This window comes from Aureimonas frigidaquae (assembly GCF_001463905.1).
Classification (GTDB): domain Bacteria; phylum Pseudomonadota; class Alphaproteobacteria; order Rhizobiales; family Rhizobiaceae; genus Aureimonas; species Aureimonas frigidaquae.
Genome location: NZ_BBWR01000009.1, coordinates 114,508 through 160,206, shown reverse-complemented (window position 1 = coordinate 160,206; position 45,699 = coordinate 114,508). Strand labels below are relative to the sequence as shown.

The following is a 45,699-nucleotide window of genomic DNA, read 5'->3' as shown; positions in this document are numbered from 1 at the left end:
GTCGCACATCAGCCCCGCATTCGTCTCGTGCGCGCAGTCCCAGAAGGTGATCCCCGCACGCGGAAACAGGTCCGATACAGGCATCATCGCAGAGCCGATGATCCCAAAAGCCTGGTCGATCCCATGCTTCTGCAGAACCTTCACAAACGCTTCTTCCGTCGTCATCTTCATGGGGCCGGTGCGCGTTTGCGTCACGGTCATGCCGGGGGCCTGAGCATTCATGGGCGTTCGTCCTTGTGTTGGTACCAGCGGTACATGACGCGTTGGCCGATGCGCCGGAACGGCGTCAGAAGGCCATGATGGGGCAGCGGTGAGGTAAAGATCGGCAGGTCCAGCCCGGCGCCCTTGCCGGCGATCATCTGGGCCATGCGCCGGCCGGCCTGGGCCGAGTACATGACGCCGTTGCCGCCATAGCCCATCGCATAGAAAATCGATTGCGCCGGATCGGGCTGCGCGATGCGCGGCATCATATCGTGGCTGACATCGACCCAGCCCCACCAGGAATAGTCGAGCGTGATCCCGCTGAGCGCCGGGAACTTGCGCGTCATCCCGGCAATCAGCCGCTCCAGGTGGACGGGATTGGACGCGTCCCGCCCCGTAATGGCGCTGCGGCTGCCGATCTGCAGGCGGCCGTCCGGCAGGAAGCGGTAATAGTGCCGCAGGGTTCGGGTGTCGGTCAGCGGAAAGCGCGCCTTGAGGCCGCAGGCCTCGATCTCGCCTGCGTCGAGCGGCCGCGTGACGATCGAGTTGGACAGGACCGGCATGAGGCGGTGGCGTGTCAGCGCGTTCAGTCCCGGCGGGGTGTAACCTGCCGTGGCAAGCGCCACCGTGCGGGCACGCACCGTGCCGCCCGGCGTTCGCAGCCGATGGACGCCGCCGCTGCTCTCCCAACCGATCACCGGACTGCCGGGATGCACCCTGGCGCCGAGCCGCCGGGCGAGCGCCTGGTAGCCGAAGGCAAGCTTGGCCGCATGGATGCCCATGCCGTCCGGCTCGTACATGGCGCCGGCCGCCTCCGCATCATTGACGAAGTCCGCCTTGACCTCCGCTGCGGAGACGATCCGGCTGCGATAGCCGAAGCTGTCGTTCAGAAGCCGCGATTCCGCCTCCAGCGCCGGCATGACGCTCGGCTTGTGCGCGATGTAGAGGTGCCCGCCATCCTGCGGATCGCAATCGATCTCCCGGACCAGATCCCGGAACAGGTCGAAGCCTTCCGCCACCTCCGCATGCAGCCGCCGGGCGACATCAAGCCCCCAGCGTTCGATCCATTGCGACCGTTTCAGCCGCCCGGACGAAATCTGCGCCTGCCCGCCATTGCGGGTCGAACATCCCCAGGCGACGCGGTTCGCCTCCAGCACGACCGAGGACAAGCCATGATCGCGGGCCAGGTGAATGGCCGTCGAGAGCCCCGTATAGCCGGAACCGACGATCGCGACGTCGCATTCCATATCGGCCGAGACGGGCCCATCATCGGCTGGCGGTGCGCCGGCCGTGCCGATCCAGTAGGTCGGCGCATAGTTGCGGTTCGTGCCCGGCCCGCTGTCGCGGACTGGGTCATGCGCGGGATCGTAGGCCGCGAAGGGCCGTTCAAGATGCTTCTGCATGTCAGCCAACCGTCTCTGCCGCAGGTGTCGCCGTTACTTCGCGGCCAAGGCCGGACGCTGCTTGCGAAAGGCCTGCTTGTGGACGATCTTGCCGTCGCGCAGCCGGAACAGGTCGGCGCCCTGCGCCTCGACCCGGCTGCCATCCGCCGCGGTGCCCGAAAAGGTCCATTCCGAAACGGCACGATCCCCGGCCACGAGATGGTCGCGATGCGCCCAATGGGCGTCGGGCATGGCGGTCCAGACATTGACGAAGGCCGCGGCGATGGCGTCCCGGCCGGAAAAGCGAGTCCCATGAACCTCGGCCCCGCCGACCGCATCGAATTCGGCATCCGGCGCGAAATACCGCATCACGCCGTCTATATCGTGCCGGTTGAAGGCATCGAACAGGCTGCTCAGGTCGTCGGCCGTTAGCTGCGCAGACGCGGTGGCGCTGGACATCGATCATTCCCCTAGGCTGTCGGAAAACAGGTCGCCCCGGAGCTGCGGCTCCATGGAGCCGGTGGCCGACGCGCCTGCCATGGCCCAAACTAGCCAAAGCAAGGCACTGGCCTTATAGCCAGACGCAAATAGCGTTAGTGCCAGTTGGAGCGCGGCGACGCGCGGTAGGGCTCAGGTAAGACGCCCGGTATGATCCGTGGATACACCATCGCGTCCGCCATGTTTGACGGCGTAAAGGTGCCGGTCGGCCCGGCGATAGACATCGGTGAAGGAGCGATCGCCCAGCGATGCCGTGGCCGCTCCGATGCTCACCGTCATGACGCGGCTTGCCTGCAGCTTCGCCGTGCTGCGGGTGACCTCCTGGCGGATCGCCTCGGCAATGCCGGCGGAGGTCGCCGCGTCGGCGCCGGGCAGGAATACGCAGAACTCATCGCCGCCGACCCGCACGAGTTGGTCGTCCTCGCGCAGCGTGGTGCGGATGGCGGAAGCTACGGCGCCAAGCGCGCGGTCGCCGAAACCATGACCCAGGGCATCGTTGATGGCCTTGAAGTCGTCGAGGTCGATGACGAGAAGCGAGATGGCGTGGCGGGCGCGGCGCAGCCGCTCGAACGACGGAATGCCGGCTTCGTTCATCCACCGTCGGTTGAAGGCCCCGGTCAGCGGATCGGTCGATGCAATCCGCGACATTGTATCGAACCGCGTATCGACATGATCGAGGGTCGCCTGGACGCTCGCCATGAGTTGACCCGCTTCGTCGCGGTAGCCCGTCGGCAACAGCGGACGCTCACGCCGGCTCGCATAGGCATTGAGCGCATCGACCGAACGCGTCACCGGTTTCAGCATGGCGTTGACGGCCCAGATGGTCAGCGCCGTGCCCGCCAGCGTGGCGGCCAGCACGACGGCGAGCACCGACAGGGGAACAGGCTCGATGCTGGCGGTCAGCGCAACGGCGACCAGCACCAGAAGCGGCACATGGGTCCCCACGAAACAGATGAGCAGGATGCGGCCGACATAGGTTCTCGGCCAAGGCAGGGATTGGGTAACCGCATAAAGTTTCAAGAGCACGTCTCTCCCGTGACGGGCCCTATTCAGAACAGGTCCGTGGCAATTTCACGAACAGTCTGGCGAACGCGATGCCATGTTTACAAATTGGTTGCAGGGACCTGTCTGACAGGCGTCAGATCAGGCCGGCCGTGCTGCCATGACCGAGCGGATGCTCGGCCCTTGGAGCGACCGACTCCGCCCTGCCGGAACGCAGGACAGACCCCTCGCCGGCCGTCGCCGCCGTTTTGCGGATCGCACGCTCGATCGGGCTGAGCTGCGACGGCAGGCTATGCGCTGCGGGCGAATCGATGCGGGTCATAGAGGTGATCCTGTTGGACGAGCGAGACCGGATCTCGTGTCCATGATCCTCTATCTTTTAGCGCATCTGAATGCGACATCCCGCCGCATCGGGCTTCGTGGTTACCAAAGCGTTAGGAAGCTGCAAGGTGCCCGTCACAAAGCCGGGCTACGGTCTCTTCGCATTCCACCGTCAGCAAAAGGCGAACCGACGTGTCGTTTCAGCTCCCATCCGCTTTCGTGACCGTCGCCGCACTCATCTGCCTGTTCGGCGTGGCGATCCTCGGCTGAGCGCCACGCCGCGTCGGTCAGAAGGCCAGCCGCAATCCTGCCGTGGCCGAAACCTCGTAGTCGTCGCCGATCCTGTCCAGCGGCGCGTTGACGCCGACCTGGCCGAACAGCGAATAGGCATCGTCCTTCCAGTTGTAGGTTCCGCCGATGCCGATACCCAGTGTCGTGTCGCGCGGTTCAGATGTCAGGACGGTCCCGGCGACGTCGATCCGCGTACCGTCCAGGAACTCCTGCGTCAGGTCCACGATGCCGTAGAGTTGCAGCCTCCGGGTCTCGCCGGAGGCGGTTTCCCATGCCGTCTCGCGGTCGAGCGAAACGCCGATGCGACCTGCCAGGCTGTCGCCGCGCAACAGCCGCACATCCGCCCCGCTGAAGTCGGTGAAGCCGTCGATGTCGACGCTGTTCCACATGAGCTGCGCCTGCGGCGTGACCGACCAGGCATAGGCGATGTCGAAGCTGCGGCCGATCTCAACGCTCGCACCCCAGCCGAAGCCGTCATGATCGGCCAGGATGGTCTGGTCGAGCACATCGGAATAGAGGTCCGAACTGTACCACGTGCCCTGCAGCTGAACGTCCGTATAGAAGCCCGACTGCGTGTACATGGTCAGCGAAGCGCCGACGCCCGTTCCCACCGTGTCGATGGTCCCGCCGCCCGATGCCGAGCTGACATCGGCGGTTCCGCGCCCGTGGCTCAGCCAGACGCCGCCCACCAGGACGCTGCCCGTATCGAATGTATGGACCGGTGCGTCGATACCGGCCTGTAGCCGCCAGCTTGCGCCGTCCGCCTGCCATCCGCTGCCGGAAGCGTCGGGAGTTGTCTTGAAGCCGCGGCCTTCGATCCGGCCCCAGGCGGCACGCCCGTCGAAAAGATCGAGCGGCGCCTCGGAAGACACCGCGCCCTTTCGGAAGGGCTGCGGATCGGCCGTGCCGGACCAGACGCGGTTGCCGACGCGCTGGCGCAGCGTGGAGAGGCGGTTCATGTCGAGCAGCAGCGAGGGATAGGCCTCATACAAGGGAACGCCCGGCTGGAAGAGCGGATCGGGCTCGAGTTCGACCGGAGCGGAGGGATCACCCGGGACGGACGGTGCGCCCGGCACAACGGGAGAGATCGGTAGCGTCGGCAGGTCCGGATCGGTTCCGTCCGTGGGGTCGTCCGACCCGTCGGGATCGGTGGGAGCCGGCAACAGGTCGACCTTGGCGGTCGAGCGCAGGTACCAGTTACCGTCGGCCGGGTTGCCGACACTGCCCTTGTACAGGGAGTAGGCGTAGGCGCCCGCATAAATGGTCCGTCGCCCGTCCGGCGTACGCTCGTCATTGGTCAGATCGAACACGCCGTTGGATGCGCCGTCGACCTGGATAAGCAATATGCCCTGCGTGGTCGGAGCCCCGATCCCGCCGCGGTTCTGCAGATTGACCCCGGTCACCCCGCGCGTATCGCCGTTGACGATCAGGCGGTCGGCGCGCGAATCGTCGCCGCCGAGCACAACATCCATGGTCAGCCAGCCGCCGTGGCCCTCATGATCCCCGGCAATGGTCAGCGTTCCGAATGGGTCCAACGGCGTTCCCGGCGAAATATCGCCGCGGTGGATGACGGTCCCGACCGTTCCGGTGCCCTCGAGCCAGCTTGCATCGCGCAGGTCGATCGTACCGCCCAACTGCCCGTTGACCTGAAGTATCGTGCCGACGCCGGATGCCGAGCCGAAGCTGCCGACGACCTGCGTCGTGCCCTGGAATGCCGACTGGTCGCCGTTGATGATGGTGCGGCCCGCCAGAAACTCCATACGCGCCGTGGGCCCGCCGATGATCTGCGTATCGAGTTCGAAATCGGGGCTGGCATGATAGAAGCTGACCAGACCATCGCCCGAACCAAAACGGATTGGCCCGCCGGTCACAAGGCCGGGCAGGAACTGCTGGTCGGTCGCAAGGTCTTGCTTCAGGCCGCCGAAGGCGAGATGGCCGATGGAACCGGCCGACGGCGCGACGATCACCTCATCGGTGACGTTCAGCTGCCCGCCATCGGACAGAATGAGCGTTCCGGTGGAAGGGCTGCTGCCGGGAGCCTCGGCACCGATCTCGGCCCTGTTGGCATCACGCCGGCCGGTCAAGGTTTCTTCAGCACCGCCGCCCACCTGATAGTCGGGGAAGAGCTGAGCCGATGCACTCACGGGAAGTAGAACGACAAGGCACGTCGAGGCGGCACCTGCCCTCAGAAAACAACGCAACATATACTTGGCCTGATCATCAATGAATGGAAGAAACGACACGTCGGCCCAAAAAACGAGCACTTGGCCGCAAACTAGGTCTTCACCGGGACAGGCAAAACCGCTTCGAAAGGTGCATCGGGTGAACGTTCCGGCAGTGGGGCATCACGCGAAAAGCGAAGCCGAACAATTTGTGCCGATAGAATGCACGACTTTTGGATGAGGAAATGCCTCTGAAAACGGCTTTTCGGCCAAAGACCGGCGTGCCGGAATCAGTGCACGGCAAACCAGTCTGCTGCATTCTGTGGCAGGTCGGGCACGCTGCCGCCGGGTGCTACCGATGTTCCGGCGCGGGGCTGTCGCTGACTGCCCTCTTGTGTGGGCGCGCGCAAAATTCTAGCAATCGCTGATGAACGATACGGACCTGCCGCAGCCTTCCTTGCTGCTCATCGCCTATGCCAGCACGTTGAAGCCGGGCGGCGACACGACCCTCCTGGATCAGATCCTGACGACGTCCCAGCGCAACAATGATGCGCAGGACATCACCGGATGCCTCGGCATCGAGGGCCGCAACATCATCCAGATCATCGAAGGGCCGCCCGCGGCCGTCGAGGCGTTGTTCGAGGTGATCCGCGCAGATCCGCGGCACGAGGGCATCGTGCTCCTGCATCGGCAGGAGCGGCAAAAACGGCTGTTTCCGGGTTGGCGCATGGTCCGCCGGCCGACGACGGACCTCTACCTCTTCCTGGAGAATGCGAAGGTCCAGCCGTTCAGAACTTGAGCGGCCCCTTGAAGATGAAGAAGGCGCCGAGGCAGATGAAGGCGAAGCCGACGACATGGTTCACCGTCAGCTTTTCCCCCAGATAGGTGACCGAGAATACGGAGAAGACCAGGAGGGTGATGACCTCCTGCATCGTCTTCAATTCCGCGGCCGAGTAGATGTGGGAGCCGAAGCGATTGGCGGGCACGGCCAGGCAATACTCGAAGAAGGCAATGCCCCAGCTGACGATGATGACGGCCAGGAGCGGCTTGTTCTCGTATTTGAGATGGCCATACCAGGCGAATGTCATGAAGACATTCGAGCAGACCAGAAGAATGATGGGCAGAAGCCAGGCGGGGACGAACTGAACCAAGGCCGTGTTCCGGATTGAAGGCCAGCGTGCTTATCACGAAATGCGGCGCTGCACAGCAGCCCGCCCGCGCCACCCCTTCAGACCCTGCCATCTCCTTAGAATAGGCTGCCAGTCTCCTGACCCGGGGCGCCATCTTCCCTCGGCCCAACCGACACGACCGTCAGCACGCCGTCCGGGAGCGGACGCTGGAGTGCGGATGCCTCGCTCCAGGGCGCGCGCAGCCAGACGTCCATCTCTTCCCGCCCGGTCAGGATGACGGGCATGGCCTTGGGATGGACCCGCCGGACGACGTCATTGGGCTCGCACGTCAGGAACCCGAAAAGGTCGGTCTGCACCGGGCCCTCTTTCACTTTGCGCACGCCATTCCACGGTGTCCATATCCCGGCGAAGACGCAAAGGTCCCGGGCGGGCGACAGAGCGAACCATGTCGGCACCTTACGCCCCTCGATCGTGTCGTACTCCGAAAAGCTCGTCACTGGGACGAGGCAGCGGCTCACCGGCGTAAGCCAGCGGCGCCAATGGGGCGAAGCGGTGTTGCGAATATTGGTGACCCCGCCATCCGCGTTGCGTCCGGCCAGGGCAAAAGCCGGTGACGGCATGCCCCACCGCGCCATGGCGATGGTCGTGGCGCCGTCGCCATCCAGCCGGACGATCGGTGCGGCCGTGTCCGGGAAGATCGAGGGCATCGGCGCGAGATTGCCGGACAGGTCCCGCATCGCCCCGGTCAATGCGCGGATCGCCGCTTGTCCCTTGGTCAGGGAGTAGAGGTTGCACATCTATCGATCGCCCTTCCCGTCCGCTGCCGTCGGACCTGTCGGCCTATGGCATTGGACTGCAAGGACGCGTCAGGAGTCCAGTTTCTTTTCCACCTTCTTGCGGCTGTTGCCGACGTCCTCTACGGCTTGTTTCACCTCGTCCTTGCTCTTGCCCGTCTTCTCGGCCTCGTAGCGGACCTCATGATCCTGCTTGCCGGCCACCTTGGCTCGGTCCTGCGGCGTGTTCGGCATGACGACCTCCTGTGGTTGATCACGCACTCATAACGCAGAAGGTGCTTCATTCGTTCAACCCGGCAGAAGATCGGGCCGGCAACGAGGGGATGGGAGCGCCGCCGCAGGTCCAGACAGTCCGCGTCATGCACGCACTTGCATCCGGCTAACTTCCCGATATCGTGGCGTGAAACTGGGGGTTGCAGGATGTCGTGTGTTTCGGCCGCCAGGGCCGTTTTGAGCCTGTGGTCATGCACGGCATATCGGGACTGCGCGCAGTATTCCTGCGGGGTCCGGCGTCTAGCCCTCGGAGGCCGTCCGTGACACGCCTCCTGCGCGATCTTCTTTATCCGTATCGCTGGCGGCTCCTGATCGTCTTCCTGGCCATGCTGGTCGAAATCGCGATGAGCCTGGCAGCGCCATGGCCGTTGAAGATCGTCATCGACGACGCGCTCGGCAATCATGCGCTGCCGGAGTGGTTGAGCTGGGCGCATGATCTGGGCGTCACGCGCGATGCGATCGGCGTGGCGCTCTTTGCGGCCGGCGCGACCATCGTTATCGCGCTTCTCGGCGCCATCGCGACCTATATTGACAGCTATTACACAACCAGCGTCGGCCAGTGGGTCGCCAATGACCTGCGCATCCGCATCTATGAGCATCTGCACCGCCTGTCGCTGCGCTATTACGATACGGCCAAGACGGGCGCCCTCATCTCCACCATCACGGCCGATGTGGATACGGTCCAGGATTTCGCCTCGTCCTCGACGCTCGACATACTGGTCGACCTTCTGACCATCATCTTCATGGTCGCGATCATGTTCTGGCTGGACTGGGATTTCACGCTGATCGCCGTCGGCATAACGCCCTTTATGCTGATTTTCCTGTCGCGCTTCCGCAAGGCGATCAAGCAGATCACGCGCGTCGTGCGGGTGCGCCAGGCCGAGGTCCTGTCCGTCGTGCAGCAGGGCCTTGGCTCGGTCCGCGCCATCACCGCGTTCGGCCGCCAGGATATGGAACTCGCTCATCTGCAGGTCGCCAGCCAGGCCACGGTCGAGGCAGCGCTGCGGGCGCGGCGCGTCAAATCGCTGATGTCGCCGCTGGTCGGCCTGGTCGTCGCCTTCTGCACCGCGATCGTCCTGTGGAAGGGCACGGCGCTCATCGTGGCGGGCACGATGACGGCAGGTGCCCTTACCGTCTACCTGGCCTATCTGTCCAAGTTCTTCAAACCGGTGCAGGACCTTGCAAGCATGACGACGACCATCGCCCAGACCATGGTGTCGATGGAGCGGATCCAGGCCATCCTGTCGGCGGACGACATCATCGACGAGCGGCCGGATGCCCGCGAGCCCGGCCAGATCCGCGGCGCGATCGAACTGCGCGACGTGACCTTCGGCTACGATCCGAAGGAACCGGTCCTGCGCGGCGTCAGCTTCTCTGTGGAGCCCGGCCAGGTCGTCGGCATCGTCGGGCCGACGGGTTCTGGCAAATCCACCGTGCTCAGCCTGATTCCGCGCTTCTACGATGCAGCCAGCGGCCAGGTGATGATCGATGGCGTGGATGTGACGCAGTACAAGCTGGCCGGGCTGCGCGCGCAGATCGGCTTCGTCCTGCAGGAAACGGTCCTGTTCCAGGGAACGATCCGCGAGAATATCGCCTATGGGCGGCCCGACGCCACCCCGGAAGAGGTGATCGAGGCGGCCAAGGTGGCCAATGCGCACGAGTTCATCATGCGCATGCCTAACGGCTATGACAGCCCGGTCGGCGAGCGTGGCGACACCTTGTCTGGCGGCCAGCGCCAGCGCATCGGCATTGCGCGCGCCGTGGTCCGTAACAGTCCGATCATGATCCTGGACGAACCGACGGCGGCTCTGGACACCGAATCCGAGCATCTGGTCATGGAAGCCCTCGCCCGTCTGATGGAAGGGCGCACCGTCATCATGATCGCCCACCGGCTCAGCACGGTCGGCAATGCGGACAAGATCGTTGTCCTGAAGGACGGCGTCGTCGCAGAGGAAGGGTCCGGCTCGGAGCTTCTGACGCATGGCGGCATCTACGCCGAGTTGCATCGCATACAGAATGAGCCGGCAAAGGAACGCCGCGAAAACCTATCCCGCTAAAGCAGGAGTGAACCCTTTGTCCCGCAGCCTGATCGTTCTGCCCGACGACACGGCGGAAGCCATCATCGGCCCCATCAATGCCGCTACGAAAAGCGTCAACATCCGCATGTTCCTGTTCACCAGCGAGGCGCTTGTCGAGGCGGTCGTGGCGGCGTGCAAACGCGGCGTGGCCGTGCGGGTCATGCTGAACCCTGCGCGTCGCAGCGGGCTGAACGAGAACGAGACGACGCGCGAGGCCCTTGTGGCCGGTGGCGTCGAGGTGCGCGACAGCAGCCCCGCCTTTGCGCTGACCCATCAGAAATCCATGGTGATCGATGACCGGATCGGCTTCGTGGAATCCCTCAACTGGGAAGATCGCGACCTGTCGGAAACGCGCGATTATGCCGTCGTGACCACGAACGCGCTCGAAGTGTCGGAGATGATCCGCTGCTTCGACTGCGACTGGGCACGCGAACCCTTTACGCCGGACCCGGCCTCCAAGCTGATCTGGTGCCCCGATAACGGGCGCGCGCGCATTGCATCCTTCATCGACAACACGCATCACTCGCTCTGGATCCAGAACGAGCGCTACCAGGATACGGTCATCATCGAGCGGCTGGTCCGAGCGATGAAACGGGGCGTGCATGTGCACATCATGGCGCGGCAACCGCACAAGCTGAAGATCGAGAAGCTCGTCGAAGGCGTGGGGGGCCTGCGCATCCTGAACGATGTCGGCGCCAAGGTCCGGCGGCTCCGCCACCTGAAGCTGCACGGCAAGATGCTCCTGTCCGACGAAAAGCGGGCTATCGTCGGCTCGATAAACCTGACACCCGGCAGCTTCGACAGCCGCCGCGAACTCGCCATCGAAACCGATGCGAAGCACATCGTGGAACGGCTATCCGACGTCTTTCAGAAGGACTGGAAGAATTCGCACCCGCTGGACCTCTCCGACAAGGGCCTCCTGGCCGATCTCGACAAGAGCGGCGGCGTTGAGAAGCTGGGCATTCCTCCGCGCTGAAGCGGTTGCGAAACATTCGCGTTGCGCACCGATTAAGCCGACATATCCGCTTCTTCCGCTGTCATGAGTTCGGCCAGAGGGGCAAGGATGCGGCAGCGCAGCCCGTCCGGAGCATAGTCGATGCGCGACGACGCGCCGGACGCCCCGGAAAGCCCCATCTCGATCATGCGTGTGCCGAAGCCCTTGCGCGTCGGCGCAACGACTGGTGGTCCGTCCCGCTCGGTCCAGTCCAGGGTCATGACCGGTCGCCTCGATCCGTCCTCCCGGCTGACCGTCCACGAAACGTTCACGACACCCTCCGGCACGGAGAGCGCTCCGTACTTGCCGGAGTTCGTCGCGAGCTCGTGCACGATGAGCGCCAGCGTCATCGATGCCTTCGGCCCCATCGGCAGGGTCGGCCCCTCGAGGTGAACGCGCTTTCCCTCGTCGTGAAGTGCGACCGCGGATTGAATGACCGTGGCGATCGTCGCGGCATCGCGCTGTCCCGTTAGAAGGATGTCGTGCGCTTTCGAGAGCGCCTGGATGCGTGCTGTGAGCGAACGTCGGGCTATGTCCAGATCCTGCGAAGAGCGAAGCGTCTGCGTCGTGATCGCGGAGACGACGGCGAGCGTGTTCTTCAAACGGTGGGCGAGTTCCTGGCCCAGAACGGACCGTCGCTCCGAAGCTTCCACACGCGATGTTGCCAGAACGACGCGATCGGCAACGTCGCGGACGAACATTGTCTCGATCTCGCTCCAGATCCTCGGCCGATCGAACTGCACGATCGCGATCGCTACGAGCTTGCCCTTTTCCAGGATGGGCAGGTTGATCAGCACCCTGATCGACAGGGCAAGGAAGGTGTCGGCATTGTCCTTCGTACGTTCGTCCGCCTCGACATCTGCAATGACCACATCCCGGCCGGCGGTCAGATCGTCGATATACGAACCGTAGTCGCGCATGCGGTGCCGACCGGCGATGCTGGGTATGCCCGGCGCGCACCAATCCTCGAAATCGACGAACTCTCTCGAGTGATCGAGGAAGCCGAAGCCCGCACGACTGGCGCCAAGCGCCCGGCCCATGATTGCCGCCGCGGTGACGCTGAGTTCGGGCACGGTGCGAAGGTCGCGGAGCCTGTCACCGAGTTCGAGCGTCGCCGCGACCCGCGCCTCCTCATTGACCCTTTCCGTCGCCTCGGAGAAGACGATGGCGAAACGCTGGCCTTCGAGCGGCTGAATGACGCCGTCGTACCAGCGCCCGAGGTGACCGACCGCACGCGTGAACGAGACGGATTCGCCGCCATTCACGACGGTCGCAACGTCATCGATCCAATCCTCTTCGAGGTCCGGCATGATAGTTCTGATCGTCTGCCCTCTGACGCTTCCCGGATCGATCCCGAGGAGTTCCCCCCATGCCGGATTGACGTCGAGGTAGCGCCAATCATCGATCATGCCGGATGTGCCGCGGATCGCCTCCCCGAGGACGATGCCCTCCTGGAGTGATTGGAACAATGTTCGCCAGCGCAGTTCGGAAACCCGGACCTCGATCTCGTTCGTCGCAATCCTTGCAAGGTTCTGAAGACGCCGAACATCGCCGGCGCCCCATTCCCGCGGTGACGACGAGATGGCGGCGAGTGCGCCGATGACCTCGCCGGACGGCAGGAAGAGCGGAACGCCCAGATAGGCGACGACACCCAGATCCTCGATCGCGCGGTTGTCTCGCAAGGTCGGGTCGGCAAGCGCATCTGCCACGGCCATCGGCGCTCCGCGCTCGACGACATGCTTGCAGAACGAATGGGTCAGCGGTGTTTCGCCCTTCTCGGCCCATATCTCCGGCAGGCCGCAATGTCCCGCAAAGACCTGCTTGTCGTCTGAGACGATCGAAACGATCGCCGTCGGCACGTCCAGCATGTCACGGACGAGTTCCGTGATGTGCTCGAACTGCTTCTGGGAGTGTGCCTCCAGGAGGCCGGATCGGTGGAGTGCGCGGAGCCGCGCTGCTTCGTTCAGGTTCTCAGTCGGCACGCGTCAGAATCCGTGGAAAAGCCGGTCGTCAGGAGCACGGAGGCGTGCCTCCTATCGAGTAGTCTGTTTCAGCAGAAGTTGAAAGCTACCGTGTCCGAACGCCGGACAAGGCTTTGATGATCTGTGTCCCCGCAAAGGGCTTACCCACGAAGCCGATCGGCTTCCATTCGAGCGCCATGGCATGCGTCTCCTCGGAGATGCGCCCGGACACGAAGAGCGAGCCGACATCGTAGTCTTCGCGCAAGAGCCTTGCCGTGTCGATCCCGCTGGTGCCCCGTGCCAGGTCGATGTCCATGATTGCGAGATCCATGCCCGGATTCTCGGCAGCGATCTCGAGCGCCCCATACATATCCGCCGCAACCCCGACGACCACATGGCCTTCGCCCTCGAGAATGTCTTCGAGGTCCATGGCAATCAGCCGTTCATCCTCCACGATCATGATCTTGAGATGCATTGGGACGCCTTTCTTTGGAGTGGAAGCCTTCCAACGTCCGACATGTTCCAAACAATCCGGCATCGAACCTGCCGGTTGACGTGTCTTGCGGCTGCAATGTCTCCCCTGCTGCAAAATCTTCGGGCTGGATCATTGATTGTCGCTTTGACGCACTGGCCATGACGCAGTTGGAGACAATCTCCCCACGCAGGAGGCGGCCATCAGAGCCGTAATATAGGGTTAGCAATCAACATGAGCCGCACGAATATCAGTGATGATCTGATGTACCGCCTGCTCGTATCGAGCGTAAAAGACTACGCGATCTATATGCTCGATGAAGAGGGAACGGTCCTGAACTGGAACGCCGGAGCGGCGCACATCAAAGGCTACAGCGTCGATGATATTGTGGGCAAGAACTACTCATGCTTCTTCTCGGATGACGATCGACGACGCGGCGTTCCCTGGGATAATCTTGAAATGGCGCGGCGTTTAGGTCACTTCGCGGACGAAGGGTGGCGGTATAGAAAGGATGGGACGGCCTTCTGGGCGAGTGTCGTGATCGACCCCGTCTATGATCCGCAAGGGTCGCTCCTGGGCTTTGCAAAGGTTACGCGGGACCTGTCCGAGCAGCAGGCCGCGACGCGTCGTTTCGAGCATCAGGCCCGTCATGATGCGCTGACGGGGGTCGCCAATCGTCGCGGCATCCACGAGAAACTTGAAGAGCAGCTGCCGCAGGTTGCCTATGGGTCGAGGATCGCCGTCCATTACCTGGATCTCGATCGCTTCAAGGCCGTCAACGACAATCTCGGCCATGAGATGGGCGACGAGGTTCTGCGATCCGCCACGCGAAGGTTTCAGGCCGTCCTGGGGCAGAACGGCATTGTGGGTCGGCTGGGCGGCGACGAGTTCGTCGCCCTGCAGTTCGGTTCTCCCACGCTCGACGCGATCCAGGCAACGGCGCGATCACTGGTGGAGGCTATGAACGAGCCCGTTCCCGTGGCGGGCAAGCTTGCACGGGTGGGCGTCAGCGTCGGAACCGCCATCGCGCCATCCAACGGGTATGATACCGAATCCATCCTGCGCTGCGCCGACCTGGCGCTCTATCAGGCCAAGCGGGACGGGCGCGGCTGTGCTCGCCAGTACAGTGACGAGATGGATTCCCTCGCACGCGCACGGACTGCACTGGAGCTGGAGGTGCGGGAGGCCGTCGATCAGCGCCGCTTCTCTCTGGACTATCAGCCGATCGTCAAAGCCGCCGATGGCGAGGTTGCAGGCTACGAAGCCCTGCTCCGTTGGCGGGCCAGCAGCGGACAGATCGTTCCGCCTTCGGTGTTCATACCTGTCGTGGAAGATCTCGGCCTCATATCCAGCCTTGGAGAATGGGTGCTGAGATCCGCCTGCTCGGAGGCAATGCGCTGGTCCCACAATATCTACGTCTCGGTGAACGTCTCCGCTGCGCAGCTCCGCGATGCGGAGTTGATCGGCGTCGTCGATCGGATTCTGGCGGATACGGGCCTGTCACCGGAGCGTCTGGAGCTGGAGATCACGGAGTCGACCGTCCTGGACAGCGTGGAAACCGCCGAGGGAATTTTGAGGAACCTGAGAAACCGCGGGATCGGCGTCGCGCTGGATGATTTCGGAACCGGCTTCTCTTCCCTTTCCCTTGTTAAAAAGCTTCCCCTCACCCGCATCAAAATCGACAAGTCCTTCGTCGACCAGATCAGTGACGACAGCCAATCGACGGCGGTCATCGATGCCGTGCTGGCGCTTTGCGACGGATATGGATTGTCCACGACCGCGGAGGGCGTGGAAAACTCCAACCAGCGATACATACTGACAGCCAAGGGCTGCGACTCGTTGCAGGGCTATCTCTTCGGAAGACCGGGACCGGCAGATCATGAACACATCGACCACGCGGTAACCCCATAAGACCGCCACAGAGCCGCGCAGCTTCCGCGGCCTCTGTTGCAAAGCCTCGGGCTTGAACCTTAGAACCGCCAAGCGATGAAGTACCCGATCACACTGAACCCAGACGACAACGATACGTTTCTCGTGACTTGCCCGCTGGTGCGGGAGGTCGCGACAGTCGGTTCCGAAGAGGCCGAAGCAAGGGTTATGGCGCTCGACGCCTTGTTGACCGCTTTCGATGGCCGGGTGTCGGACCGTGAGCCAATTCCCGTTCCAGGTCCTTTCTCCGGGCCATTCGTAGAACTCAGTCTGAACGTCGCGCTCAAGATCGAGCTTCACAACGCTATGGTGGCGGCCGCTCTTCGTAAGGCCGATCTTACCCGCCGCTTGAGCGTTCATGCACCCCAGGTGGATCGCCTTCTGGACTTCCACCACATCAGCAAGATCGACCATATGGAGCACGCCCTACAGGCTGTCGGGCGCCGCGTCGTCGTAACAACTGAGCCAGCGTGATTCTGATAAGCTGATAAAGGAGCGGGCCGGCAGCCAGTATCACGCGGCGGCAGTAAGCGGTTGAGACGGCCTGCAACAGACAGCCGTTTGTACAATCCTGAGCCGGCGACTAGCACCAGTTCATAATGCGATGACAGGCCAGTCGTCGCCGTTGCTGTAGGGCTTTAAGGGCAAGCCTAACCCCATCATGGACCGGCCCCAGCCTAACGATTAGACGGTCCCAGGGGCTTGATGCTTCAGCGCTGCCGTCGCGACACACGAGGCTTGCCGATAGAAGCGCGGCGGACGAGCCTCGTGCCGGCACATAAGATTATGAAACTATATAGTTTGTATGATTGTACAATGTACGATACATGGACCGGGCGGATGGCGCTTTTGCCTGCCGCAAACGAAAGGAGGTGAGGCATGTGAAACTTCGGAAGGTCGTACTTCGGATCAGACTGTTCGGTTGCACCCTGACACTGATCTGGAAGTAACCCAAAGGGGCCGGCGCGAATGCCGGTCCCACCGAAGGGGAAGCTGCCTCACCTCCTTGTTGGAGATAATACCATGACGCCGGACAGTTTCAAGGAATGGCGCACCACTATGGGCTTCACGCAGGCAAGGGCCGCAGAGGCGCTCGGTATGTCGAAGCCCACCATCGAAAACTACGAGCGGGGCGCGCGCCGGGAGGACGGAAGGCCCGTCATCATCCCCAAGCATGTCGCCCTGGCCTGCCGGGCGCTGTTCCACAAGTTCGAGCCGTGGGAATGACCGCGCGGAAGACGAACGCCCACTTCGCGCGAACGACGTCCTGAACACTCTGCCGCGACGAGAACGTGAGCAAGAGTTGGAAAGGCCGTTCGGCGGGCCGGAACGGACACCGATCCAAAAACTTAAGTCATTGTATTTATTGGCGACCCCGGCAGGATTCGAACCTGCGACCATCGGCTTAGAAGGCCGGTGCTCTATCCACTGAGCTACGGGGCCGGTGGCCTGGCTGGGCGGGCCGGTCCGGGTCAGTGGGTCCAGGGCTGGATGCGGTCGTAGCGGAAATTGTCGGAGTAGGAAACGCGGCTGCGGACGATGCGGGGGGTTTCCTCGACCTCGTAGGCGATGCCGTTGCGCTCGGCATATTCCACCGCTTCTTCGCGGGTCTCGAAGGTCAGGCGCACCTGTTGGCGCATATCCCCGCTGGACGTGTATCCCATCAGGGGCTCGACGACCTTGGGCTTGGACGGCTCGTAATCGAGAACCCAATGACGGGTCTTCGCCTTGCCGGACTGCATTGCGCTGCGGGCGGGACGATAGATACGGGCAACCATGATCGGCATCCTCGTGGAATTCCGCCCCCTCGCCGCGACGAGATGGTCGGAGCGGCAGGATTCGAACCTGCGACCCTCTGGTCCCAAACCAGATGCGCTACCAGACTGCGCTACGCTCCGCCCAAACCACGCGTCGGTGGGCTCCGGCGTTACTACCCGCGCATCGCACCCTTGGCAAGACGCGGGAAGATGCCATTCTTGGATAGCTCAGCGTCGCGCCCCCGCTACGCATCGAACCCGGATGAGAAAGGCGACAGGTGCGACACGTTCCCTTGCAGGTCCGCCGCCTGCGGACCCGCCTGCGGCAAGCGCCGCACCACGGCGTGGCCCCCTTGGTGACACGGCCGATTCTCCTGCTGGCCGTGGCCGGCCTTATCGGCGCTGTCGCCTGTTTCCTGATCGACCGTCGCGTCAGCCTGGCCATGCTGGATGAGCCGCAGGGTGTCCTCGCCTTTCTGTCCATCGCAACGGATATCGGCCTGGTGCGCTGGTATCTCTGGCCGACACTCGCCATAGTGGGCGTCCTCACGCTGATCGACTGGTCCCGCCTCGACCGGGAGGGGCAGCTCAGGCTGGCGCCGAGCCTTGCCTATGCCGCGCAGCTCTTCTGCAGCGTCGCCATCGCCGGCATCGTGACGAACATCCTGAAAGTGATTTTCGGTCGGGCGCGGCCGGCTTTCCTCGACGATCTGGGACAGTTCGATTTCCACCTCGTGCGCTTCGGCAACGATTTCGCGAGCTTCCCCTCCGGACATTCGACCACCATGGGGGCCGTGACGCTCACCCTCATGATCCTCATTCCGCAGGCGCGGGTCCCGCTCTTCATCGTGGGTGTGTGCCTCGCGCTCAGCCGCATCGTCGTGCGCGCCCATTTTCCGAGCGATGTCGTGGCCGGTTTCACGATCGGGGCGCTCACGGCCATCCTCGTGGCGCGCTGGATGGCCGGCCGCGGGATCGGCTACCGGCCTGTCGCCAGCGGCCGGGGGTGGCGCGGCCTCTTGCCGGAGCGCCGGTCCTACCGCCGCTTTGCGTAGCCTCTACGCGCAAGGCGTCAGCGCGCCGAGCGGAACGCCGTCATGAAGGCGGGCGCGGCCTCTGCGACGGCATCCAGGGAGTAGCCGCCTTCCTGGACGATGACCGTCGGCAGGTTGAGGCCACCGAGCAGCTTGCCGATGCGCGAAAAGGCCTGCGTTCCAACATCGAGGCGTGACAGCGGATCGTTGCGATGCGCGTCCCACCCAGCCGACAGGACGAGCGCGCCGGGTGCGTGGCGCAGGACCCGCTCGGCCAGGCGTTCGACAGCCCCGACGAAATGGTCGTCGTCGCTGCCGGGTGCCAGCGGAATGTTCAGATTGAATCCGCGTCCCTCGCCTTCTCCCGTCTCGTCCGCATAGCCGAAATAATGCGGGTAATAGGCTTGCGGGTCGGTATGGGTGGAGGCGAAGAGCACGTCCGCCCGCTCATAGAAGATGGCCTGCGTCCCGTCGCCGTGATGCGTATCGAAATCCAGGATTGCGACGCGGTCATGGACCCGCCGGAGCCGCTCGGCCGCCAGCGCCGCATTGTTGAAAAAGCAGAAGCCGGAGGCGCGATCCGCATAGGCATGATGGCCAGGCGGCCGACACAGGGCAAAGGCGCAATCGGCCCCTTCGGCGACAGCGGTCGCCGCGCTCAACGCCGACTGCGCGGACCAGTAGGCCGCTTCGAAAGTGCCGGCCATCATGGCGCAGGACATATCGCCGATGTACCAGCCCGCCCGCCCGAGTATGCCGGTGGTGCGCGGCGCCGGCCTCTGCCGCAGACCCGGTGTACCGGCTGCGTAGGGATGCACGTTGGGCAAGAGCTCCGGCCCGGCATTGGGCAGGGCCGCGAAGGCTTCGACGGCGGTTTCCAGGAATGCGACGTAATGGGGAGCATGCACGTTTCGGATTGGGTCCGAGCCGCTGTCCTGCACCTTGCCCTCCAGAAGCCCGGCGGCCAGGAGCGCATCGCGCATCACCTCGAAACGCTCAGGCTTTTCCAGCGGCGCGACGATGCGACCATGCACGAGATACTGTGTCGGCCGGTGGTTGAGTTGCCGAGTGTCGAAGAAGAGTTCCATACCTGATGCCTTGCCCCGCACATGCATAGCCGGGACTGAAATCTCGTCCCGGTGAACCGGAACCTAGGGCCACCCCGCACGTTTCTCCAAGTGGAATTCCACGGGAGGTCGATATGATCAGGACGCTCAGTCCGAAAGTAGATATCATCGATGTCGATGGCCGCTACACGCTGCGCTGGAGCTTTTATGAGCTCGATGGACTGACCTTCGAGGAATCGGAAATCGTCCTCGATCAAATTCGCGCCCGCAGCTTCGATCCCGTTGCCTGGAAAAACTGCCGGTCCAAGCTGGCCTACCTCGACAAGGAAAAGTCTGCCCGAGGACTTGGCGGCCACGCAGCCTGAAGCATCTAATGCTGCGTTACCCAGAGTGGCTGGAACGGAGCGTCACATGAGTGGAATCGAATCAATCAGGGAACATATGGATGTCATCGGCGCCGATGGCGTTCATGTCGGCACCGTGGATCGCGTCGAGGGCGACCGGATCAAGCTGACAAAGGCCGATAGCGGCGAAGGCCATCACAAGGGCCACCATCATTACATTTCTCTCGCACTGTTCGCCGATGTGGAAGGCGACAAGGTTCGGTTGTCGGCCAATGGCGACGTGGCCGTGACCTTCGAGGAAGAAGAGCGCGGCTGATCTGCCGCCGGGCGGCGCCGTCAGGCGCTGCCCTATGACCAATGAAGTAGACCGCCTCCACCTCAGGATGATGGGCCAGCGAGGCGATAGGCCGCTACGCTGCGATCATGAAGCGGCTTTCCACGTCCCAGCGCCAGGCCTTGGAACATATGGCGGAGCGTTCGATCCAGATTTCCCGCGAAGCGCAACGCTGGCGGGGACTGCCGGAGGGAGTCCGGTCCTTGCGCACGCTCGAGCAATTGGCGCAGGCCGGCTTCTGCCGCTTCAGCTTCGACGATACCCGCCAGTGCATCATCTTCACCATCACGCCGCAAGGCAGGCGCGCCGCGCGCAAGGAACAGGGTGCGGTCCATACGCGGCCTTAACCAAGGCGGCGCCATGATCCCGTCCCGGTAGCGGACGGAGTTGCTTATGTCGGAAAATCCAATCCTGCGTCTTGCCCAGGCCATGCAATCGGCCGAGGCGGAGAAGCGCGCCTTCAATGGCGGCCGCTTCGCCTTCCGCGAGAAGGGCGAGATCGCCATGAACCCGAACCCGCCGGGCTCCGCAGACCATAAATTATGGGCTGATGGCTATGCCTATGAACGCGGACGGCGGGCAGCGCCGCCGCGCGCAAAAACGTCGGCCTGAGCCTGCATCACCAGAGCCGGTTGCGACGCTCGACGTCCGGATCGGCGTCACCGTCTTCGGGATCGGCGTCCCGCTCGGGATCGTCCTCATCCTCGTCCTCGTCCGGCAGGTCTTCGCCGATCAGCGACGGGTCGTTCGGGACGCCCTTAAAGCGATTGTCCAGGCGGCGGACGGCATTGGTCAGGACATCGCCCTCGGCGACCGGGCCGGGTCCGTCCTCCGGCTTATGCTTGATGCTGTCGTCATGCTCGTCCTGTGCCATGCTACGCTCCCGGTGAAAACCTCGCCTTGAAAACGGTGATCGCCGAGTGCCGGTTCCATGGGCCAGGCCGCGTTACCTCGAAGCCTGAACCGTCAGCCGCGGCGGCGGCAGGGCCAGTTCCAGTCCCGCTGCTTGCCGACATCCACATGGATGGCCGCCGTATGGCAGTAGGTGCCGACGCCGCCACGATTGGGCAGGGCGCGCACATAGCGTGCGACCTCCAGCCCGCTGACGCCGGGAACATGAAGATCGGCAGCCTTGCAGGCCATATGCAGCGACGCCTTGGCACCCCGGACGCGCCGGTTGTGCGATGGCGAGCGGAAGCCGGAGGTGATGACCACCTTCTTACCGAAACGCTGTTCGATCTGCCGCAGCATGCGGACGAGGTCGCTGCCGAAGCAGCTCGTATTGACGTCGTCCCGCGCGACCATCAGGCCGTTCGGCGCCAGCCGCGCCATGCCGCCCAGCGATGCGATCTGGTAGGAGCCGCCAATATCGTCCAGCAGTTCCTCATCGTCCACCGATGCACGCCGGCCGATCTTGAAGAGCGAGGACGGATCGACCCCGGGAAGCTCTGCGCTGGGGGACGGCTTCCCCATACCGTCCGTGTGGGTGACGACGACGCGGCTGGACACCTCCTCCGCAACGGCCGCGGGCTCGGGCTGCTCGGCTTCCGCACGCTGCGACAGGGAAGCGAACAGCGACGTATCGGCCTGGCGGCGCGGGGTGGCGAAGGCGGCAAGCGCATCGCTTCGCCGGGGCGCGCCGAAGGTGGCGGCGGCTTGCGTGCTCAGCCCGTCTGCCGGCACGGCGGCTGCAGCCGGTGGCGTTTGCGGCGCCGCCTCGGCAAGCTCGGCCACAGCGCTGCCCTCTGCATTCTGCGCGGCGGGTCCGGCGGCAGCCGTCTGCGCCGCATCAGCGGCTGCGGGGGCCGCCCCCTCGGCGGGCGCTGCCGGCGCGTTCTGCGCAAAGCCGAAGGCGGAAGATTCGTCGATGGCCGACATGCAGCCGGACAGGCCGGGAAAGGCCAGCATACCGGCAAGGAACACGCTGTTGCGCAACAGCGCGGGCACCTTGCTTCCTGTCGCCGCTTTCAAGATCGTTCCACCCTCTTGCGGAGCGCAACGGAAAGGCGCTGCGCTTCATTGACCCCGCCGAACAACGCGATCGCGCACGGTTCGCAGGGCGGCAAAGCCGCCTGCGAAAGGCGCGATCGTCGATCACGGGACCCCCTCACAGTCAGGAGCCCAAAGGGCTCTCAATCAAAGGTTAACCGAAAACAAAGGTATAAAACAATCCCGTTACCAGGTTCCGGTATTGGGCATGGACGCCCATGGCTCCTCGGGCGCCTTGCGCTCGCCCTTTTGGAGAAGCTCGATCGAGATGCCTTCCGGCGAACGGACGAAGGCCATGTTGCCATCACGCGGGGGACGGTTGATCGTGATGCCGGCCTTCTGCAACCGGGCGCAGGTGGCGTAGATATCGTCCACCTCATAGGCGAGATGCCCGAAGTTGCGGCCGCCCGTATAGTCTTCCGGATCCCAGTTGTAGGTCAGCTCGATCAGCGGCGCCTTGGCGTCACGCGCCGCTTCGACATCGTCCGGCGCCGCCAGGAAGACGAGCGTGTACCGCCCTGCCTCATTGTCGCTCCGCCGGACCACTTCCATGCCCAACGCATCGCGGTAGAAGCCGAGCGCCGCGTCGATATCCGACACGCGCACCATGGTATGAAGATAACGCATGATCCTGCCCTTCCTTGTCTTGGGCCCGCGCCGGGCGCTGGGCAACCGACAGGTAGGGCAAGCCGCCCTGCAGAGAAAGCCCGATGGCCCGCCTCACCTGCGCGAGGCTTTAGCGAAGCCTGCGCAGAGGTGCGCCCAAGCGTCCCGCTCCACTTGCCTTGCCACAAATTACCGATATGTGGCGGCACAAGATCAAGCCACGGCTCTGCGACAGAAAACGGCTTGGCGCTCGGCTGCATTCATGCTTGATTCGGGGCTGACAGGAAGGCGGACATTTGATGACGGAACGCTTACCTTTCATCGAAGCGGAACGGCGAGCGGAGGCCGGTGGCTTGGACAGCTCAGTCGTCACGGGCCGGATCAAATGGTTCGACATCGCCAAGGGCTTCGGCTTTGTCGTGCCTGACGACGGCGGTGAGGATATCCTTCTGCACGTGACGTGCCTGCGCCGCGATGGTTTCAACACGGTCAGCGAGGGCGCGGAAATCGTCTGCGAAGTTCAGCGTGGCGAGCGTGGGCTGCAGGCCTTCCGCGTCCTGTCCATGGATCAGTCCACCGCGATCCACCCGTCGCAGATGCCGCCTGCCAGAACCCGGGTGAAGGTCGAGCCCACCAGCGGGCTGGAGCGGGCCACCGTCAAATGGTTCAACCGGACCAAGGGCTACGGCTTCCTGTCGCGCGGAACCGATACCGAAGATATTTTCGTTCACATGGAAACGCTGCGCCGCTATGGGATGACCGAGCTGCGACCGGGACAGGAAGTCTTCGTGCGGTTCGGCAATGGCACGAAGGGCCTCATGGCCGCCGAAATCCGGCCGGTCGAGGGGGCGGGAAACAGGACAGAACACTAGATGGCAGAGACCGCCGCCAGGCAGCGCAGCCGCTTCATGGCGGCAGCCTTCATCGTCGTACTGGCCGTCGTCGGCTACTTCGTCTTCACCTCCGGGTCCATCGGCAATACGGCGACGCTCCTGACCGGGACCGGCGCCCATCGCATCTCGGTCGAAGTCGCCGATACGGACGACACGCGGGCCACCGGATTGATGAACCGCGAAAGCCTGCCGGAGGATCACGGCATGCTCTTCGATTTCGGCACATCGCGCGATGTCGCCATGTGGATGAAGAACACTCTCATCCCGCTGGACATGCTTTTCATCCGCGCCGACGGAACCATCGCCCGCATTTCCCGCAACACGACGCCCTTGTCCCTCCAGTCCATCCCGTCCGGCGAACCCGTCCGCTACGTGCTGGAAATCAACGGTGGCGCGGCGCGAACCTATGGCGCAGAGGTCGGCGATCGGCTGCATCATCCCATCATCGGAACGGGTTCGAAATTGTCGCCCTGAAGGGTTGCGTCCGCCAACGACTCACCCTATACACCGCCGTGCCGCGCCCATCGTCTAGCGGTTAGGACGGCGCCCTTTCACGGCGCAAACAGGGGTTCGATTCCCCTTGGGCGTACCACTCTCTTTCCATGTCAGTCGATTTGATCGCGCCTGGTTCCTCGGACCTGCGGCAGCGATATGCCGCCGTCCCCTCGCCGCTCGGCAAACCCTTTGCAGTGACTGTGCAGGATAGGCCCAAAATGCAACGTCTGGTTTAAAGCGTGGGGACATGATATCCCCTCGGCTTCATCGACAACCAGATGGGTTCATTCCCCGGCATGCCGGACGAAGGCGACAGTAACAGCGACAGTCGACACCGATCCTGGCTGACAGTCCACTCGGCCTGTCAGCACGTCCGTCACGATGATTCATTCAACGACACTGTGCAACCGCTTTGGAAAAGCTTCCGAGGCGGCGTTTGCGCGTCCACATTTCCGAACGGGTAACTGAACGATGGACTTCCTTGCCGACCCGAACATCTGGATCGGACTGGCCACGCTGATCGTCCTGGAAATCGTCCTGGGCATCGACAACCTCGTCTTCATCGCCATCCTGGCCGACAAGCTGCCGCCGCATCAGCGTAACCGCGCACGGCTGATCGGCCTGTCGCTGGCGCTGGTCATGCGCATTATCCTCCTCTTCTCCATCTCCTGGATCGTCACGCTCACGCAGCCGCTCTTCCATCTGGCCGGGATGCCCTTCTCGGGACGTGATCTCATCCTCATCCTGGGCGGCGCGTTCCTTCTGGCCAAGGGCACGATGGAACTGCACGAGCGGCTCGAAGGCGACCACAAGCCCAAGGAAGGGAAGGTCGTCCATGCCGTGTTCTGGCAGGTGATCGTCCAGATCGTCGTTCTGGACGCGGTCTTCAGCCTCGACAGTGTCATCACCGCCGTCGGCATGGTGGATCAGCTCTGGGTGATGATCACCGCGGTGGTGGTGGCGATCGGCGTCATGCTGGTGGCGTCCAAGCCGCTCATGGCCTTCGTGTCGCGCCACCCGACCGTGGTGATCCTGTGCCTCGGCTTCCTCATGATGATCGGCTTCAGCCTGATCGTCGAAGGGTTCGGTTTCCACATTCCGAAGGGCTATCTCTACGCGGCCATCGGCTTCTCGGTGCTGATCGAGGCGGCCAACCAGTTCGGGCGGCACAATCGGGAGCGGCGCGTCACGACCTCCGATCTGCGCCAGCGGACCTCCGAGGCCGTGCTGCGAATGGTCGGCGGCCGCGTGGGAGAGGAACGGCTGTCCGACACGATCGATGTCATCGCCGAGCAGACCGCGCAGGGCATGGTGTTCCGGCCGGAAGAAAAGGAGATGATCCGCGCCGTCCTCGATCTGGCCGAGCGTCCCGTCAGCTCCATCATGTCCCCCCGCAACGAGGTGGAGTGGATCGACCTCGACCGGGACATCACCACCATCCGCAAGGCCATCACCGAGCTGACGCACGGGCGGGTCGTCCTGGCGCGCGGTCAGGTCGACGAGTTCGTCGGTGTCGCCATTACCAAGGAGCTTCTGGACCTGATGCTTGCCGGGCGCACGATCGACTGGTCGAGTGTCACCCGGCAGCCCCTCATCCTGCATGAAAGCACCAATGTCCTGAAGGTCATGGAGCAGCTTCGCGGCTCCCCGGTGCAGATGGCCATGATCGTCGACGAACATGGCTCACTGGAAGGCATCGCCACACCGACCGACGTGCTGGAAGCCATCGCGGGAGAGTTCCCGGACATGGACGAAAAGCCGGCACGGCTGGATATGCAGGAGGATGGAAGCTGGCTGGCCGACGGCGCGGTCGACATCCGCCAGTTCTCCGGCGCGATCGGGCGCGATCTGGTCGATCCCGCCAACCGCTACGCCACCCTCGGCGGCTACATACTCAGCCGCCTGGGCCATTTGCCCACGCATGGCGAAGAGCTGGCGGCCGACGGGCTGGTGCTGCAGGTCCTGTCGCTCGACCGGCGCAGCGTCGGCCTCGTGCGCATCATGCCGGACGAGGCGCCCGGCACGGCATGAACCGTCAGGCCTGGCGGGCGCGCAGCGCCCGCCACCGCGGATACAGGATCCCGAGCGCCAGACCGCTGATGACGAGTCCCGCCGCCGCAAGCTTCCAGCCCGGCAACGCTTCACCCAACCACAGCGCCGATGCGCCCATTCCGAAAACGGGAACGAGAAGCGCCATGGGCGTCACCGTCGCGGCCGGGTAGCGGTTCAGGAGATAGCCCCAGGCGCCGTATCCGAACAGCGTATTGCCGACCGTCTGCCACAGGACGGCACCCCAGGTGGCCAGATCGGCGGTGAAGATTCCATGGCGGATGGCCGGCCAGCCCTCCAGCGCGAGGGACAGGATCAGAAGCGGCGGGGCCGAGAAGAGGCTCGCCCAGACCACATAGGGCAGCATGTTTTGCACTGCGCTGCGTTTGGCGACCATGTTGCCGAGCGCCCAGCTCATCGCCGCGGCCAGCACCATGAGGACGCCATAAACGCTCGTATCGCCGCCCGTGTTGAGCATGATGACGCCGAGCCCGCCGCCGGCCAGCATCAAGGCCGCCCATTGGAAGCCGCGGACCCGCTCTGCGCCGAGCCACATGGCCAGCCCGATCGTGAAGAACACCTGGCACTGGATGACCAGGGAGGCGAGCCCGGGCGAGATCGAGCCCTTCATGGCGATGAAAAGCAGACCGAACTGACCCGACCCGATCAGCAGCCCATAAGCAACGAGGTGGCACCACGGAACCGCAGGCCGCTTCAGGACGAAGGCCAGCGGCAGAAAGGCCAGCGTGAAGCGCAGCCCGGCAAAAAGAAGCGGCGGCAGGTGATCGAGCGCCACGCGGATGACGACGAAGTTCGTGCCCCAGACGGCGACAACCAGAAGCGCCAGGAAGAAATGCCGTAGAGTGAGCGAAGGGGCGTTCATCGCGCGGCTTTAATGCTTTTCACGATAAGATGAAAGCGAGCGCACGGCGCATAGCTGCAATTGCGTTGACGGAAGCAAGGGAGCCTTAACCCTTCAAATTGTAGGTCTTGCCCATGAGAGGACCTGCCATGCGTTATCTGATGCTCGCCCTTCTCCTGCCGCTGGCAGCCTGTGCGTCCAAGCCGACGAACACGGCCAACAGTTGCGCGATCTTCCAACAGAATGATGGCCTGTTCACCGATTGGCGCGGCGCGGCCGAGCGGACCCAACGCGAATATGGCGTTCCCGTCCCGATCCTCCTTGCCACGATTCAGGCGGAGTCCAATTTCGAGGCGCGGGCACGACCGCCGCGCACCAAGCTCCTGGGTGTCATTCCGTGGAAGCGCCGCTCCACCGCCTATGGCTATGCCCAGGCGCTGAACGGCACCTGGGAGGAGTATCAGCGCGTTACGGGGCGCAGCATGGCGCGCCGCTCCAACTTCGAGGACGCGATCCGCTTCGTCGGGTGGTATCACCATACGAGCCATCGACGGAACGGCATCAGCCGCACCGATCCGTACAATCTGTACCTTGCCTATTATTCCGGGCATGCGGGCTATGCGCGCGGGAACTGGCGCAGCAATACGGCGATCCAGGGCGCTGCGCGGCGAACGGCCAATATGGCCACACGCTACGAAGCGCAGTTGCGGCGCTGCCCCGGATGACGATCTGAACCAGGGGTGATTTACAGATACGCCATCCTAGCTCTATGTCCGATGGGTCTCATGTCCGGGAGAGCGCCTGAGTGTTGAGCCTGATCCGATTGGCTGCCTGGCTGGCGCTTGGCGCCGTCATCTTCGTGACGCTGAGTCCCATCTCGATGCGCCCGGTATCGTCCGCGGATGTCGATATCGAGCGGCTGGCCGCCTTCGTGGTTCTGGGCGGGTTGTTCGGCGCAGGCTATCCGCGCCGCTGGCCACTGGTACTCTTGCTCCTCATCGCCGGCGGCGCCGGGCTGGAACTGTCGCAGAACCTCGTGCCGGGGCGGCACGGGCGCGTGGAGGATTTCCTGTTCAAGGCGGGCGGAGCGGTCCTGGGCGCAGGCCTCGGCGTGGTCGCCATACGTCTTCTGTCCCGGCTGCGCGCCCGGCCCTGACCCGTTGGGTGCTGCTGGTTTGCGCCAAGGCTTCGGTCACGGCTCACGAACTCGGGATCGAAGCGGCGCGTCATGCGTTGCCTGTGCAACGATCAAGATGGCGTTGCGAGGGGAAGCATGGCCAGATTTGCGCAAAAGGGTGCGACGGTGCGTCGGACAGGGCCCGACTGGGCAGGCATTACGACAGGCATCGTGTCCGCGGCGGCGCTCGGCGCCTTCGCATGGCTGACAGCCCGCGATCTCGATGACGCACGCTCGCAGACACGCGCAGTCCCCGACCACGATCCCCTGGCCGACCCGCATGGACGCGGGGTCGAAACACCCTCGCAAATCCCGGCGCGGGGCTGGAAGGATATTCTCTGGCGCACGATCCAGGAATTCTCGCACGACCGGCTGATGCTCGTCGCCGCGGGTATGACCTTCTATGCCCTCCTGGCCCTGTTTCCGGCCATCACCGCGCTCATCTCCATCTACGGCCTGTTCACCGATGCGGCGAGCCTGTCGCAGCAACTCAACCTCATGGGTGACTTCCTGCCGAGCGGCGCCGTCAGCATATTGGGCGAGCAGATGGAGCGGGTCGCCAGCAAGGGGGCGAGCCAGCTCGGCTTCGGCATGGTCTTCGGCCTCGGCGTAGCGCTGTGGAGCGCCAATGCCGGCATGAAAACCCTCTTCGACGCCATGAACATCGTCTATGAGGAAGAGGAGAAACGCAGCTTCATCGTGCTGACGCTCGTGACGCTGGGCTTCACCCTGGCCGCGATCCTGTTCCTCATCCTGGCGGTGGCGGGCGTCATCCTTCTGCCCATCGTCATGGAGTTTCTGCACTTCGGCGTTCTCGAAGGTTGGCTTCTGCTCCTGCGCTGGCCGATCTTCCTGGTCGTCGTCGCGGGCGGCCTGTCGATCATCTACCGCTTCGGACCCAGCCGCACCCGTGCGCGCTGGCGCTGGGTGTCCTGGGGCGCGGCGCTCGCTGCGCTTCTCTGGGTTATCTTCTCGATCGCCTTTTCCTGGTACGCCCAGAACTTCGGCTCCTATGACGAAACCTATGGCTCGCTCGGCGCCGTCATCGGCTTCATGACCTGGATCTGGATTTCCTCCATGGTCATTCTTCTGGGCGCCGAATTGAACGCCGAGATGGAGCATCAGACCGAGATCGATACCACCGTCAAACGCCCGCGCCCCATGGGGCTGCGTGGCGCACGCATGGCCGATACGCTGGGCCACGAGGTGTAAGCCGTTCACCTGCCGCTAAAGTTGACATCACCTATCCAGAATACTAGCCACGGGGCTCGTATCCGGAAGACATGCCATGCTGAAAAGATTCTTCGCCTATTACGCACCCTGGAAGGGTCTCTTCGCGCTGGATTTCGGTTGCGCCGTGGTGGCCGGCCTACTGGAACTGGGTTTTCCGCTGGCGGTGAAACTTTTCGTGGACGATCTCTTGCCGTCGCTGCAATGGGGCATGGTGCTGGCAGCATCGGCTGGGCTTCTGATCCTTTATGTCGCCAATACGGGGCTGATGGCGGTTGTCACCTATTTCGGTCACATGCTCGGCATCAACATCGAAACCGAGATGCGGGCGCGCGCCTTCGACCACCTGCAGAAACTGTCCTTCAGCTATTTCGACAACAACAAGACGGGGCATCTCGTCGGACGTTTGACGAAAGACCTGGAGGAAATCGGCGAGATCGCCCATCACGGGCCCGAAGATCTGTTCATCGCCATCATGACCTTCATCGGCGCCTTCGTGTTGATGCTCTACATCCATGTCGAACTTGCGCTGATCACGGCCGCCATCGTGCCCATCGGCACATGGCTGACCGTGCGCTATGGCGCGCGCATGGCCGATACGTGGCGCGGCATCTACCGCAGCGTGGGTGATTTCAACGCCCGGATCGAGGAGAATGTCGGCGGTATCCGCGTGGTGAAATCCTTCACCAACGAGGATCACGAACGCACTCTGTTCCGGCAGGACAATCTCCAGTATCGGGCCCGCAAGCTCGATGCCTACCGCATCATGGCGGCCAGCCAGTCGCTGAACTACATGTCCATGCGGCTGACGCAGGTTATCGTCATGGTGGCGGGCACCTGGTACGTCATGGCCGGCAACCTGACGATCGGCGGCTTCGTCAGCTTCCTCCTGCTCGTCAATGTCTTCTTCCGCCCCGTCGAAAAGATCGCCGCCGTCCTGGAAACCTACCCCAAGGGCATTGCGGGCTTTCGCCGTTACCTCGAATTCCTCGACACCATGCCCGATATCGTCGACAGGCCCGGCGCGCGGGACATGGGCCGGCTGCGTGGCGCCATCCGCTTCGAGGACGTGCATTTTTCCTATGTCGAGGGGCGGCCCGTCCTGAACGGGATCGACCTCTTCATCGCTCCCGGCGAAACGGTGGCCTTCGTCGGCCCCTCCGGCGCGGGCAAGACGACGATCTGCTCGCTGGTTCCGCGCTTCTACGATGTCTCGCGCGGGCGGATCGCGATCGACGATGTCGATATCCGTGACATGACCCTCACCTCCCTGCGCAGCCATATCGGGGTCGTGCAGCAGGACGTCTTCCTGTTTGCCGGAACGGTGCGGGAAAACATCGCCTATGGCCGGCTCGACGCGTCCGAACAGGATATCATCGCTGCCGTGGAGCGCGCGAACCTTACGGAAACCGTGGCATCCCTGCCCGACGGCCTCGATACGATCGTCGGCGAACGCGGTGTGAAGCTGTCCGGCGGGCAGAAGCAGCGCCTCTCCATCGCCCGCATGTTCCTGAAGGATCCGGCGATCCTGGTCCTCGACGAGGCGACCTCCGCGCTCGACACGGAAACCGAGCGCGCCATCCAGGGTGCACTGGCCGAACTGTCCGTTGGCCGGACATCCCTGATCATCGCCCACCGCCTGTCCACGATCCGCCATGCGGACCGGATCGTCGTCATCGATGGCGGCCGGGTGATCGAGACCGGAAGTCACGCAGAGCTTGTCGCGCGGGGTGGCGCCTATGCCCGCCTGAACGCGGCCCAGGGCGACACGGCGGATTTTCTGCAGGTTGCAAGCTAGGTCCTCAAGGCCGGCCCAAGGCCCATAGGCCTGCACAAACCCGGGAGCCGCCCTAATTTGCTCTGCAACCTGCCACGTGGGAAGGATGCGGCATGCAGCACGATGTCAAGCTTCACGACGAGCCCGGCCGGCTTGCCGCGCTGGAGCGCACCGGGCTCATCGGCTCGCAGCCGGATGCGGAATCCGACCATCTGACGGAGCTGGCGTCCGGCGTCTATGGCGCGAGCATGGCCTACATCGCCCTGCTGGACGACCGGCGGGCCTGGCTGAAATCCATTCAGGGCGCGGACATATCGGAACTGCCGGTCGAGATGACCTTTTGCCAGTACACGATCCGGCAGGACAGCATCGTGGCCGTCGACGATACGCTTCAGGACGAGCGCTTTCGCAACCACCCGCTGGTGACCGGTCCCATGGCGGTGCGTTCCTATCTCGGCGCGCCGCTGACGACGCCGGACGGATACAATATCGGCACGATCTGTATTGCCGATACCGCGCCACGCGCCTTTACCGCGCGTGACATCGAGCTGCTCAAGCGCTTCTCGCGCCTGGCCATGGCCAATTTCGAGCTGCGTCAGATCGCGGCGCGGGACCAGCTCACGGACACATGGTCGCGCCGCGCCTTTCGGGAACTTCTCGATCAGGCCGTGTCCGCCCATGCGCGCAATCACCGTCCGCTCTCCATCGTGACCTTCGATCTCGACCGGTTCAAATCGATCAACGACACCTATGGCCATGCAGCCGGGGACGCGGTGCTCAAGGCCACCGCGCGGGCCGTGTCCGACAGCATGCGCCGCGACGAAGCCCTGGGGCGGCTCGGCGGCGAGGAATTCGCCGTCCTGATGCACGATACCGATGCCGCCAGCGCTTCCATCGGGGCGGAACGACTGCGCGCGGCGATCGAGGCAGCGCGGCTTGTCGATCTGCCGCAGCTCACCTTCACCGCAAGCTTCGGCATCGCCACGCTGCAGGATGGCGAAACATTGGAAGCGTGGCTCGAACGCGCCGACCGCGCCATGTATGCCGCCAAGACTGCCGGCCGTAACCGTGTGGCAACGGCCTGACCCAAAACGGACACCGTGGCGTCCTCACGCCTCGTTCCAGCATCGTAGCCTAAAGCGTTACCTGCTACCCATAGTAGTTAACGATCGGTGGAGGGGTCCGCATGATTCGACGTGCGACACGGTGCGGCATGCGGCTGGCGCTTCAGGCTTCGGCTTTGGTGGCGATCGCCCCGGCGGCCTTTGCGCAAACTGCGCCCTTCGATATGTCGCCCGAATCCGGCGCTGCCCCCTTCGCCATCACGGACAGTGACGTCATCGTCTATTCGGGCACCGAGAATGCCGGCGATGCACAGATTACGCGCAATGAAGGGCAGTCCGTCAGCTTCCAGGACAGTGCGAGCGCGGGGGACGCGCAGATCATCACCAACAGCGGTGGGTCGGCACAGTTCTCCGGCGCCAGCACGGCCGGCTCTGCCGCGCTGACCAACAACGGCACAACTGCCTTTGTCGATACAGCAACGGCCGGTGATGCGACCATCGTCAACAACGGTGCCGGCACGCTGACCTTCGACAACGGGGCCTCTGCGGGCAGCGCCGTCATCGCCAATAGTGGGTTTGCGGCCTTCCGGGGCAATGCCACGGCGGGCAATGCGGTCATCACCAACAACCAGACCGGCCGGATCGAGTTCGACGGCGCCGCCGTCGCCGGCGAGAACCTCCTGGACAATAGCGGTGTCGTCGCCTTCATGGGCTCCAGCACGGCATCCGGCCGCAGCATCACGAACAATGCATCCGGCAGCATCGCCCTGTCCGGCAACAGCAATGCCGGTGCAGCCTTCATCGCCAATAATGGTGCCCTGACCGCAACCGACACCGCCAGCCTTGCCGGCGCCACCATCACCAACAACGCCTCCGGCAGCATCGCCCTGAGCGGCAATGCCAGCGCCGGGACGGCCGACATCACCAATGGCGGCACGCTCGCCTTTTCGGGCAGCGCCACGGCAGCGGATGCGCTGATCCAGACCCAGACCGGCGGGCGCACCAGCTTCGCCGGCAATGCCTCGGGCGGGGCGGCCGAAATGCGGCTCGACGACGGGGCCATCCTGGACATCTCGGCGCTCGCCAATGGCGGCACGAGCTTCGGCTCCCTGCTCGGCACGGGGCAGATCTTCCTGGGCGCCAACCGTGTCACGGTCGGCAGCAACGGGCTGGACACCACGGTCGGCGGCTTTGCCGATGGCGGCGTGGCCGGTGGCGTCGGAGGCTCCCTGCAGAAGGTCGGGCCGGGGACCCTGCGCCTTCTTGGCGTGAACCTCTATACGGGGCCGACCATCGTTGCAGCCGGCACGCTGCAGGCGGCCAATGCCGGCGCCTTCGCACCCTTGTCCGATGTGACCGTCGCGCCCGGCGCGCTCCTGGACATTGCCGGGTTCGATCAGACGATCGGCTCGCTCGCCGGCGGCGGCCAGGTGGATCTGGCAGCCAACATCCTGACGCTGGGCGGCAGTAACGCGTCCAGCGTTTTCTCAGGGCTCTTCACCGGTGCAGGTGGCATCGTGAAGATCGGCACCGGCACTTTCGTCATTGCCGGGGACAGCGCCATCTTCGGGCCGACGCGGGTCGCGGCCGGCATTTTGCAGCTCGACGGCGCGCTGCCACTCTCGGCCCTCACGGTAGAGGGTGGCGCCGGCCTGACCGGCACGGGCACCGCCGGTCCGATCACTCTTTTGTCCGGCGCCTTCGTCGCGCCCGGCCCCGGCATCGGCACCTTGTCCGTCGCCGGGGATCTGACCCTGTCGCCCGGCAGCGTCTACCTGGTCGAGACGACCGGCTCCGCGGCCGATTCCCTTGCCGTGACAGGCGCGGCGAGCATCGACGGCGCCGGGCTGAGGATCACCCAGTTCGGCCTCTATACGCCGGGACCGGCAACGGCGATCCTGTCCGCCGATGGCGGGCTCACCGGAACCTTCGGCACGGTCCAGTCCGACTATGCCTTCCTGGATCCCGTCCTGGCCTATACGGGCACGACGGCGCTGCTCGGGCTCACACGCAACAGCCTGCCCTTCGCGGCGGTGGGCGCCACCTTCAACCAGCGCAATGCGGGCGCGGGTCTCGACAGTGCGCCGGCCGCCAATCTTGCGCAGCGGGCCGTCCTGTCCGGCAACGCCGACAATGCCCGGCAGGCTTTCGATCTTCTGTCGGGCGAAGTCCATGCCAGCCTTCGCACCGAGCTGATGGAAACCAACCGAATGCTGCAGCAGGGCATGCTGGCCCGCGCGCAGCGCATGGAGCCTGGCCTGGCGGCACCGCTGCAGGGTGAGGCCACGCGCGTCCACGACCTTGGCGCCTGGGCCGCCGGCTTCGGCGATGGCGGCACACGCGCGGGCGACGGCAATGCCGCTGAGGGCGATGTGCGTAAGGGCGGGGTTATGGCGGGGCTGGACGCGGCCATTGGCGAACGGGCCTTTCTGGGCGCTGCGGCCCTGTATGGCCGCTCCTCCTTCGATGTCGCGGCCCGCGGCTCCACGGCCGATACCGACAGTCTCCTCCTCGGCCTGTATGGCGGTGCGCAGTGGAACGGCTTTCGCCTGAGCGCTGGCGGCACCTATGGCTGGCACAGCGTGGCGACGCAGCGCAGCATCGCCTTCCCGCTCTTCGGGGATACGCTCAACGCCGATTACGATGCCAGCACGGCCTCAGCCTTTGCCGAACTTGCCTACGCCCTGCCCGTTTCGATCATGCTGCTCGAACCCTTCGTCGGGGTGACGCACGTCATGGTCGATACCGATGCCTTCGCGGAAAGCGGGGGCGATGCCGCCTTGAGCGTCGCCAGCGGACGCGAGAACGTCACCTTCTCGTCTCTCGGTGCAAGATTGCGCGCACCGCTCGGCAGACTTGCCGGGGAAGTCTATGCGGAAGCGGCCTGGAACCACGCCTTCGGGGATAGCGTGCCTGCAGCGCAGCTTGCCTTCCTGGGCGGGCTTCCCTTCGAGGCGCAGGGCACCCCGGTGGGAGAGGACAGCGTCAGCCTGAAGGCCGGGATCGCGGTCGACATAACGCGCAGCCTGCGCTTCGGCGTATCCTATTTCGGGAGCTTGGGCGATGGCGTCGACCGGCATGGCGGCATGGTGGATGCGAGCTACCGCTTCTGACCGAAAGCGGCCTTGTCTTAGTGCCTTCTTAGGCAAGCTCTGGCACAAGAGCTTGAACGGCCACAGCTCGAATTGCCCGCGAAAGTCAGCCATGTTCCAAGCCGCCCGGTCCCGGTTCTTCAGCCGCGTTGCCATCGTCCTTGCGATCGGGCTTGCGCTCAGCGCCTGCCGAAGCACGGAAGTGCTCAACGTCGAACCGTCGACGGGCCGCCCCCTCGCCACGCCCGTATCGCTCGGCCCGGTGGAGGAACGTGGACGGTCGGAGCTTGTGCTGGACGCTGCGACAGGGCGCATTCTGTGGCAGCAGAACGCCAATGAACTGCGCTATCCGGCTTCGCTGACCAAGCTGATGACGCTTTATCTCCTGTTCGAAGCGATCGACAGCGGTCAAGTCTCTCTGGAAACGCCCTTCACCGTGTCCGCGGCCGCGGCGATGAAGCCGCCGGCCCGGCTCGGCCTGCCCGCCGGCAGCAGCATCAGCGCACGTGAGGCGGCGACGGCCCTTGCGGTGCGGTCGGCCAACGACGTGGCCGCCGTGATCGCTGAAAATCTCGGCGGATCGGAAGAGGCTTTCGTCCAGCGCATGAACCAGCGCGCTCGCGCGCTCGGCCTGTCCCGCACCCATTTCGCAAACGCGTCCGGCCTGCCGGACGAGGCGCAGATCTCCACCGCGCGCGACATGGCCCTTCTGGCACTCGCCGTGCGTCAGCGCTTCCCGGCCTATCAGGGCTTCTTCCGCCTCAGCGAGTTCACCTTCAACGGCCGCCGCTACGAGGCGACCAACAAGCTGCTCGGCAAGGTCCGCGGCGTCGACGGCATGAAGACCGGCTATATACGGGCATCCGGCTTCCACCTCGTGGCCACCGCCGAACGCGGCGGCAAGCGCCTCATCGTCGTGGTGATGGGCGGGGAAACCGGCCGCGCGCGGGACGCGCGCGTCACCGAACTCCTGGAAACCTGGTTCTGACCACCCCCGCACGGTAGCCGCCTAGCAATGCCCCGCACAGTCGGGCACCGCGCGCTCCAAGCGTTGCATCCTTCGTCGGCAGTGTGGCCGCGCTGAGCCGCGCAGCCGGTCTTCCTGACAGCCTGCGCTCAGCCCTGAAGGGCCGCCGCAACGGCCTCGACAGCGTCCTGCCCCTTGTCGCCATCCGGCCCGCCGGCCTGTGCCATGTCGGCACGGCCGCCGCCGCCCTTGCCGCCCACGGCGGCAGAGGCTGCGCGCACGAGTTCCACGGCGCTGACCTTGGACGTCAAATCCTCGGTCACGCCGATCACGATGCTCGCCTTGCCGTCCGTGACGCTGACCACGGCCACCACGCCGGAGGTCAGGGACTGCTTCATGCCATCCACGATGCCTTTCAGGTCCTTGGCCGGCACGCCGTCCAGAACCCGGCCCAGGAAAGCGATGCCGTTCACGTCGCGCGGGGCGGTTGCGGATGCGGCGCCGTCGCCGGCAAGGGCGAGCTTGCGCCGCGCATCGGCGAGTTCGCGCTCGAGCTTGCGCCGCTCCTCGACCAGCACCTCGACCCGCTCCACCACCTCTGCGGCGCCGACCTTCAGGGCGCCGGCGAGCCGGCGGACGCGCAGATCCTGCTCCTGGAGATAGGCCCGTGCGGCATCACCCGTCAGCGCCTCGATGCGGCGCACGCCGGCGCCGACGGCGCTTTCGCCCAGCACGTGGACCAAGCCGATATCGCCTGTCGCACGCACATGGGTGCCGCCGCACAGTTCGATCGAATAGGGTTTGGTGCTACCGTCCTCGCGCTCGGCGGTGCCCATCGACACCACGCGGACCTCGTCGCCGTATTTTTCACCGAAGAGCGCCATGGCGCCCAGCGCGATGGCATCGTCCACGGCCATGAGCCGCGTTTCGACGGAGCCGTTCTGTCGCACGACGGCATTGGCAAGGCTCTCGACCCTGGCCAGTTCCTCGGTATCCAAGGGCTTTGGATGGGAGAAGTCGAAACGCAACCGGTCGGGCGAGACGAGCGATCCCTTCTGCGCCACATGGGTGCCCAGCACTTCGCGCAGGCCTTCATGCAGGAGATGCGTGGCCGAATGGTTGGCACGGATGCTGCCGCGTCGGCCGTGATCCACGTCGAGCTCCACGGCAAGGCCGGGCTTGAGCGTGCCCTCGGTCACGCGGCCACGATGGATGAAGAGCCCGCCCGCGACCTTCTGCGTGTCCGACACCTCGAAGCGCAGGCCATCCGCGCGCAGGACGCCGGTATCGCCGACCTGCCCGCCGGATTCCGCATAGAAGGGCGTCTGGTTCAGGATGACCGCCACGTCCTGGCCGGCGGCCGCCTGCGCGACCTCCTTCCCGGCTTCGACGATGGCCAGCACCTGCCCCTCGGCAGCTTCCGTATCGTAGCCGAGGAACTCCGTCGCGCCGAAGCGCTCGCGCAGGCCGAAATAGACCCCCTCGTCCGACACTTCGCCGGAGCCGGCCCAGCTTGCGCGGGCCTCCGCCTTCTGGCGGGCCATCGCATCTTCAAATCCCGCTATGTCCACATGGATGCTGCGGGCACGCAGCGCGTCCTGCGTCAGGTCCAACGGGAAGCCATAGGTGTCGTACAGCTTGAAGGCCGTCTCGCCGTCCAGCATGTCGCCGGCATGGAGATTGTCCGTCGCGTCGTTCAACAGGGCAAGGCCACGATCCAGCGTTGCCAGGAAGCGCTTTTCCTCGAGCTTCAGCGTTTCGGAAATGAGCGCTTCGGCCCGCACGAGCTCGGGGTAGGCGCGGCCCATCTCGGCCACCAGCGTCGGCAGCAGGCGGTAGAGCACAGGCTCACGCGCGCCGAGAAGCTTGGCGTGCCGCATGGCGCGGCGCATGATACGGCGGAGCACATAGCCGCGCCCCTCATTGGACGGCAGCACGCCGTCGGCGATCAGGAAGGCCGTCGCGCGCAGGTGATCGGCAATGACACGGTGGCTCGCCACGGCGGCGTCCGTCGCCGGCGCGCCGATAATGTCCACGCTGGCGCGGATCAGTTCGCGGAACAGGTCCGTGTCGTAATTGTTGTGCTTGCCCTGCAGCACCGCGGCGACACGCTCCAGCCCCATCCCCGTATCGATGGAGGGACGCGGCAGCGCGATGCGCTCGCCGCCTGCCAGCTGCTCGAACTGCATGAAGACGAGATTCCAGATCTCGATGAAACGGTCGCCGTCTTCCTCCGGGCTGCCGGGAGGGCCACCCCAGATGCCGGGTCCGTGGTCGAAGAAGATTTCCGAACAGGGGCCGCAGGGGCCCGTATCGCCCATGGCCCAGAAATTGTCGCTGGTGGCGATGCGGATGATCCTGTCTTCCGACAGGCCCGCCACACGCTTCCAGTAATCGGCTGCGTCGTCGTCCGTGTGGTAGACGGTGACGAGCAGCTTGTCCTTGGGCAGGCCGAATTCCTTGGTGATCAGGTTCCAGGCCAGCTCGATCGCCGTTTCCTTAAAATAGTCGCCGAAGGAAAAGTTGCCCAGCATCTCGAAGAAGGTGTGGTGCCGGGCCGTGTAGCCGACATTGTCGAGATCGTTGTGCTTGCCGCCGGCGCGCACGCATTTCTGGGATGTGACGGCACGGCTGTAGGGCCGCTTCTCCAGCCCGGTGAAGACGTTCTTGAACTGCACCATGCCGGCATTGGTGAACATCAGGGTCGGGTCGTTGCGCGGCACGAGCGGCGAGGATGCGACCTGCTCATGCCCATGCTTCCCGAACGTGTTCAGGAAGGTCGACCGGATATCGTTCACGCCGTTCATACAATTGGTCCCTGAATGGCTGTTCCATTGCCCGGAGAGCGATACACGCTCACGCGGTCCGGGCTCAACTGAAATCGCCCGTGCTGCCGCATCGCGGATGCTTGGTGCGCGGCAAACCACTGCCCGCTCGCCCGCCGGACGGAGCGCCTGCCGGCCGAACCCCGGGCAAGCCACTGGGCCATCGAACGGCAATAGTCCGGGAGGATGGCGCGTTGCGCGGCCTGCGCTTCGCGCCTGTTCCTTCACCGCACGGCGCGGCCGCAGATCGTGTTCCGCCCGCCCGCCACCCACCGGGACCGTGCGCCGACGCCCGGCCGTTGGCGCGCGCCCGCCACCTCAAAACGCAAAACCCGCCCGGAGGTCCGGGCGGGTCTGGTCTTTTACCAGCACGTCGTGCGGATCGAAGATCAATCTTCTTCCGGCTCGCCGATCTCCAGCAGCTTTTCGGCGATCAGGCCGGAATTCTGGCGAATCGCGCTCTCGATCTCGGCCGCGATGGCTGGATTGTCGCGCAGGAAACTCTTGGCATTCTCGCGCCCCTGGCCGAGCCGCTGGCTGTTGTAGGAGAACCAGGCCCCAGACTTGTCGACGATGCCGGACTTGACGCCCAGATCGACGAGTTCGCCCATCTTGGATACGCCTTCGCCATACATGATGTCGAACTCGACCTGCTTGAAGGGCGGGGCCAGCTTGTTCTTGACCACCTTCACGCGGGTCTGGTTGCCGGTAATCTCCTCGCGGTCCTTGATCGCGCCGGTGCGGCGGATATCCAACCGCACGGAGGCGTAGAACTTCAGTGCGTTGCCGCCGGTCGTCGTTTCGGGAGAACCGTAGACGACGCCGATCTTCATGCGGATCTGGTTGATGAAGATAACCATGCACTTGGACTTGGAGATGGAGCCGGTCAGCTTGCGCAGCGCCTGGCTCATCAGGCGCGCCTGCAGGCCCGGCAGCGCGTCGCCCATCTCTCCCTCGATCTCGGCGCGGGGCGTCAGGGCGGCCACGGAATCGATCACCAGAACGTCGATCGCGCCGGAGCGCACCAGTGTATCGGCAATTTCCAGCGCCTGTTCGCCCGTATCGGGCTGCGAGATCAGGAGATCGTCCAGATTGACGCCGAGCTTGCGTGCATAGACCGGATCGAGCGCATGTTCGGCGTCCACGAAGGCACTGATGCCGCCGGCCTTCTGCGCTTCCGCCACGGTGTGGAGCGCCAGCGTGGTCTTGCCCGAGCTTTCCGGGCCGTAAATCTCGACGATGCGCCCCTTGGGCAGGCCACCAATACCGAGCGCGATGTCGAGCCCGAGCGAGCCGGTCGACACGGTTTCGACATCCAGCTTCTCGGTCGCGCCGAGCCGCATGATCGAACCCTTGCCGAACGCGCGTTCGATCTGCGAAAGCGCGGCGTCGAGCGCCTTGTTCTTGTCCACGGAAGCATCCTCAACGAGACGAAGTGAATTCTGAGCCATTGGCCTTCGGTCCTTATTTCACGCGGCGTCTGGACGCGCAACGCTTCCGCCATGGCTCAGATGTACTCTTTTTGTTCCGGTTTTACAATGGATGATCCCGATTTGTTCTAAGATTTGCGGTTGTGATTCGCGCAAGTCCGACCCGATCGATCCATAAGAAAGGGTAAAGGCGGAGGGCGGGCGAATCGCCGCGCCGCCGGCCTATTCGTCGAGGATCTGCTTGACCACCACGGCAAGGTCGCGGAGCGAGAAGGGCTTGGCCAGGAAGCCGAACTGCGCCCCCTCCGGCAGGTTCTTGGCGAAGGCGTCCTCGGCATAGCCCGAAACGAAGATGAACTTCAGTTCCGGCCGCAGCTTGCGCATTTCCCGCAGGAGCGTCGGCCCGTCCATCTCCGGCATCATGACGTCCGACACGACGAGGTCGATACGTCCGCCGAGATCCTCCATGACGGCCAGCGCCTCCACGCCGGACGATGCCTCATGGACATCGTAGCCGCGCATCTTCAGCGCGCGCACATTGCCGGCGCGCACGTGATCCTCGTCCTCCACGAGCAGGATCGTCGCGGTTCCGGACAGGTCCATCTTGCCCGGCTGCTGCACCGTGGCCGCCGTTTCCGGGGCGGCCAGGGCCGGCTCCGCCGGAATATGCCGCGGCAGGAAGATGCGGAAAACGGTTCCCTCGCCCGGCCGCGACTCCACGAAGATGTAGCCGCCGGACTGCTTGATGATGCCATAGACCATCGAGAGGCCGAGCCCGGTCCCCTTGCCGATATCCTTCGTGGTGAAGAAGGGCTCGAAGATCCGCTCCGCGACCTCCGGCGGCATGCCGGACCCCGTATCGGCCACCTCCACCAGCACGTAGTCGCCCAGCGTCAATTCCGGATAGGCGAAGCCCGCCACCTCGCCTGCCGCGACATTGCGGGTGGAAATATCGATCCGCCCGCCATCGCTCATGGCGTCCCGCGCGTTCTGGACCAGATTGGTGATGACCTGCTCGAACTGGCCGATATCGGCCATGACGGGCCAGAGGTCGCGGGCGTGGTGGCGTTCCAGCTTCACCAGATCGCCCGAGATGCGCTTCAAAAGAAGATGCATGTCCGCGACGACGTCGGTCAGGTTCAGCATCTTGGGGCGCATGGTCTGACGGCGCGAATAGGCCAGAAGCTGCCGCACCAGCGAGGCCGCGCGGTTCGCACTCTGCTTGATGAGCAGAAGATCCTGGAAGGACGGATCGCCCGTGCGATGGTTCAAGAGCAGGAAGTCGACCGAGGCGGTGATGATGGTGAGCACGTTGTTGAAATCATGCGCGATGCCGCCGGCCAGATTGCCGATCGCCTGCATGCGCTGCGCCTTGGCGAACTGTTCCTCGAGCGCCCGCTGGTCGGTAAAGTCGATCCCGTAGACAAGGGCCGCCTCGTCGGAATCGTCCGTCACGTCCGAGACCGCACTGAAGTAAAGCCGCACCGAGCGGGTGGCATCCCCGGCAATCTCGACATCGAGCGAGGGGATTCCGGCCTGTCCGCCGCAGGCCGCTTCCAGGCTGTTCCGGAAGGCATCGTGGTATTCCGCGCGCAGCGCGTCCTCCAGCGGCGCGCCGCCGGCCGCCACCGGGGCGCCGAACAGCCGTGCGAAGGCAGCGTTGGCGCGGGTCGCCTGGCCCTTCCGGTTCAGGGATGCAATGGCCATGGGAGAGGAATTGAAGAACCGGTTGAAGCGGACGAGCACCTTTTCCGGAGCGTCCCCATCACTGTCGCTGCGCAAAGACCGGTTCAGGACGACCGTGCGCATATGCCCCAGCCGATCCTCTCCCGCTGCGCGCGCCTGGCGCAACAGGCGCACCGGCAGGCGCTGCCCCTTGCGCGTCACCAGATCGCCGTCGAGGACATGGATTCGCCCGGGCTCGCCCTCGGCGGTGGCGGCCAGGAAGGCGCGGCCTTCCTCCCCCACCAGATCGGCGGCCGACATGCTCCCGGGGTCGAAGCTCGCGAGATCGAAGCCGAGCCATCCGGCGAGCGTCGCGTTCAGATAGACGATCGACCCCGAAGCGGAGGAGGCGAAGAAGCCGACCGGCGCATGGTCGAGATAGTCGATGGCGTTCTGCAGCTCCTGGAAGAAGCTTTCCTGCTCGGCGCGCTCCTCGGTGATGTCGGCGACCTGCCAGACATTCAACGCCCGGCCGCCGCGCTCAAGCGGCCGCACGCCGACGCGGTACCAGCCCGCCCCCTCGCCATCGCTCAAGGTGCGCGACAGGCGGAACTCTTCCTGAAGGGGATTGCCGTCGCGGGCCGCATTGGCCAGCCGGTAGACGGCCTCGGCCGCCTCCGCCTCGCGCGAGAGGAGTTGCTCCAGCGTTTGCGCATCGCGCAGGCCGCGCATGCCGGTCACGGCCGCATAGGCGCGATTGGCATAGACGATTCGCCCCTTGGCATCCGTCATCAAGGTGCCGACCGGGAAATCGTCCAGGAAGTCGCGTCCCAGCTCGCCGTCCGACACGCGGTTGGACAGTTGCAGGAAGCCGAGCGCCAGCGCAAAGCAGGCCACGATGCCGATGCCGGCTAGAACCGCAAAAATGCCGAGGACCGCGATTCCGCCCGATACATGCCCGGCCAGCGCCAGGGCCGCCGCCACCACAAGCACGAAGGCGAACAGCGCCAGGATCCGCCACACGCCGGCACGGCCGGCGCTGCGGTCGATCAGCGGCTTGCGGGTCTGGGATCGCGCGTCAGCAGTCATCGTCCTCGCCAGCCGCCTTCGGTGGAGCACCCCTGTGCTCTAAAAGATATTGTTCAGCACTTCCCGGTATTATACGCGATGAAACTGTCGTAGCCCTTGAAGCGGCGGCAATTTCGTCACATGAACCGGGAACAGGCGAAAGGACAGCCCTTCGGCGATCCTGCCTGCCGACTATGCTGTAAAGGTTGACGACGGGCATCTGCAACCCGGCGACAATCCAGGACCAGGGAGACTGGCACAATGTTCGAAGGGCTTGCGAACGCTTTGGGCGGAGAAGGAATCGCGACGGTCGTCGTCGCCATCCTGACGATCGCCGCTGCGGTGATCATTCTCTACTTTCTCGTCGCGCTCATCCGCGGCATGGTGGGCGGCGGCCGGCTCGGCGGGCGCGGCGCCGGTGCGCCCCGCCTTGCGGTGCTGGATGTCGCCCAGGTGGACCAGAAGCGCCAGCTGGTCCTGGTGCGCCGCGACGAGATCGAACATCTCGTCATGATCGGCGGCCCGAACGATCTGGTCGTCGAAGCCGGGATCACCCGCCTACCCGTACGTCAGCGCCGCGTGGAGCCGAGCTTCCAGCCTGAGCCCCAGCAGCACGCAGCCGAACCCGCGCCCCGGCCCGTCGAAGCGCGCACCCCGCCGCCGGTCGTCACCGCGCGCGTGGATGCGCCCCGAGAGGCCCCCTCACAACCCGCACCGGCTGCCGCTGCTCCTGCGGTGAGCGCCGGACAGGCTCCGCTGCGCCCTGCCCGATCCGCCCCCGCGGCCGAGGCGCCCCGCCGGAGCGAGCCGCCCCTGTCACGCCCCGCGCAGGCGTCCGCTCAGGCGCCCGCTCAGGCTGCCGCGCCCACCGCGGCGCCGGTACCGGTGCAACCGCCCGTGCCGCGTCCCGCCCCGGTTCAGCCCCGCAGCATGGCAACGCCGACCCTGCCCGCAACCCGCACGGAGCCGGTCGTCGCCGAAGCGGCGTCGTCCGGCCCGGCGGACAAGCCTTCTCAGGCCCCGGCGGATGCAGCGCCTGCCGTGACGGCCGATGCGCCAAAGCCTGGCCCGAACGAGGCGCTCAAGCGTGCGGACCCCGCCATCCCGGCTCAAGCCGGGGTTCGGGCGGAGCCGGCGCGCCAGGAGCCGCCGCGCGCGGAGCCAAGCGCCCCCGCTGCGCCGGCTTCCGCATCCGGCCCTCTTCAGGTGAAGAGCTTCGCCACGAGCGTGCAGAACCATAAGTCCGAGCATCGCTTCCCGGCGCCCCAGGCGTCCCCGGCCCAGCCTTCCCCCGCCCAGCCTTCCCCCGCTCAGCCTGCGCAGCCGGCATCTGCCTCCCCGGCCCGGCCGTCGCCAACGGCGGCGCCTGTAAACGCTCCGGCCGATGTCGTCCCATCGGCACCGGCGGCCCCTGCAGCACCATCCGCCCCGGCCGCACAGGCGGCTCCGGCGGCCCCAGCGGCACAGACGGCTCCGGCGGCCCCGGCATCTCGGCCGGCCGAGGCGGCGGCCGCCAAGCCCGCGCAGGACGATGCCAATATCGATGCGCTTCTGATGGCGGAACTGAGCGCCGAAGGCCGCCAGACGGGCCCCGATACGAGCCCGGTCTTCCCGCCGCGTCCCATGGCTCCGGCGCCGGTCCAGGCTCCGCTGCCCGCATCGGACCGCAAGGAGCCCGGCGAGGCGGCCCTGCGCCCGGCCGCGGATGACAGGACCCAGGATGCGCCCGCTGCCAAGCCGCGCATGATGAGCCTGGAAGAAGAAATGGACGCGCTCTTGAAGGACTTCACCCTCGATCCGCCGGAGCGGCGCTGACGCGCCTGCCACAATGACGAAGGGCCGGCTTGCGCCGGCCCTTTTGAGTTCTTGCGTCGGGATGGCCGGTTGGCCGTCTATTCGTCGCGATAGACCTTCTCGCGGCGCTCATGGCGCTCCTGGGCTTCGAGGGACAGGGTGGCGATCGGCCGCGCATCCAGCCGCTTCAGGCTGATCGGTTCGCCCGTTTCCTCGCAGTAACCATAGGTTCCATCTTCGATGCGCATCAGCGCCGCATCGATCTTGGAGATCAGCTTGCGCTGACGGTCGCGCGCGCGCAGCTCGATGGCCCTGTCCGTCTCCGACGAGGCGCGATCCGCGGCGTCGGCCAGGTTCGGGTTGTCGCTGGCGAGAGCTTCGAGCGTTTCACGGGATTCGCGGAGGATCTCGCCTTTCCAGGCCATGAGCTTCTTCCGGAAATAGTCCCGCTGACGGTCGTTCATGAAAGGCTCGCCCTCCCGAAGCTCGCCTCCGATCTGCAGAGTTTCGCTCATTTCGCTTCCTCTATCACCGTCGAGGACTGGCTTATAGCTTCCGTCGAGAAGGCCTACAAGTTCAAATGCGGCTGCCCAGCCGAATGAAGTAAGTGCCCTAAACCTAGGCACCAGTTGAATTTTTTATAATCAGGAATCACAAAGGAAATGTGTCGCGCGCTGGCGACTTGCGAGCAC

44 protein-coding genes and 3 tRNA genes (1 of these 47 only partly in view) are annotated in these 45,699 nt (G+C 64.7%); 24 read left to right on the top strand and 23 right to left on the bottom strand.

Features of this window, described 5'->3' with window-relative positions; translation table 11 throughout:
* The 6 genes from AUL30_RS10725 to AUL30_RS10700 all read right to left on the bottom strand — a co-directional run.
* Positions 1-171, bottom strand: a 171-nt coding sequence (locus tag AUL30_RS10725) for a thiamine pyrophosphate-binding protein (protein ID WP_244490794.1), incomplete at its 3' end; no start/stop codon positions are given.
* Between the two features lie 47 nt (positions 172-218).
* The gene (locus AUL30_RS10720) at positions 219-1,604 is read right to left on the bottom strand and encodes an NAD(P)/FAD-dependent oxidoreductase (RefSeq protein ID WP_062227874.1); all 1,386 of its coding nucleotides are present in this window, start codon (positions 1,602-1,604) and stop codon (positions 219-221) included.
* Positions 1,605-1,637: 33 nt separating this feature from the next.
* Complete coding sequence (locus AUL30_RS10715) at positions 1,638-2,042, bottom strand: nuclear transport factor 2 family protein (RefSeq protein ID WP_062227873.1); 405 nt, start codon at positions 2,040-2,042, stop codon at positions 1,638-1,640.
* Between the two features lie 171 nt (positions 2,043-2,213).
* Positions 2,214-3,107 carry a GGDEF domain-containing protein gene (locus AUL30_RS10710; RefSeq protein WP_157070074.1) on the bottom strand — a complete coding sequence of 298 codons (894 nt, stop codon included), beginning with the start codon at positions 3,105-3,107 and terminating at the stop codon, positions 2,214-2,216.
* A gap of 112 nt (positions 3,108-3,219) precedes the next feature.
* Entirely contained in the window at positions 3,220-3,405 is a 186-nt protein-coding gene (locus AUL30_RS10705) for a hypothetical protein (RefSeq protein ID WP_062227871.1), read from the bottom strand.
* A gap of 286 nt (positions 3,406-3,691) precedes the next feature.
* A complete protein-coding gene (locus tag AUL30_RS10700; RefSeq protein ID WP_192843051.1) occupies positions 3,692-5,839 on the bottom strand; it encodes an autotransporter family protein in 2,148 nt (715 codons plus the stop codon).
* A 445-nt stretch (positions 5,840-6,284) separates the two neighbouring features.
* Here AUL30_RS10700 and AUL30_RS10695 point away from each other — a divergent pair, with 445 nt between their 5' ends.
* The gene (locus AUL30_RS10695; RefSeq protein WP_062227869.1) at positions 6,285-6,656 is read left to right on the top strand and encodes a BLUF domain-containing protein; all 372 of its coding nucleotides are present in this window, start codon (positions 6,285-6,287) and stop codon (positions 6,654-6,656) included.
* On the opposite strand, the gene AUL30_RS10690 is transcribed toward AUL30_RS10695, so the two are convergent.
* The 3 genes from AUL30_RS10690 to AUL30_RS19380 form a co-directional block, all read right to left on the bottom strand.
* Positions 6,646-7,008 carry a DMT family protein gene (locus AUL30_RS10690; RefSeq protein WP_202814495.1) on the bottom strand — a complete coding sequence of 121 codons (363 nt, stop codon included), beginning with the start codon at positions 7,006-7,008 and terminating at the stop codon, positions 6,646-6,648. The two genes, AUL30_RS10695 and AUL30_RS10690, sit on opposite strands and share 11 nt — an antisense overlap.
* A gap of 95 nt (positions 7,009-7,103) precedes the next feature.
* A complete protein-coding gene (locus tag AUL30_RS10685; protein ID WP_062227868.1) occupies positions 7,104-7,784 on the bottom strand; it encodes an SOS response-associated peptidase in 681 nt (226 codons plus the stop codon).
* Between the two features lie 69 nt (positions 7,785-7,853).
* Complete coding sequence (locus AUL30_RS19380) at positions 7,854-8,015, bottom strand: DUF3606 domain-containing protein (protein ID WP_083507853.1); 162 nt, start codon at positions 8,013-8,015, stop codon at positions 7,854-7,856.
* A 299-nt stretch (positions 8,016-8,314) separates the two neighbouring features.
* Between AUL30_RS19380 and AUL30_RS10680 the strand changes: the two genes are divergently transcribed.
* Positions 8,315-10,111, top strand: a complete 1,797-nt coding sequence (locus AUL30_RS10680; protein WP_062227867.1) for an ABC transporter ATP-binding protein — start codon at positions 8,315-8,317, stop codon at positions 10,109-10,111.
* Positions 10,112-10,127: 16 nt separating this feature from the next.
* Positions 10,128-11,108 carry a phospholipase D-like domain-containing protein gene (locus AUL30_RS10675; RefSeq protein ID WP_062227866.1) on the top strand — a complete coding sequence of 327 codons (981 nt, stop codon included), beginning with the start codon at positions 10,128-10,130 and terminating at the stop codon, positions 11,106-11,108.
* Positions 11,109-11,140: 32 nt separating this feature from the next.
* Here the strand turns inward: AUL30_RS10675 and AUL30_RS10670 are convergent, their stop codons facing one another.
* Together AUL30_RS10670 and AUL30_RS10665 are read right to left on the bottom strand one after the other, a co-directional pair.
* A complete protein-coding gene (locus AUL30_RS10670) occupies positions 11,141-13,108 on the bottom strand; it encodes a GAF domain-containing protein (protein ID WP_062227865.1) in 1,968 nt (655 codons plus the stop codon).
* Positions 13,109-13,193: 85 nt separating this feature from the next.
* On the bottom strand, positions 13,194-13,562 hold the full coding sequence (locus AUL30_RS10665) for a response regulator (protein ID WP_062227864.1): 369 nt from the start codon (positions 13,560-13,562) through the stop codon (positions 13,194-13,196).
* Positions 13,563-13,793: 231 nt separating this feature from the next.
* Between AUL30_RS10665 and AUL30_RS10660 the strand changes: the two genes are divergently transcribed.
* The 3 genes from AUL30_RS10660 to AUL30_RS10650 all read left to right on the top strand — a co-directional run bounded on the left by AUL30_RS10660 (position 13,794) and on the right by AUL30_RS10650 (position 16,715).
* Complete coding sequence (locus tag AUL30_RS10660; protein WP_062227863.1) at positions 13,794-15,470, top strand: putative bifunctional diguanylate cyclase/phosphodiesterase; 1,677 nt, start codon at positions 13,794-13,796, stop codon at positions 15,468-15,470.
* Positions 15,471-15,545: 75 nt separating this feature from the next.
* Entirely contained in the window at positions 15,546-15,962 is a 417-nt protein-coding gene (locus AUL30_RS10655; RefSeq protein ID WP_062227862.1) for a type II toxin-antitoxin system HicB family antitoxin, read from the top strand.
* Between the two features lie 549 nt (positions 15,963-16,511).
* Positions 16,512-16,715, top strand: coding sequence for a helix-turn-helix domain-containing protein (locus AUL30_RS10650; RefSeq protein ID WP_062227861.1), 204 nt, complete (start codon positions 16,512-16,514; stop codon positions 16,713-16,715).
* A gap of 140 nt (positions 16,716-16,855) precedes the next feature.
* Here the strand turns inward: AUL30_RS10650 and AUL30_RS10645 are convergent.
* The 3 genes from AUL30_RS10645 to AUL30_RS10635 form a co-directional block, all read right to left on the bottom strand.
* Positions 16,856-16,931 (bottom strand) — tRNA-Arg (locus tag AUL30_RS10645).
* Positions 16,932-16,960: 29 nt separating this feature from the next.
* The gene (locus tag AUL30_RS10640) at positions 16,961-17,266 is read right to left on the bottom strand and encodes an ETC complex I subunit (RefSeq protein ID WP_062227890.1); all 306 of its coding nucleotides are present in this window, start codon (positions 17,264-17,266) and stop codon (positions 16,961-16,963) included.
* Positions 17,267-17,309: 43 nt separating this feature from the next.
* Positions 17,310-17,386 (bottom strand) — tRNA-Pro (locus tag AUL30_RS10635).
* A gap of 137 nt (positions 17,387-17,523) precedes the next feature.
* Between AUL30_RS10635 and AUL30_RS10630 the strand changes: the two genes are divergently transcribed.
* On the top strand, positions 17,524-18,300 hold the full coding sequence (locus AUL30_RS10630; protein WP_157070071.1) for a phosphatase PAP2 family protein: 777 nt from the start codon (positions 17,524-17,526) through the stop codon (positions 18,298-18,300).
* Between the two features lie 17 nt (positions 18,301-18,317).
* On the opposite strand, the gene AUL30_RS10625 is transcribed toward AUL30_RS10630, so the two are convergent.
* Entirely contained in the window at positions 18,318-19,367 is a 1,050-nt protein-coding gene (locus tag AUL30_RS10625) for a histone deacetylase family protein (protein WP_062227859.1), read from the bottom strand.
* Positions 19,368-19,480: 113 nt separating this feature from the next.
* On the opposite strand from AUL30_RS10625, the gene AUL30_RS10620 reads away from it, so the two are divergent.
* The 4 genes from AUL30_RS10620 to AUL30_RS10605 all read left to right on the top strand — a co-directional run bounded on the left by AUL30_RS10620 (position 19,481) and on the right by AUL30_RS10605 (position 20,636).
* Complete coding sequence (locus AUL30_RS10620; protein WP_062227858.1) at positions 19,481-19,711, top strand: hypothetical protein; 231 nt, start codon at positions 19,481-19,483, stop codon at positions 19,709-19,711.
* Between the two features lie 46 nt (positions 19,712-19,757).
* Positions 19,758-20,006 (top strand): DUF2171 domain-containing protein, encoded by a 249-nt coding sequence (locus tag AUL30_RS10615; RefSeq protein ID WP_062227857.1) that lies wholly within the window; start codon positions 19,758-19,760, stop codon positions 20,004-20,006.
* 107 nt (positions 20,007-20,113) lie between these two features.
* Complete coding sequence (locus AUL30_RS10610; RefSeq protein ID WP_062227856.1) at positions 20,114-20,371, top strand: helix-turn-helix domain-containing protein; 258 nt, start codon at positions 20,114-20,116, stop codon at positions 20,369-20,371.
* 46 nt (positions 20,372-20,417) lie between these two features.
* Positions 20,418-20,636: a hypothetical protein gene (locus AUL30_RS10605; RefSeq protein ID WP_062227855.1), complete on the top strand. Its 219-nt coding sequence runs from the start codon at positions 20,418-20,420 to the stop codon at positions 20,634-20,636.
* Between the two features lie 7 nt (positions 20,637-20,643).
* On the opposite strand, the gene AUL30_RS10600 is transcribed toward AUL30_RS10605, so the two are convergent.
* The 3 genes from AUL30_RS10600 to AUL30_RS10590 all read right to left on the bottom strand — a co-directional run bounded on the left by AUL30_RS10600 (position 20,644) and on the right by AUL30_RS10590 (position 22,640).
* Complete coding sequence (locus tag AUL30_RS10600) at positions 20,644-20,898, bottom strand: hypothetical protein (protein ID WP_062227854.1); 255 nt, start codon at positions 20,896-20,898, stop codon at positions 20,644-20,646.
* A gap of 92 nt (positions 20,899-20,990) precedes the next feature.
* A complete protein-coding gene (locus AUL30_RS10595) occupies positions 20,991-21,971 on the bottom strand; it encodes a YcbK family protein (protein WP_157070069.1) in 981 nt (326 codons plus the stop codon).
* A 228-nt stretch (positions 21,972-22,199) separates the two neighbouring features.
* On the bottom strand, positions 22,200-22,640 hold the full coding sequence (locus AUL30_RS10590) for a VOC family protein (RefSeq protein ID WP_062227852.1): 441 nt from the start codon (positions 22,638-22,640) through the stop codon (positions 22,200-22,202).
* Between the two features lie 278 nt (positions 22,641-22,918).
* On the opposite strand from AUL30_RS10590, the gene AUL30_RS10585 reads away from it, so the two are divergent.
* From AUL30_RS10585 to AUL30_RS10570, 4 genes are all read left to right on the top strand, one after another.
* Entirely contained in the window at positions 22,919-23,491 is a 573-nt protein-coding gene (locus tag AUL30_RS10585; protein WP_062227851.1) for a cold-shock protein, read from the top strand.
* On the top strand, positions 23,492-23,986 hold the full coding sequence (locus AUL30_RS10580) for a DUF192 domain-containing protein (protein ID WP_062227850.1): 495 nt from the start codon (positions 23,492-23,494) through the stop codon (positions 23,984-23,986).
* 43 nt (positions 23,987-24,029) lie between these two features.
* Positions 24,030-24,104 (top strand) — tRNA-Glu (locus tag AUL30_RS10575).
* A gap of 374 nt (positions 24,105-24,478) precedes the next feature.
* On the top strand, positions 24,479-26,038 hold the full coding sequence (locus AUL30_RS10570) for a TerC family protein (RefSeq protein ID WP_062227849.1): 1,560 nt from the start codon (positions 24,479-24,481) through the stop codon (positions 26,036-26,038).
* A gap of 4 nt (positions 26,039-26,042) precedes the next feature.
* Here AUL30_RS10570 and AUL30_RS10565 read toward each other — a convergent pair whose 3' ends face one another.
* Positions 26,043-26,939, bottom strand: coding sequence for an EamA family transporter (locus tag AUL30_RS10565; RefSeq protein ID WP_062227848.1), 897 nt, complete (start codon positions 26,937-26,939; stop codon positions 26,043-26,045).
* A 128-nt stretch (positions 26,940-27,067) separates the two neighbouring features.
* On the opposite strand from AUL30_RS10565, the gene AUL30_RS10560 reads away from it, so the two are divergent.
* From AUL30_RS10560 to AUL30_RS10530, 7 genes are all read left to right on the top strand, one after another.
* The gene (locus AUL30_RS10560) at positions 27,068-27,643 is read left to right on the top strand and encodes a transglycosylase SLT domain-containing protein (protein WP_244490792.1); all 576 of its coding nucleotides are present in this window, start codon (positions 27,068-27,070) and stop codon (positions 27,641-27,643) included.
* An 80-nt stretch (positions 27,644-27,723) separates the two neighbouring features.
* Complete coding sequence (locus AUL30_RS10555) at positions 27,724-28,074, top strand: VanZ family protein (protein ID WP_062227846.1); 351 nt, start codon at positions 27,724-27,726, stop codon at positions 28,072-28,074.
* Positions 28,075-28,191: 117 nt separating this feature from the next.
* On the top strand, positions 28,192-29,307 hold the full coding sequence (locus AUL30_RS10550; RefSeq protein ID WP_244490791.1) for a YihY/virulence factor BrkB family protein: 1,116 nt from the start codon (positions 28,192-28,194) through the stop codon (positions 29,305-29,307).
* Between the two features lie 76 nt (positions 29,308-29,383).
* Positions 29,384-31,123: an ABC transporter ATP-binding protein gene (locus AUL30_RS10545; RefSeq protein ID WP_062227845.1), complete on the top strand. Its 1,740-nt coding sequence runs from the start codon at positions 29,384-29,386 to the stop codon at positions 31,121-31,123.
* Positions 31,124-31,215: 92 nt separating this feature from the next.
* Positions 31,216-32,187 carry a GGDEF domain-containing protein gene (locus AUL30_RS10540; RefSeq protein ID WP_062227844.1) on the top strand — a complete coding sequence of 324 codons (972 nt, stop codon included), beginning with the start codon at positions 31,216-31,218 and terminating at the stop codon, positions 32,185-32,187.
* Positions 32,188-32,288: 101 nt separating this feature from the next.
* Positions 32,289-35,279: an autotransporter outer membrane beta-barrel domain-containing protein gene (locus AUL30_RS10535; protein ID WP_157070067.1), complete on the top strand. Its 2,991-nt coding sequence runs from the start codon at positions 32,289-32,291 to the stop codon at positions 35,277-35,279.
* A gap of 91 nt (positions 35,280-35,370) precedes the next feature.
* Positions 35,371-36,246 carry a D-alanyl-D-alanine carboxypeptidase family protein gene (locus tag AUL30_RS10530; protein ID WP_062227842.1) on the top strand — a complete coding sequence of 292 codons (876 nt, stop codon included), beginning with the start codon at positions 35,371-35,373 and terminating at the stop codon, positions 36,244-36,246.
* Positions 36,247-36,374: 128 nt separating this feature from the next.
* Here AUL30_RS10530 and alaS read toward each other — a convergent pair whose 3' ends face one another.
* From alaS to cckA, 3 genes are all read right to left on the bottom strand, one after another.
* Entirely contained in the window at positions 36,375-39,032 is a 2,658-nt protein-coding gene (gene alaS, locus AUL30_RS10525) for an alanine--tRNA ligase (protein ID WP_062227841.1), read from the bottom strand.
* Positions 39,033-39,439: 407 nt separating this feature from the next.
* A complete protein-coding gene (recA, locus tag AUL30_RS10520; protein ID WP_062227840.1) occupies positions 39,440-40,501 on the bottom strand; it encodes a recombinase RecA in 1,062 nt (353 codons plus the stop codon).
* Positions 40,502-40,702: 201 nt separating this feature from the next.
* Complete coding sequence (gene cckA / locus AUL30_RS10515; RefSeq protein WP_062227839.1) at positions 40,703-43,234, bottom strand: cell cycle histidine kinase CckA; 2,532 nt, start codon at positions 43,232-43,234, stop codon at positions 40,703-40,705.
* A 240-nt stretch (positions 43,235-43,474) separates the two neighbouring features.
* Between cckA and AUL30_RS19995 the strand changes: the two genes are divergently transcribed.
* On the top strand, positions 43,475-45,028 hold the full coding sequence (locus AUL30_RS19995; protein ID WP_062227838.1) for a flagellar biosynthetic protein FliO: 1,554 nt from the start codon (positions 43,475-43,477) through the stop codon (positions 45,026-45,028).
* A gap of 77 nt (positions 45,029-45,105) precedes the next feature.
* Here the strand turns inward: AUL30_RS19995 and dksA are convergent, their stop codons facing one another.
* Positions 45,106-45,522 (bottom strand): RNA polymerase-binding protein DksA, encoded by a 417-nt coding sequence (dksA, locus tag AUL30_RS10505; RefSeq protein WP_062227837.1) that lies wholly within the window; start codon positions 45,520-45,522, stop codon positions 45,106-45,108.
* A 147-nt stretch (positions 45,523-45,669) separates the two neighbouring features.
* On the opposite strand from dksA, the gene AUL30_RS10500 reads away from it, so the two are divergent.
* A protein-coding gene (locus AUL30_RS10500; protein ID WP_083507849.1) for a SixA phosphatase family protein crosses the window boundary here: on the top strand, positions 45,670-45,699 show its start. Its footprint extends 528 nt past the window's final position; 30 of the gene's 558 nt are visible here — the first part of the coding sequence; its start codon is at positions 45,670-45,672; its stop codon lies off the right edge, out of view.

What these genes read in the sequence shown, in the direction of transcription:
- AUL30_RS10565 (WP_062227848.1), bottom strand. Translation starts at nt 26,939, where the DNA reads ATGAACGCCCCTTCGCTCACTCTACGGCATTTCTTCCTGGCGCTTCTG.
- recA (WP_062227840.1), bottom strand. Translation starts at nt 40,501, where the DNA reads ATGGCTCAGAATTCACTTCGTCTCGTTGAGGATGCTTCCGTGGACAAG.
- AUL30_RS10545 (WP_062227845.1), top strand. Translation starts at nt 29,384, where the DNA reads ATGCTGAAAAGATTCTTCGCCTATTACGCACCCTGGAAGGGTCTCTTC.
- AUL30_RS10705 (WP_062227871.1), bottom strand. Translation starts at nt 3,405, where the DNA reads ATGACCCGCATCGATTCGCCCGCAGCGCATAGCCTGCCGTCGCAGCTC.
- AUL30_RS10715 (WP_062227873.1), bottom strand. Translation starts at nt 2,042, where the DNA reads ATGTCCAGCGCCACCGCGTCTGCGCAGCTAACGGCCGACGACCTGAGC.
- AUL30_RS10540 (WP_062227844.1), top strand. Translation starts at nt 31,216, where the DNA reads ATGCAGCACGATGTCAAGCTTCACGACGAGCCCGGCCGGCTTGCCGCG.
- AUL30_RS10570 (WP_062227849.1), top strand. Translation starts at nt 24,479, where the DNA reads ATGGACTTCCTTGCCGACCCGAACATCTGGATCGGACTGGCCACGCTG.
- dksA (WP_062227837.1), bottom strand. Translation starts at nt 45,522, where the DNA reads ATGAGCGAAACTCTGCAGATCGGAGGCGAGCTTCGGGAGGGCGAGCCT.
- AUL30_RS10720 (WP_062227874.1), bottom strand. Translation starts at nt 1,604, where the DNA reads ATGCAGAAGCATCTTGAACGGCCCTTCGCGGCCTACGATCCCGCGCAT.
- AUL30_RS10535 (WP_157070067.1), top strand. Translation starts at nt 32,289, where the DNA reads ATGATTCGACGTGCGACACGGTGCGGCATGCGGCTGGCGCTTCAGGCT.
- AUL30_RS10655 (WP_062227862.1), top strand. Translation starts at nt 15,546, where the DNA reads ATGAAGTACCCGATCACACTGAACCCAGACGACAACGATACGTTTCTC.
- AUL30_RS19995 (WP_062227838.1), top strand. Translation starts at nt 43,475, where the DNA reads ATGTTCGAAGGGCTTGCGAACGCTTTGGGCGGAGAAGGAATCGCGACG.
- AUL30_RS10685 (WP_062227868.1), bottom strand. Translation starts at nt 7,784, where the DNA reads ATGTGCAACCTCTACTCCCTGACCAAGGGACAAGCGGCGATCCGCGCA.
- AUL30_RS10600 (WP_062227854.1), bottom strand. Translation starts at nt 20,898, where the DNA reads ATGGCACAGGACGAGCATGACGACAGCATCAAGCATAAGCCGGAGGAC.
- AUL30_RS10560 (WP_244490792.1), top strand. Translation starts at nt 27,068, where the DNA reads ATGCGTTATCTGATGCTCGCCCTTCTCCTGCCGCTGGCAGCCTGTGCG.
- AUL30_RS10530 (WP_062227842.1), top strand. Translation starts at nt 35,371, where the DNA reads ATGTTCCAAGCCGCCCGGTCCCGGTTCTTCAGCCGCGTTGCCATCGTC.
- AUL30_RS10660 (WP_062227863.1), top strand. Translation starts at nt 13,794, where the DNA reads ATGAGCCGCACGAATATCAGTGATGATCTGATGTACCGCCTGCTCGTA.
- AUL30_RS10695 (WP_062227869.1), top strand. Translation starts at nt 6,285, where the DNA reads ATGAACGATACGGACCTGCCGCAGCCTTCCTTGCTGCTCATCGCCTAT.
- AUL30_RS10650 (WP_062227861.1), top strand. Translation starts at nt 16,512, where the DNA reads ATGACGCCGGACAGTTTCAAGGAATGGCGCACCACTATGGGCTTCACG.
- AUL30_RS10550 (WP_244490791.1), top strand. Translation starts at nt 28,192, where the DNA reads ATGGCCAGATTTGCGCAAAAGGGTGCGACGGTGCGTCGGACAGGGCCC.
- AUL30_RS10590 (WP_062227852.1), bottom strand. Translation starts at nt 22,640, where the DNA reads ATGCGTTATCTTCATACCATGGTGCGCGTGTCGGATATCGACGCGGCG.
- AUL30_RS10615 (WP_062227857.1), top strand. Translation starts at nt 19,758, where the DNA reads ATGAGTGGAATCGAATCAATCAGGGAACATATGGATGTCATCGGCGCC.
- AUL30_RS10610 (WP_062227856.1), top strand. Translation starts at nt 20,114, where the DNA reads ATGAAGCGGCTTTCCACGTCCCAGCGCCAGGCCTTGGAACATATGGCG.
- AUL30_RS10620 (WP_062227858.1), top strand. Translation starts at nt 19,481, where the DNA reads ATGATCAGGACGCTCAGTCCGAAAGTAGATATCATCGATGTCGATGGC.
- AUL30_RS19380 (WP_083507853.1), bottom strand. Translation starts at nt 8,015, where the DNA reads ATGCCGAACACGCCGCAGGACCGAGCCAAGGTGGCCGGCAAGCAGGAT.
- cckA (WP_062227839.1), bottom strand. Translation starts at nt 43,234, where the DNA reads ATGACTGCTGACGCGCGATCCCAGACCCGCAAGCCGCTGATCGACCGC.
- AUL30_RS10585 (WP_062227851.1), top strand. Translation starts at nt 22,919, where the DNA reads ATGACGGAACGCTTACCTTTCATCGAAGCGGAACGGCGAGCGGAGGCC.
- AUL30_RS10605 (WP_062227855.1), top strand. Translation starts at nt 20,418, where the DNA reads ATGTCGGAAAATCCAATCCTGCGTCTTGCCCAGGCCATGCAATCGGCC.
- AUL30_RS10625 (WP_062227859.1), bottom strand. Translation starts at nt 19,367, where the DNA reads ATGGAACTCTTCTTCGACACTCGGCAACTCAACCACCGGCCGACACAG.
- AUL30_RS10665 (WP_062227864.1), bottom strand. Translation starts at nt 13,562, where the DNA reads ATGCATCTCAAGATCATGATCGTGGAGGATGAACGGCTGATTGCCATG.
- alaS (WP_062227841.1), bottom strand. Translation starts at nt 39,032, where the DNA reads ATGAACGGCGTGAACGATATCCGGTCGACCTTCCTGAACACGTTCGGG.
- AUL30_RS10640 (WP_062227890.1), bottom strand. Translation starts at nt 17,266, where the DNA reads ATGGTTGCCCGTATCTATCGTCCCGCCCGCAGCGCAATGCAGTCCGGC.
- AUL30_RS10580 (WP_062227850.1), top strand. Translation starts at nt 23,492, where the DNA reads ATGGCAGAGACCGCCGCCAGGCAGCGCAGCCGCTTCATGGCGGCAGCC.